The sequence below is a fragment of the Pseudoalteromonas sp. SWYJZ98 genome (genome assembly GCF_015864495.1).
GTDB lineage: Bacteria > Pseudomonadota > Gammaproteobacteria > Enterobacterales > Alteromonadaceae > Pseudoalteromonas > Pseudoalteromonas distincta.
In genome coordinates, this window is record NZ_JADYXA010000008.1 from 57,672 (window position 1) to 115,342 (window position 57,671).

52 protein-coding genes and 1 other RNA gene (2 of these 53 cut by a window edge) are annotated in these 57,671 nt (G+C 39.8%); 17 read left to right on the forward strand and 36 right to left on the reverse strand.

All coding sequences use genetic code 11. The features are described from left to right. Window positions 1-324: the 3' portion of a DNA-methyltransferase gene (locus tag I6F10_RS07960; RefSeq protein WP_197098705.1), read on the forward strand. It extends 333 nt beyond the left edge of the window; 324 of the gene's 657 nt are visible here — the last part of the coding sequence; the start codon falls outside the window, past its left edge; it ends in the stop codon at window positions 322-324. A 57-nt stretch (window positions 325-381) separates the two neighbouring features. Further along, entirely contained in the window at window positions 382-1,146 is a 765-nt protein-coding gene (locus tag I6F10_RS07965) for an ATP-binding protein (protein WP_197098706.1), read from the forward strand. A 2-nt stretch (window positions 1,147-1,148) separates the two neighbouring features. Here the strand turns inward: I6F10_RS07965 and I6F10_RS07970 are convergent, their stop codons facing one another. Further along, complete coding sequence (locus tag I6F10_RS07970; RefSeq protein WP_058155012.1) at window positions 1,149-1,451, reverse strand: helix-turn-helix domain-containing protein; 303 nt, start codon at window positions 1,449-1,451, stop codon at window positions 1,149-1,151. 182 nt (window positions 1,452-1,633) lie between these two features. On the opposite strand from I6F10_RS07970, the gene I6F10_RS07975 reads away from it, so the two are divergent. Next, a complete protein-coding gene (locus tag I6F10_RS07975; protein ID WP_197098707.1) occupies window positions 1,634-3,406 on the forward strand; it encodes an AAA family ATPase in 1,773 nt (590 codons plus the stop codon). Continuing rightward, window positions 3,399-4,625 carry an HNH endonuclease gene (locus I6F10_RS07980; RefSeq protein WP_197098708.1) on the forward strand — a complete coding sequence of 409 codons (1,227 nt, stop codon included), beginning with the start codon at window positions 3,399-3,401 and terminating at the stop codon, window positions 4,623-4,625. Before I6F10_RS07975 ends, I6F10_RS07980 begins: the two co-directional genes overlap by 8 nt. Before the next feature lie 39 nt (window positions 4,626-4,664). On the opposite strand, the gene I6F10_RS07985 is transcribed toward I6F10_RS07980, so the two are convergent. The 5 genes from I6F10_RS07985 to I6F10_RS08005 form a co-directional block, all read right to left on the reverse strand. Next, window positions 4,665-5,666, reverse strand: coding sequence for a TniB family NTP-binding protein (locus I6F10_RS07985; protein WP_197098709.1), 1,002 nt, complete (start codon window positions 5,664-5,666; stop codon window positions 4,665-4,667). Window positions 5,667-5,668: 2 nt separating this feature from the next. After that, window positions 5,669-7,492 carry a Mu transposase C-terminal domain-containing protein gene (locus tag I6F10_RS07990; protein WP_197098710.1) on the reverse strand — a complete coding sequence of 608 codons (1,824 nt, stop codon included), beginning with the start codon at window positions 7,490-7,492 and terminating at the stop codon, window positions 5,669-5,671. Further along, the gene (locus I6F10_RS07995) at window positions 7,485-8,114 is read right to left on the reverse strand and encodes a TnsA endonuclease N-terminal domain-containing protein (RefSeq protein WP_197098711.1); all 630 of its coding nucleotides are present in this window, start codon (window positions 8,112-8,114) and stop codon (window positions 7,485-7,487) included. Before I6F10_RS07995 ends, I6F10_RS07990 begins: the two co-directional genes overlap by 8 nt. Before the next feature lie 133 nt (window positions 8,115-8,247). Further along, an RNA gene (ffs, locus tag I6F10_RS08000) (signal recognition particle sRNA small type) lies at window positions 8,248-8,344 on the reverse strand. Between the two features lie 139 nt (window positions 8,345-8,483). Continuing rightward, complete coding sequence (locus tag I6F10_RS08005; protein ID WP_165742999.1) at window positions 8,484-9,359, reverse strand: DUF3014 domain-containing protein; 876 nt, start codon at window positions 9,357-9,359, stop codon at window positions 8,484-8,486. A gap of 239 nt (window positions 9,360-9,598) precedes the next feature. Here I6F10_RS08005 and I6F10_RS08010 point away from each other — a divergent pair, with 239 nt between their 5' ends. Next, window positions 9,599-10,744 (forward strand): patatin-like phospholipase family protein, encoded by a 1,146-nt coding sequence (locus tag I6F10_RS08010; RefSeq protein WP_002958292.1) that lies wholly within the window; start codon window positions 9,599-9,601, stop codon window positions 10,742-10,744. 15 nt (window positions 10,745-10,759) lie between these two features. On the opposite strand, the gene I6F10_RS08015 is transcribed toward I6F10_RS08010, so the two are convergent. Continuing rightward, window positions 10,760-12,733 carry a monovalent cation:proton antiporter family protein gene (locus tag I6F10_RS08015; protein WP_165742998.1) on the reverse strand — a complete coding sequence of 658 codons (1,974 nt, stop codon included), beginning with the start codon at window positions 12,731-12,733 and terminating at the stop codon, window positions 10,760-10,762. Between the two features lie 133 nt (window positions 12,734-12,866). Here I6F10_RS08015 and I6F10_RS08020 point away from each other — a divergent pair, with 133 nt between their 5' ends. After that, on the forward strand, window positions 12,867-13,763 hold the full coding sequence (locus tag I6F10_RS08020; RefSeq protein WP_165742997.1) for a GGDEF domain-containing protein: 897 nt from the start codon (window positions 12,867-12,869) through the stop codon (window positions 13,761-13,763). A gap of 30 nt (window positions 13,764-13,793) precedes the next feature. On the opposite strand, the gene I6F10_RS08025 is transcribed toward I6F10_RS08020, so the two are convergent. The 6 genes from I6F10_RS08025 to lpxB all read right to left on the reverse strand — a co-directional run bounded on the left by I6F10_RS08025 (window position 13,794) and on the right by lpxB (window position 21,750). Continuing rightward, window positions 13,794-14,147 (reverse strand): hypothetical protein, encoded by a 354-nt coding sequence (locus I6F10_RS08025; protein ID WP_024606283.1) that lies wholly within the window; start codon window positions 14,145-14,147, stop codon window positions 13,794-13,796. Further along, on the reverse strand, window positions 14,148-15,452 hold the full coding sequence (gene tilS / locus I6F10_RS08030) for a tRNA lysidine(34) synthetase TilS (protein WP_165742996.1): 1,305 nt from the start codon (window positions 15,450-15,452) through the stop codon (window positions 14,148-14,150). It lies immediately after the preceding gene. A gap of 81 nt (window positions 15,453-15,533) precedes the next feature. Then, window positions 15,534-16,490, reverse strand: a complete 957-nt coding sequence (gene accA, locus I6F10_RS08035; RefSeq protein ID WP_002958297.1) for an acetyl-CoA carboxylase carboxyl transferase subunit alpha — start codon at window positions 16,488-16,490, stop codon at window positions 15,534-15,536. A 16-nt stretch (window positions 16,491-16,506) separates the two neighbouring features. Beyond that, window positions 16,507-19,998 carry a DNA polymerase III subunit alpha gene (gene dnaE / locus I6F10_RS08040; RefSeq protein WP_138488763.1) on the reverse strand — a complete coding sequence of 1,164 codons (3,492 nt, stop codon included), beginning with the start codon at window positions 19,996-19,998 and terminating at the stop codon, window positions 16,507-16,509. A gap of 2 nt (window positions 19,999-20,000) precedes the next feature. Continuing rightward, window positions 20,001-20,603: a ribonuclease HII gene (rnhB, locus tag I6F10_RS08045; protein WP_165742995.1), complete on the reverse strand. Its 603-nt coding sequence runs from the start codon at window positions 20,601-20,603 to the stop codon at window positions 20,001-20,003. Beyond that, window positions 20,593-21,750 carry a lipid-A-disaccharide synthase gene (lpxB, locus tag I6F10_RS08050; RefSeq protein ID WP_165742994.1) on the reverse strand — a complete coding sequence of 386 codons (1,158 nt, stop codon included), beginning with the start codon at window positions 21,748-21,750 and terminating at the stop codon, window positions 20,593-20,595. The genes rnhB and lpxB overlap by 11 nt, the downstream gene beginning before the upstream one ends. A gap of 301 nt (window positions 21,751-22,051) precedes the next feature. On the opposite strand from lpxB, the gene I6F10_RS08055 reads away from it, so the two are divergent. The 5 genes from I6F10_RS08055 to cydC are packed head-to-tail and all read left to right on the forward strand — an operon-like array spanning window position 22,052 to window position 28,469. Beyond that, entirely contained in the window at window positions 22,052-23,635 is a 1,584-nt protein-coding gene (locus I6F10_RS08055; protein ID WP_165742993.1) for a cytochrome ubiquinol oxidase subunit I, read from the forward strand. After that, complete coding sequence (gene cydB / locus I6F10_RS08060) at window positions 23,632-24,771, forward strand: cytochrome d ubiquinol oxidase subunit II (RefSeq protein WP_165742992.1); 1,140 nt, start codon at window positions 23,632-23,634, stop codon at window positions 24,769-24,771. The genes I6F10_RS08055 and cydB overlap by 4 nt, the downstream gene beginning before the upstream one ends. A gap of 12 nt (window positions 24,772-24,783) precedes the next feature. Next, window positions 24,784-24,948, forward strand: a complete 165-nt coding sequence (cydX, locus tag I6F10_RS08065) for a cytochrome bd-I oxidase subunit CydX (protein WP_002958303.1) — start codon at window positions 24,784-24,786, stop codon at window positions 24,946-24,948. Next, entirely contained in the window at window positions 24,938-26,731 is a 1,794-nt protein-coding gene (cydD, locus tag I6F10_RS08070; protein WP_197098712.1) for a thiol reductant ABC exporter subunit CydD, read from the forward strand. Before cydX ends, cydD begins: the two co-directional genes overlap by 11 nt. Then, complete coding sequence (gene cydC, locus I6F10_RS08075) at window positions 26,724-28,469, forward strand: thiol reductant ABC exporter subunit CydC (protein WP_197098713.1); 1,746 nt, start codon at window positions 26,724-26,726, stop codon at window positions 28,467-28,469. Before cydD ends, cydC begins: the two co-directional genes overlap by 8 nt. Here the strand turns inward: cydC and I6F10_RS08080 are convergent. From I6F10_RS08080 to rpsB, 14 genes are all read right to left on the reverse strand, one after another. Further along, window positions 28,452-28,844 (reverse strand): septal ring lytic transglycosylase RlpA family protein, encoded by a 393-nt coding sequence (locus I6F10_RS08080; RefSeq protein ID WP_149602336.1) that lies wholly within the window; start codon window positions 28,842-28,844, stop codon window positions 28,452-28,454. The genes cydC and I6F10_RS08080 overlap by 18 nt on opposite strands. Before the next feature lie 146 nt (window positions 28,845-28,990). Continuing rightward, window positions 28,991-29,761 (reverse strand): acyl-ACP--UDP-N-acetylglucosamine O-acyltransferase, encoded by a 771-nt coding sequence (gene lpxA, locus I6F10_RS08085; RefSeq protein WP_197098714.1) that lies wholly within the window; start codon window positions 29,759-29,761, stop codon window positions 28,991-28,993. 2 nt (window positions 29,762-29,763) lie between these two features. After that, window positions 29,764-30,216, reverse strand: coding sequence for a 3-hydroxyacyl-ACP dehydratase FabZ (gene fabZ / locus I6F10_RS08090; RefSeq protein ID WP_002958310.1), 453 nt, complete (start codon window positions 30,214-30,216; stop codon window positions 29,764-29,766). 26 nt (window positions 30,217-30,242) lie between these two features. Further along, window positions 30,243-31,265: a UDP-3-O-(3-hydroxymyristoyl)glucosamine N-acyltransferase gene (gene lpxD, locus I6F10_RS08095; protein ID WP_165742988.1), complete on the reverse strand. Its 1,023-nt coding sequence runs from the start codon at window positions 31,263-31,265 to the stop codon at window positions 30,243-30,245. A gap of 7 nt (window positions 31,266-31,272) precedes the next feature. Then, on the reverse strand, window positions 31,273-31,791 hold the full coding sequence (locus I6F10_RS08100; protein ID WP_165742987.1) for an OmpH family outer membrane protein: 519 nt from the start codon (window positions 31,789-31,791) through the stop codon (window positions 31,273-31,275). Between the two features lie 11 nt (window positions 31,792-31,802). Further along, complete coding sequence (bamA, locus tag I6F10_RS08105; RefSeq protein WP_024606270.1) at window positions 31,803-34,274, reverse strand: outer membrane protein assembly factor BamA; 2,472 nt, start codon at window positions 34,272-34,274, stop codon at window positions 31,803-31,805. A 100-nt stretch (window positions 34,275-34,374) separates the two neighbouring features. Beyond that, on the reverse strand, window positions 34,375-35,727 hold the full coding sequence (rseP, locus tag I6F10_RS08110; RefSeq protein WP_165742986.1) for a sigma E protease regulator RseP: 1,353 nt from the start codon (window positions 35,725-35,727) through the stop codon (window positions 34,375-34,377). Window position 35,728: 1 nt separating this feature from the next. After that, window positions 35,729-36,934, reverse strand: coding sequence for a 1-deoxy-D-xylulose-5-phosphate reductoisomerase (gene ispC, locus I6F10_RS08115; RefSeq protein ID WP_165742985.1), 1,206 nt, complete (start codon window positions 36,932-36,934; stop codon window positions 35,729-35,731). After that, entirely contained in the window at window positions 36,931-37,797 is an 867-nt protein-coding gene (locus I6F10_RS08120; RefSeq protein WP_197098715.1) for a phosphatidate cytidylyltransferase, read from the reverse strand. Before I6F10_RS08120 ends, ispC begins: the two co-directional genes overlap by 4 nt. A 19-nt stretch (window positions 37,798-37,816) precedes the next feature. After that, window positions 37,817-38,596 (reverse strand): isoprenyl transferase, encoded by a 780-nt coding sequence (locus I6F10_RS08125; protein ID WP_165742984.1) that lies wholly within the window; start codon window positions 38,594-38,596, stop codon window positions 37,817-37,819. A 243-nt stretch (window positions 38,597-38,839) separates the two neighbouring features. Beyond that, a complete protein-coding gene (gene frr / locus I6F10_RS08130; RefSeq protein WP_206013162.1) occupies window positions 38,840-39,361 on the reverse strand; it encodes a ribosome recycling factor in 522 nt (173 codons plus the stop codon). Window positions 39,362-39,410: 49 nt separating this feature from the next. After that, window positions 39,411-40,160 (reverse strand): UMP kinase, encoded by a 750-nt coding sequence (pyrH, locus tag I6F10_RS08135; protein WP_024596498.1) that lies wholly within the window; start codon window positions 40,158-40,160, stop codon window positions 39,411-39,413. Window positions 40,161-40,318: 158 nt separating this feature from the next. After that, the gene (tsf, locus tag I6F10_RS08140) at window positions 40,319-41,170 is read right to left on the reverse strand and encodes a translation elongation factor Ts (protein WP_002958320.1); all 852 of its coding nucleotides are present in this window, start codon (window positions 41,168-41,170) and stop codon (window positions 40,319-40,321) included. Between the two features lie 104 nt (window positions 41,171-41,274). Beyond that, complete coding sequence (rpsB, locus tag I6F10_RS08145; RefSeq protein WP_002958321.1) at window positions 41,275-42,003, reverse strand: 30S ribosomal protein S2; 729 nt, start codon at window positions 42,001-42,003, stop codon at window positions 41,275-41,277. 271 nt (window positions 42,004-42,274) lie between these two features. On the opposite strand from rpsB, the gene map reads away from it, so the two are divergent. From map to dapD, 3 genes are read left to right on the forward strand one after another with little or no spacing between them, the layout of a single operon-like run. Next, window positions 42,275-43,060, forward strand: a complete 786-nt coding sequence (map, locus tag I6F10_RS08150) for a type I methionyl aminopeptidase (protein WP_165742983.1) — start codon at window positions 42,275-42,277, stop codon at window positions 43,058-43,060. Window positions 43,061-43,090: 30 nt separating this feature from the next. Then, entirely contained in the window at window positions 43,091-45,709 is a 2,619-nt protein-coding gene (gene glnD / locus I6F10_RS08155) for a [protein-PII] uridylyltransferase (RefSeq protein ID WP_165742982.1), read from the forward strand. Window positions 45,710-45,718: 9 nt separating this feature from the next. Continuing rightward, window positions 45,719-46,546 (forward strand): 2,3,4,5-tetrahydropyridine-2,6-dicarboxylate N-succinyltransferase, encoded by an 828-nt coding sequence (gene dapD / locus I6F10_RS08160; RefSeq protein WP_149591838.1) that lies wholly within the window; start codon window positions 45,719-45,721, stop codon window positions 46,544-46,546. A gap of 109 nt (window positions 46,547-46,655) precedes the next feature. On the opposite strand, the gene I6F10_RS08165 is transcribed toward dapD, so the two are convergent. The 9 genes from I6F10_RS08165 to pspA form a co-directional block, all read right to left on the reverse strand. Continuing rightward, complete coding sequence (locus tag I6F10_RS08165; protein WP_165742981.1) at window positions 46,656-47,648, reverse strand: DUF2971 domain-containing protein; 993 nt, start codon at window positions 47,646-47,648, stop codon at window positions 46,656-46,658. A 228-nt stretch (window positions 47,649-47,876) separates the two neighbouring features. Further along, on the reverse strand, window positions 47,877-48,221 hold the full coding sequence (locus I6F10_RS08170; RefSeq protein WP_165742980.1) for a 4a-hydroxytetrahydrobiopterin dehydratase: 345 nt from the start codon (window positions 48,219-48,221) through the stop codon (window positions 47,877-47,879). Window positions 48,222-48,258: 37 nt separating this feature from the next. Beyond that, the gene (gene phhA, locus I6F10_RS08175) at window positions 48,259-49,056 is read right to left on the reverse strand and encodes a phenylalanine 4-monooxygenase (protein ID WP_010553750.1); all 798 of its coding nucleotides are present in this window, start codon (window positions 49,054-49,056) and stop codon (window positions 48,259-48,261) included. Window positions 49,057-49,292: 236 nt separating this feature from the next. After that, window positions 49,293-50,474, reverse strand: a complete 1,182-nt coding sequence (gene megL, locus I6F10_RS08180; RefSeq protein ID WP_197098716.1) for a methionine gamma-lyase — start codon at window positions 50,472-50,474, stop codon at window positions 49,293-49,295. A gap of 150 nt (window positions 50,475-50,624) precedes the next feature. After that, window positions 50,625-51,647: a TIGR01620 family protein gene (locus I6F10_RS08185; protein ID WP_002958329.1), complete on the reverse strand. Its 1,023-nt coding sequence runs from the start codon at window positions 51,645-51,647 to the stop codon at window positions 50,625-50,627. Then, a complete protein-coding gene (locus tag I6F10_RS08190) occupies window positions 51,644-53,062 on the reverse strand; it encodes a YcjX family protein (RefSeq protein WP_197098717.1) in 1,419 nt (472 codons plus the stop codon). The genes I6F10_RS08185 and I6F10_RS08190 overlap by 4 nt, the downstream gene beginning before the upstream one ends. A 63-nt stretch (window positions 53,063-53,125) precedes the next feature. Further along, complete coding sequence (pspC, locus tag I6F10_RS08195; protein ID WP_165742976.1) at window positions 53,126-53,527, reverse strand: envelope stress response membrane protein PspC; 402 nt, start codon at window positions 53,525-53,527, stop codon at window positions 53,126-53,128. Continuing rightward, window positions 53,524-53,757, reverse strand: coding sequence for an envelope stress response membrane protein PspB (gene pspB, locus I6F10_RS08200; protein ID WP_024596504.1), 234 nt, complete (start codon window positions 53,755-53,757; stop codon window positions 53,524-53,526). The genes pspC and pspB overlap by 4 nt, the downstream gene beginning before the upstream one ends. A gap of 72 nt (window positions 53,758-53,829) precedes the next feature. Then, complete coding sequence (gene pspA, locus I6F10_RS08205; RefSeq protein ID WP_007376832.1) at window positions 53,830-54,489, reverse strand: phage shock protein PspA; 660 nt, start codon at window positions 54,487-54,489, stop codon at window positions 53,830-53,832. Window positions 54,490-54,675: 186 nt separating this feature from the next. Here pspA and pspF point away from each other — a divergent pair, with 186 nt between their 5' ends. The 3 genes in view from pspF to I6F10_RS08220 are tightly spaced (at most 15 nt apart) and all read left to right on the forward strand, a layout consistent with a single transcriptional unit that may run on beyond the window. After that, window positions 54,676-55,740 (forward strand): phage shock protein operon transcriptional activator, encoded by a 1,065-nt coding sequence (gene pspF, locus I6F10_RS08210; protein ID WP_138488751.1) that lies wholly within the window; start codon window positions 54,676-54,678, stop codon window positions 55,738-55,740. A 15-nt stretch (window positions 55,741-55,755) separates the two neighbouring features. Then, window positions 55,756-57,363: an ABC transporter substrate-binding protein gene (locus I6F10_RS08215; protein ID WP_024596506.1), complete on the forward strand. Its 1,608-nt coding sequence runs from the start codon at window positions 55,756-55,758 to the stop codon at window positions 57,361-57,363. Then, window positions 57,363-57,671, forward strand: partial view of an ABC transporter permease gene (locus I6F10_RS08220; protein WP_165742975.1) — the 5' end (the start) only. It continues 726 nt past the right edge of the window; the window shows 309 of its 1,035 coding nt (coding positions 1-309); its start codon is at window positions 57,363-57,365; its stop codon lies beyond the right edge, outside the window. The genes I6F10_RS08215 and I6F10_RS08220 overlap by 1 nt, the downstream gene beginning before the upstream one ends.

Here is a 57,671-nt window from a genome sequence, read left to right on the forward strand (position 1 = left end):
GTGACTATTGGAATGGGCTATCATTACAGAGCTAGGCACGAATATATTCTTTTTTTCGAGAAAGGTAAGCGCAAGTTAAATGATCTAAGTGTTCCAGATATCCTCACATGTAAAAGAGTATACAGGGGCTACCCTACTGAAAAACCAGTTAAGTTAATTGAAACACTCATCTCGCAAAGCAGTAATAAAAATGAACTCGTCGTCGATCCTTTTTTTGGCTCAGGAGCTACTTTAGTAGCAGCCAATAACTTAAATCGACAAGCTATCGGATGTGATATTTCAGAATCTGCTCATCAACATTTCTTTGATAGAAGAAATATATGATAAGTAATACTTCAAAATGCTTATTCCACATAACACGATTAAACACGGTGCTGTCATTTGATTATTAATAAAAACTGGGATTTACAAAATGCTTTTGATGCAATTAATGCTGTTTATTATCCAGGAGGACTCCAGAGTGGACCACAAAGAAATAGAAAGATTGAAAGCTGGGGGCAGCTTGTTGGAAAGGAACAGGCTATTGCTCAATTAGACTCACTGCTCCAAGAGCATGGTACATTAAGTAAGCTTTCCAAAGCCATTCGAATGAGTCCTAGGTCAATAAACCAACTTCGAATATTTTTTGAATCACTACCAGATCAATTTGAACTAACAACACAATCAGAAAACTACCAATTCATTGAAGGAAAAAAGTGCCTACTTGAAGAAGATTTAACGCATGAGTTTAAAGAAGTTAAAGGGTTAAGCCCTACAAATTCCATTCAGAACCAAGTAGATGAATATATAATTGCTTTTTTAAATAGTTCGGGTGGCAGCATATTTTGGGGCATATGTGACGATGGTGTTGTTAAATGCCTTAAATTAAACACTAATCAAAAGGATGAAATAAATAAAGTAATCAATGCAAAAATCAATGTCATTCAACCATCCATTGATCCCACTAAGATTAGAATTAGTTTTCATTTGGTTTTAGGAGTTGAATCTGGATTTGTATTAGAAGTAAACGTTCCAAAATCTAATAATCCTAAGCTCTTTTTTAATTCTTCAGGTAAAACTTGGGTTAGAGTGAATGGTTGTAAACAAAAACTTCAAGGACTAGCGTTGCAAGATTACATAATTGAACGCATGCAACCAAGCTTTTGATTTTATTTTTTTGATAAAACTATACCTAAGATGCTTTTTTGATCTTCTAGACTTAACTTCCCAAGTTCACATATCAATTTAGCCAAAACATCTTCTTCACAATAAAAATAAGCTACTGGCACATCTAGCTCTTTAGCAATGCGTTTCATGGTTAAAAAATCAGGAGCGTGTTTGCCCTTTTCGTATTGGTTCATGCGGGCACTAGCCGTGTTTGGCTCCATGCCTAATGCCATACCTAGCTGTTGCTGAGTAAGACCTGCTGCTTTTCTTGCAGATTTTAGGCGTGAAGGTGTTGGAGTTTCCATGAGAACCTTAGCAATAAATTTTATTATGCTAAGATTCTCTTAGTATCTAACCCATAAGTGTACTAAGGATATTTTAGTTTTACTTAAATTTATACTTAAATCTAACTTTTTCACTTTTCTTCTTTAAAAAATGCTTCGGATCTAGCAGTCTATGCCTATCATAAAAATTGTAGCTTTCTCATATGGAACTTGTTTGTATATACATTGATGAATATAAAGGTATTAAAGATCTCTTCGTAAATCTGAATCAGAAATTCATCTGTGATTTCGATAAACCTCATATTCATGTAAAAAAACAGCATTGTAAATTTAAAGAAAAATATTATCGTGGACAAAATATAAAACTAATAATTGGTAAAAATGGGGCAGGTAAAACATCAATTTTAGAGTTTATTGAAGGAGCCTTTAACGAAATCGTTGGTATTGGTACAGCTGTTTTCTGGAATGACGCTGACTCAAATTACTATATAAAAAACAACTCCTTATCAGAAATATTCCTTAATAGCAGCCCTATTAATGAGTACGAATCAAACAACAGGACTAGTCTACTTTTTATAACCAACCTTTTTGACTTAAATAAATTTACTTTCAATGAACACAGTAAAGAAAAAAAGAATGTACTAAAGTTATCTTCAAATAAATTTCTTGAAAAAAGGGTAGCAAAGAAAAAAATTCTTATGGCTGAGGTTGCTAGGGAATTAAAGTATGCTGAATATTTCAACTATCAAAAAAATGTAATTGGAGCACCTTTATCATTTAGGTTCCACATTTACCCCTCAAGTAAAAATTACCTTGAACAAGCAGTAAATAAGCTAACAAATGATAATGTTTCTAACTTATTGAAGGATGGTTATTTTCATCATTTGGTAATGGAGGAAGCTGATAAGAATCAAGAAAGAGCCTTAGCAAATAACGAAATAACATTCTCGATAAATAATATTTCTAGAGAGCACCAAATAACGGGGACTGTAATAAAAAAATCTTTAACCAAGTACTTACTATCAAATATAAAAAATGAAAGGCATAGCGATGATGCATTTTGGTATATATACAACTTTTTGATAAGTGACTTCTTAAAAAAAGCCTCTTTAAAAATAAGTGATCCAAATGATAGGGCGTGGTTTTATATAAATATCATTTTCCAAGCTTCACATTCAAATGAAAAAGTACCTGAGATTATTAAATATCATATTGATGAAAATAACCTCCTCGATAAAAGTGATGCTGTTGAAGATGTAGTTTATGAGTCCGAAACCTTCAGGAATGGACTAGAAGAAATGACTCAATCATTACTTGATAACAATATAAACATATTATCTGATACCAAATATATTTATTTCGATATTGATGACAGTCAACTAATTGCTGAAATCTCTGAAAAATTTAACGATTTAAATTTCTTTACTGGTGATAACTTTACATATGGTTGGTATGGTCTGAGTTCGGGTGAGGAGGCAAGATTAAAGCTACAATCTCGTATTTTCACTGGCATACAACAACTAATATCACGAGGCTATTCAAATATTCAGTTACTTGTAGATGAAATAGATGCCTACCTTCACCCTGAGTGGCAAAGAAAAGTTGTTAGTGAGGTTATTGATATAATAAACCACTTTAAAGATCACAACGGACTTAAACAAGCAACTATAAATACAATTTTGACGACACACTCTCCTATCATACTAAGTGACTTTCTACCCGATGATATAGTTTCAATTACTAAGATTGATGGCAAAATAACACAGGAGAAATCAAATGGCTTCGGCACCAGAATTAACGACTTATATCTTGATGGCATGCACTTGGACTCTACATTTGGCGAATTAGCCAGAGAAACTATCGAGCAACTATTTTTAGCTAAGAAATATAAAAAAATTAGCTCCCTTGATAGGTACCTAATAAAACAAATACCAGATAAAGACATTCAAGAAATGTTCCTGAGAAAAAATGATTAAAATCACTCCAGTAAAATGTCCAGTCCTCACAGCTCAATACAAAAAGTTTGTTGTCGAAGAAACTTTGGTTCCTAATATTGATAAGCTAGCGAAGTCAATACATGATAAAGAAGTTCGTAAAAGGCTAATTACTTATTTCTCAAAAAATAAGCTAGAAAGCATTACATTTGAGGAAGCCCAAAATTTACACTTAGTTATCACTGATATTTATGAAAAATTTCCTGAGCTTTTAGAATATTACTGCCCTGAGCTCTTTCTGATAAATCTTAAACTAAATTATAACTTACTAGAAATTGAAACTTTAAACCTTACTAAGGCAAAAGAAACAGCCAAAATTAATGTTTTATTTAAAACGACATTAAAAGATCTAAGTGATTTTTTCATCAATAATCCAAGCAACTTCCTAGAGAAATCTCTTAAGATCAACCGTAGAGTCAACAGAAAAGCATCAGAAAAAAGAGATGCATTAGTAGAGTTAAGTAATTTAAAGCATGGTAAAACAAGCTTATCTAAAGGATTAAAAGTTATACCTAAATGGGTAATAGAGTTTTCAAAAGTTTTTAAATACCACATTATGGCTCAAAAATTTGGTTACGAACTGATTAAAGAATTAAAAATTTCGGTGTGTCCATATTGTAATCAAGAAGACATTACCTCTATTTTTGAGAATGATGCTAGGTACCGTCCAGCATTCGATCATTTCTATCCGAAATCAAAGTTTCCATTTCTAGCAACTACACTTTCAAACTTAATTCCAGCTGGTGAACGTTGTAATGAGAGGTACAAAGCTTCAGTATCTACTTTGGGCTATGCAAACCCTTATGAAAAATCAATAGATTATCAAAAGCCTTTCTTCAAATTTAATATAGCTAACCCTAATTTTTATGATAAAAACCTTGAATTAAAAGATGTTGAAGTTGAATTGATCATAAGGGATGAGTCTATTAAGAAAAATTCTAAACTGTTTAAATTAGAAACAATTTATAACGAAGACAAATTTAAAAATGAATTTTTAAAAGTAAAAAAGAAGTATAACTTTATCAAGGAGTGTGGGGATAAGTTTCTAGACTTAGTGCACTTGAATGAGAATGATCATGAAGAAATAGACTTGCACTTTGGTATTAATATTAAAGCTTCACCCCGAAATGAAAATTTACAAGTACTCAAGGTAGATTCTCTCAACATGATTGCCAAAAGTAAAATCAGACTAAATGAATGATGGTATAGCTTATATAATTCAGTACTACAGTGTAGATTTTCACTTCCTCAACAACTGACTAATTGGCATTTTGTCAGTAAACTTGGTTGCTATAAATGGGTCTTCATCCTGGGCGCTTTCAGGTTTATAAAGTGAATAGCGCTCAACTTCGCTTGCCGTAATTTCTGCAACGGGCAAGGTAAATAGGTTTGGTACATCAGGAAACAGTGTTTCAAATGCTTTGACCAAATGCTTGATTGCGAGAGTTTTCGCGTTATCCATTAATGCATAAAGTACGGCATCATCTAAAAAGTATTTGAGTGTTCTAAAACAGCCTTTTGATAATGAGAACAAAGCAAATACTGTTGCTTGTTCACTTAAATTTGGCTTTTCGGTAAATGGCATACGGTTGGCTAGGCCAATTATTAACTGCACAAAGTGCTTTGGGTTTTCTGACAACTTAAAATAAGGCAGCTGCCGCCTTACTAATAAACGCGATGACCACTGTGGTTCGTCTGCTATTTTTTCTGCCCACGGCATACCTACCAATACAATTGATACACCCGCTTCGTCGTTAATGTATTTTAATCGGTTGGCAATCTCGCGGCGCTTTTTACCTTGGTTATGCTCAATTAGCTCTTGAAACTCATCAATAATTATAAGCTCTGTGCCACACGTTTTTAGGCATTTTATTAATGATGTGGTTAAGCGAGTGCCGTTTATTCGTAGCTTACGCTCTGTGCTGCCTACTTGCCCTAAGTCTTTAAGAAGCTCGGCTAAAGTAGATTCTAGTGTCGGATTGCTAGGTATGCGGCTGACTAATACAGGGTGATTCATCACTCCATTAATAAATTGCGGTAAGTGACGTTCTTTATACTGTTTTATTAGTGCTGTTTTACCTGTGCCTGTATCGCCATTTAACAGCATGCAAGGCTTTTCACCTGTTAGCCCTTTACCAAGTCTTAATCTGTCAAAGTCGTTAAATACCGTGCTTATTATTGGGTATTCAATAAATACATCGCGAAATTCATTAAGCTTTTCTTTTTGTTTGTCGGTCAGCATAATTAAAATCCATCTAAGTCTGAGATAAAGTCATCCCAGCTATCTGTTGGTTGCTCTTTAGGTGTAACCTTTTTGTGTTCTACTGCCTCGCTCTGAGCTATTGATTTCTGCGAGTCGCTACTAACATTTTGATGCTTAGCTAACGCTTTACCCCCTTTTACCTTTGAGTGTTTTGGCGCATTTTTTAACTCTTCAAACTCGTTTTGGATTTTATTATGAATAAACATACGCGCTTTTGCTAAGCCTACATTATCGATAGAGCCCGAAATAAAATCGCGATGAATACGTATATTTATTTTATGCTGATTTAAACTTAAATTTTGGGTGTAACCGTTTGGATCTATGCATGGCACTTTTATGTAATGCTCTAGCTTATCGAGGTAAACGTATATATAAGAAATATCATCAGGGTTTAATTTAATTAAAACTTCTTGAGATACTTTATGGCTAAATTGCTTTCTATAATTGGCCAGTTCAGTACTGTCGTAGCTTAAGTTTTCTAGCCGTATTCCACCTTTACGAAGCACCCGATGATTTGAAATGCTGAGCACAACATCTAGCTGTTGAAGATCATCATTACTCAGCACTGTTGGTGGTAACGTATTAAAGCCTTGATCCCATAATTGGCTTGGTATGTACTTAAATCGGCTGTCGGCATCTTGATGGTAAACGTCTACTACCCATTTATGAAATAACTGCATAAAGGTCGTAAAGCGCATGATTGCATCTTTTTTGGGATTGTATTCATGCTTTTCTAAAATATTAGAAAAGGTTTTACCGGGAACTGGATCTAATAACTCAGTGTTAATTGTGCCGAACATACGTTCTACAAAGGGTTTTAACCAAGGCTTTGCGACAGGGTTATATTGAGTATTAATGCCTATTTCTTCACAAGCTAGTTCAAGGCTGTTACTCCAAAATTCAGCGCCATTATCAACTACGAGTGTTTCAATTTTACCTGCACACTTCCACTCATTAATCGTATCTGGGTATAGTTTTGCCACTTCATTTTTAGGTTTCATCGCATTTAGCATTGCTCGCCTTACTGCATCATAGCTAGGCTCACTGAAACTAAAGTAATAGCCAACAATACAATGGCTATACACATCTACTAACATGGTGAGTGTTGGCCTACCAAGTGGGATGTGCAGCTCATCATCTAATAGAATAAGATCAAGTGGTGTATGGTCAATCTCAACTTTTTCGAGTACTCGGGTAGGCCGTGTATGCCCTTCTACTTTATTAAAAGCAATATCAGCAAGGCGCTTACCATAACGAGCAATCATTACTTCGTATTGTGGTAAGTTATCTATTCTGTTTTTAAACGCTTTGTATGTTAAAGGCTTTAAATCACTGCCAACAACACTGTCGTTTTCAATAATAACTAAGTCTTTATAGAACTTGTAAGCCGAAGCCACTGATGGTTTTTCTTTTACTAAGTAACGCTCAAGTGCTTTTTCAAAAAACTTATCGGTTGCTGTATCGCGCGTTCTATTACCTTTTTTTTGGTGGCTTGGTATTAGCACCATTATATTTTTATCCGCATTTGTATAAGCGCTATACCATCGTGCGGCGGTTCTCCAACTGGGCTTTTTTTCTCCCTCAACTTCGGGCATTAATTTTAATAAAGGCTCAAGGTTTTTTTGTGTCCAACCGCCTTGAATATTAACCTCAAGCCATTGAATATATTTAAGCTTAGCAAATGTTGTATTTTTAATTTTTTCAGGAAGGGCTTGTAAATCTTTGGCGTAATTTTGAGGGAGTTTGGTTTCTACTTTTGGTAATGGCTGGTTAAACTCATCATCAAACAAACCGTCATTAAACATTGTTAGACCAAATTGCTGTTTCTATTGATATTTCATTTGTAGTTAAGTCGGCAAATAACTGCCCTAGTGATAATAAGCGTAGCACCGAAGCAAGTAGCTCACCGGCAGTTACTTTTAAAAAGTTAACTAACTGGCCCACTTTAATAGAGCCGTATTGCTTAACAAGTTCTAGCACCGATGCTTGCAGCTCTGTTAAAGACTGAAAACCAGAGTAGCGATGTAAAAGCTTTAAGTTATTGAGTGTTGGGTATACACGGATTTGTTTATCTGTAACCAGTATTAAATCACGTCCATCTTGCTTAGCTATGGCTTGCTTTTCAATAAAACGTGCACGAAAGTCCTCTTCGACAATTTTACTTTGCGGTTTTACTTCAATAAATTTTTGCGTGCCGTCTGTATGGGTAAGTAAAAAGTCAGGTGTGTAAGGGCAAATACGGTTATCAAACTCATATTCGTAACCTAGTGGTTGTGCTTCAAATGCAACTATTGATGGTGAAAATTCAAAATGAAAACAAGCATCAAACTCTAAAGAGGATTGAACTAAACAAGTAGATTTATTTTTTTGACTAGCAAATTTATGATTGTGATTAATTGGAGAATTTTTGATTTTTTTTACGTACATGTGAGTCAACCATCTAACCATTTGGTTAAATACTAGACTATGCCACCTTATACTTCCAATTTATGCCATCTATTAGTACAAATATGTCAACTTATACTTCAAACAACACCCAAATGAGGAATTTGGGTGGCAGTCTTACCAGCCACATCTCGGCACACACGTCACAAACTGTGGCTGCTCCCTTCCGGGCCTGACCAGGTTCGCCTGCTAGTGTTGCGAGAGGACCAATAAGACTACCATTGAGGGCCTTGGTTGGCGCGGGAAGGATTATCTCTACTTTTGCCCTGTTATTCAAGGGATAATCTAAAAAGAAAGTGCGATTGCATACTTCATATACAATCGCGACGTATTTAGCTGTTTTAGTGCGTATTAATTGTTCTCTAACTGCGCTTTTATATCACGAAGTGCTGCTTTTACTTTTTTCATGTTTTCTGGACCCATACGTAAAAGCTGTTTTTGCGCAGCAGGTAATTGCTCCCACTCCGAAAACGCATACTGATACGTCACTGAATCGCGAAGTAACGGCAAGTCACCTTCAGGCTCTGGCGTATCAAGTAATAAATCGATTGCATCGGTTAGCGTTTGATTAAACTCGTCATCGCCGTAACCAATTTCACTGTATGCATTATTTATAAGTGGCTTGTACTCTTCGTACATGCGAACGGCTTGCGCTGCACTCATACTGGTAAATATTTTCACATACGGGGTATAACGCTCGTAGCTGTTAGGGTTAATTGTGAGGATATCCCCTTCATTAACGCTAAATTTCTCTTCTGGCTGTACAACAGGCGTGTGCTTTTTAGCTACCTTACCTTTAGCTAGGTTATCTACAAATACAACACCACGGCGAATTACATCGTCGGTCACCATTAGGCTCATTACTGAGTCGCTTAGGTACTCATCCATTTTAGCAACCACAACTGCATCACTTTCGTTAAGTGTTGGTAGTGGTTTTACTTCAGGCACTGGCTCACTTGGGCTTTGTGCTGGTACTTCAAGCTCGGCTGGTTTTTCTGGCATTACAGATGGCGCGTCTACCACTGGGTCATTCTCGGGTTTAAGCTCCATCATAGGTTGCTCTTTAACTGCGGGCTCTACCTCAGTGCGTGTTTCTTGCTCGTCACTTGGTGTGAGCAATACGAAGGCGGCCGCACATGCTACGACTATTAAAATAATAACGGCGAAAAGAATATTGTTATTAGGTGGACGTTTTTGAACATCTGATGCTTCTGGTTTATCTGACATACGAACTCCATAAAAATTAAAATGCGATATCACTTAGAGTACGCTAAGTGGATTAAATTCATTCTTACACAAATACTATGACATTTTATAATACGGCAATTATAGCAAAGTAAGTTACCTACTAAATTGGGTGATTAAATAATGTAATAAGCATTAGGGCAGTTATCCTTTGATTCTTCTAGCTTAAAGACTTACAGTTAATAAATAAAGTAAAGACGTAGAACAGTTTAACCACCAATATGAAAATCAAGCAAGTTGATCCACAAAAACCTAAAACTGCCTTATTACTTACAGGTGGTGGCGCACGAGCTGCTTATCAAGTCGGTGTGCTAAAAGCGCTAGCTCATAGTATGCCTCGTACTGCTCCATTGCCATTTAGAGTAATAAATGGCACCTCCGCTGGCGCTATTAACTCAGCTGCATTGGCATGTTACGCTTCTTGTGCGCATTTGGCTGTACGAAAGCTTGAATCAGTTTGGAAAAACTTTTCAACCTCTATGGTCTATAAAAGTGACTTTTTAAGCGTGTTTGGTCATATTGCTCGCAATATCTTAACGAGCTTTCAGTCAGAGCATATTAACCACCCGCCAGCGAGTCTGCTAAATAACCGCCCTCTGCGTAGTTTATTAAACGAGATTTTAGATTTACACCGCATTGAGCGCAATTTACACCGTAATTATTTAGATGCGCTGTCGATTACAGCCTCAAGTTATACAACGGGTGACTCGGTTGCATTTTTTCAATCTAATACACAAACATCTTGGCAACGTGCTAAACGCGAAGGCCGCGCAACTCGTATTAATGTTGAGCACTTAATGGCATCAAGTGCCATTCCTATGGTGTTTCCAAGTGTAAATATTTATAACCATTACTTTGGTGATGGCTCTATACATCAACTTTCTCCGCTGAGTCCGTCGATTCATTTAGGCGCTGAAAAAATATTTATTATTGGGGTAGACCAACCTAAAGAATTACACCCGCCGGGTTATTCGCCACATTATCCTGGACTATCTGCTGTTGCGGGGCATTTACTAGACAGTGTATTTACCGACACTATGCAATCGGATTTAGAGCGTTTGGCTCGTGTTAACCGAACATTAGGGCTATTACCCGCTCGTGATAAACATCAAGAACTTAAACAAATAGATACCTTTGTAATTAACCCTTCGCAAAACTTTAACGCAATTGCAGCGCAGTATTACGACGATATGCCATGGGCCATTAAAGTATTGCTACGTACCATAGGTGTTAAAAAACATTCGCAATCGAGCTTAACCAGTTATCTATTGTTTGAAAAACGCTACACCCAGCATTTAATGCAAATTGGTTATGAAGACGGTATGAAAAAATTACCGGAGATACGCAAGTTTTTAGAACTAGATTAAGCCCAAACAGAAACGTTATTCTATTCCGTCGAGCAGGTAGTGCTCTACCCGCTCAACACGCCTTGGTTTACCTTGTAACACTAAAACGTCATTAGCCAATAAGATTGTTTGTGCTGATGGCGTGTCTATTTCGGCCCCTTCTCTGCGCAGTGCTTTTACCAGTACTCGACGCTTTTCTAAATTTAGATTTTCGATTGTTTTATTAACTGCATAAGCTTTATCAGGCAGAGCAACTACATGTAAGTACTCTAACCGGTCACTTGATGTATCTTCGTTATCTTTAAAATAGCCTGCATAAAAGCTTTGCATTAACGGATAACGATTACGACGCTCTTTACTTACTCTGCGCACAATACGCGTCATCGGTACTCCCGACATAGACAACACATGCGACACGAGCATTAAGCTTGCCTCTAACGACTCAGGTACTACTTCGGTTACACCTAGCTCTTTTAAATAATCTAGCTGGCTATCGTCACGGGTACGAATGAGTATTTTAACATTGGGTGCTATTTGCTTTATGGCATCAATAACAACTTGTGCATGATCAAACTCTGTAAAAGTAATAATAACCAAGCGAGCTCGCTCTACTCCTGCGCACTTTAAAATATCTTTTTGTTTAACATAGCCAAATATGACAGGCTCACCCGCCGCTTTGCCTTCTTGTACTAAAATTGGGTTACTTTCAATCGCAACATAGTCAATTGCTTCGGGCTTTAAAAAACGCGCTATAGTTTGCCCAACTCGCGAAAAACCACAAATAACAACATGGTCGCTATAAAGCGTACTACTTTGTGGCTCACTCTCGAGCGCCAAACTTGGGCGATCGAGTATGCCTAAACGCTTTAAAATTACTGGCGTTTTATCAATCAAAAATGGAGTAAATGCCATTGAAAGCACACCAAGGGCAATTAAAAATGAAGCTTGCTCTGAGTTTAATAATTGATGCTGGCCAGCAAGTGCAATAAGTACAAAGCCAAACTCCCCCATTTGCCACAGCATAATGCCACAGGCGAGTGAATCTTGGTTTCGCTCATGCATTAGCCGCGCGCTAAAGGCTACCACTACAATTTTTAATACCAGTAAACCCAGCAAGGCACCAATAATTATTATGATATGCCCTAGTACAAATAAAATATCTAGCTGCATACCAACAGTAACAAAAAATAGCCCCATTAAAATATCGCGAAATGGGCGTATATCGGCCTCTAACTGATGCCTGTAATGGCTCTCACCTAACATCATTCCGGCTAAAAAAGCACCTAGCGCCATAGACAAGCCAAACATATACGTTAAAAAACCTGCAAACAACGCGACTAATATGGTGGTAAGTACAAATAACTCATCGGTTCGTACTTGCGCTATTTCTTTAAACACAATGGGCAATACCCACTTACCAATTGCCCAAAGAAGCACACATACAAATGCGCCTTTACTTAGGGCAAACGCTAAAGCCCAGCCAATACTTTGAGAGTCACTTGATGCAAATAAAGGAAGTATTATTAATAGAGGAACGACAGCAATATCTTGAAAAAGTAGAACACCAACAGCCAATTGCCCACGGCGCTGATTAAGCTCACCCGTTTCTTTTAATAGCTTAACAACCACAGCAGTTGAAGAAAGCGCCATAATTGTGCCAATGGTAAAGCTGGTGAGTAATGAAAAGTTTAAGCAATATAGAATAATAATGAAGAGTAAACTGGTTATACCTACTTGTAATGAGCCCAAACCAAATACTAGATTTCGCATTGCCATTAGCCGAGAAACAGAAAATTCTAGCCCTAAACTAAATAACAAAAATACAATGCCCAATTCAGCCACAAACTCTATTTCGTGAGATTGTGTAAGCCAACCAATACCATGACTACCGGCTAAAACCCCCGTTGCTAGGTACGCTAAAATAGGCGGCAAGCCAATGCGCTTAAAAAACCACACAAAAAGAACTGCCGCGACTAATAAGCCAAAAATTTGAGCATTAATACTTTGCAAATGCAGCCTCGCGTTTAAATTAAACTAGTAGCTTGTAAGTAAATATAACAACCATATGTTTTTCATGCAATTTTAAAATATGGCACAAAAATAGCTTAGTTATTGCAAAGTAACACCCTCGGGGGAGAATTTAATGGAAAACGTCCATATTTTGACGCAGCGTGTGTCTGGTCGCAGTGATTTTTTGCCGTTTTCAGCTGAACATTCGCCAACAAATGAAATAACTGAAACGCATGAACTCGTCGCAGAGCTACAAACAAGCTTAGTGATCGAGGATGTTCTGGCTATTTACGCTAAATTTGCAAAACAATTGCTCAATTTTTCTGGATTGCAGTTTCAATCAACTTTAGGTACTGCTCAAACATCACAAAGTGATACAAGTAGTACACCCTATATTTTTGATTTAGCGATTAATAAAGACCACTTAGGGCAGCTAATCTATTTTAGTAAATTCCCGCTTGGTCACGCAATTGAGAAAAAATTACATACATTACATACTGCGTTGGTTTATCCACTTCGTAATGCGATGATGTATAACCGCGTACTAAAGCTTGCCACAAAGGATGCGTTAACCGGTTTAAATAATCGTAGTCAATTTAATGACTTTTTACTTCAAAAGCTTGAAAACTGTCGCCGTTATCAACGTCCATTTAGTTTAATGTTGCTTGATTTGGATAACTTTAAACAAGTTAACGACAACTTCGGCCATAAAATTGGTGACGATACACTTAAAGAATTTTCAAAAGTACTGTGTAGTAGTATACGCGGCACTGATTCGGTATTTAGATTTGGTGGTGATGAGTTTGCTTTACTTATTGAAGACCCTGAGTTTACAACTAATAAAGTGATTGCTGAGCGTATAATGTGCTTAGTAAGAAAATCGCCATTAATGTCTAAGTATAAAGTAACAACCAGTATTGGTTTTACTTTAGCTAACAGCCAAGATTGCGAAACTGAGATATTTGCTCGAGTAGATAAAGGTTTATACAAAGCAAAGGCATCAGGTAGAAACTGCGCAAAAGCATATTAGCCTTTACTTAACTGCATTAAATAAAAAAGCCTAGCTTCCCCCGCTAGGCTTTGCACTTACCAATTTATAAATAAACAACGCAGCACAAAAACCAAAAAAGAACCCGCTAATTAAATTAAGTAATGCAGTAATAGTCGCAAGCGGTGTAAATAATACTAAAAGCAGTGGCAGGCTCACGCCTAAAATAAAAAACAATCCACCTTTACCTAACCAATAAGCTAATAAAAGTACTGCAGATGCAATCCCACCAGCGACTGCATAACCTAACGTAACTATATTTAACTCAAGTAAAACATTAGCGATAACAGCAATAAGCGCTGTTATTAGCATACCCATTGGCGCTTTTGTTACTAACGATAAGCCAACATGCGGCTGTTTACTCATTTATTTACACTCCCAAACAATACCATTTTCATCAACATGCTTAGCACTTATAAAATAACCAACCACTTGAACTAATTCATCATTATAAAAAATAAGTGGCACACTGGCGCGTAGCCACGGCGCTATTTTTGCATCTTTAAACCAATGCTTAACTGTATTACTACCAGGCTTTTTAAATGGTTTAATACGTGCGCTATTACAATTAAAGCGCACTATTACTTGCTCATTTGAGTGTGGAGGTCTTACTCCAAAACCAATGCTTTTAATTAATAAGCGCCCGTCTGCAAGTTTTAGCTGCGAATGATTCAGCTCAATATCAGTTAATACTTCGCTTGGTGTTACAAAATACAAATAACCTTGATGGCGACGTATTTGCCCATCGAGCAAATCAATACGCATTTGTGCGTCGTTTTTTGCGCACATTGCTTGATTAATAATTTGCTCAAGCTGCTTTTGCGATGGCATGACTTGTGTAAATAATGCAAGCCACGCACGTACTATATTTGCAATACGCGCTGAGCTGTATTCACTTATTTGGCTAATGCACAGTGCTTGGTGCTCGTTAATACACTTATTTAAATCAAGCTGAGTGTACTCATCAAGTAGTGTTTGCTGCTGTTGTAGTAGCTCAATACTTCGTGCTGTACATTGTTCAAACCCAGTAAAGCGCTCGGCTAACACAGGTACTATTTTTGAGCGTAAAAAGTTACGGTCAAAACTTTCATCTGTATTTGAGTCATCAGTTATGTGGTTAATACTAAAGCGCGCTGCAAACGCTTCTATATCGCTTCGCTTTACGTTTAACAATGGCCTAAAACATGCACGGCCACTTTGCAGAAAACGCGCTTGGTGCATGGCGCCAAGCCCTTTTAAACCCGAGCCACGCTTTAAGCGCAGTAAAAACGTTTCTACTTGGTCGTTTAAATGTTGGCCCAATAAAACAATGCTGCCTTGTGGGCTTAGCTCATCAAGTGCTTTGTAACGTGCATCGCGAGCTTGGGCTTCAAGGCTCGTACGCGACTGCTGCTCAATTACAACTTTTGCGACTTTAAAAGGCACATCAAGCTCAATACATACATTCTTGCAAAAGCGTTGCCAGTCATCAGCATACTGGCTCAAGCCATGGTGAACATAAATAGCCGATACATCAATTGCAGGATTATCGGCTCTTAAAGCACGCATTAAATGCAGCAACACCACAGAATCAACACCACCAGAAAGCGCCACAGTAAAAACAGTGTTACCTTGCTCAATATAGCTATTTAGTGATTTTTTTAATTGCTGATAAATTGCTGTTGTATGCATATGGCCGCACTTTTATATAAAAACTCTGAACATTTTAAAGCAAAAAAGCCGCATAAGCGGCTTTTTTAACAATTAATGTGTTTAGCAATAACCAAACGACATTAAACGTTTGTAACGTTGATCAAGCATTTCTTCAAGCGTAAGCGCTTGTAAGTCTGCTAGGTCACGCTTAAGGCGTACTTTTAAGTTACGTGCCATAGCATCGTAATTACGATGTGCACCACCTAGTGGCTCATCAACTAAGTTGTTGATTAAGTCTAGCTCTTTAACGCGCTCTGCAGTTACACCCATTGCTTCTGCTGCAAGCGGTGCTTTGTCAGCGCTTTTCCAAAGAATAGACGCACAACCTTCAGGCGAAATTACAGAATAAGTGCTGTACTGCAACATGTTAACTCTGTCGCCAACACCAATTGCTAATGCACCACCTGAACCGCCTTCACCAATAACCGTACATATTGTCGGCACTTTAAGTGACGCCATTACTTTTAAGTTACGTGCGATTGCTTCAGATTGACCACGTTCTTCAGCGCCAACACCTGGGTATGCACCTGGTGTGTCAATAAAGGTCATGATTGGCATTTTAAAACGCTCAGCCATTTCCATTAAGCGTAATGCTTTACGGTAACCTTCTGGCTTTGGCATACCAAAGTTACGTTTAATTTTTTCAGCAGTATCACGACCTTTTTGTTGGCCAATAACCATTACTGGTTCGCCATCTAAACGCGCAATGCCACCTAAAATAGCTGGATCGTTAGCAAAAGTACGATCGCCAGCAAACTCGTCAAATTCCGTGAAAATGCGCTCGATATAATCTCGAGTGTAAGGACGCAACGGATGACGTGCTAACTGTGATACTTGCCAAGCGCCTAAATTAGAAAAAATCTCCTGTTTTTGTTTGGCACTTTTTTCTTTTAATTTGCTGACTTCCTCTTCTAACTCAAGGTCTAATTCGCCAGCGCGGCTGATACTTTGTAATTCTTCAATTTTTGCTTCTAATTCTGCAATTGGAAGCTCAAAATCAAGATAATTGAGGCTCATGCTCTAAACTACCTAATTAGTTAAATTCTAGTTCTACATCTTGCGCAGCCATTAGTGATAACTTATGGATTAAGTCGTCACTTGGCGTAACACACCATTCGATCCCAAGAGTTAATTGCGCCAACGCATCTGGACGTTGGTAATAAACCTTGATCGGACACGTTCCCATTTTATAGGGTTCGAGTACTTTTTGTAATTTATCGAAGAAACCTGCCTCGATTTGCACCATGTTCAGCGTCATTTTAATCGCTTTAATACGCTTTTCACGCGCTTGAGCAATGGTGTTTATTTCTCTGGCGGTCATTGTAATACCACCGGAGAAGTTATCAAAGCTGACCTGTCCAGATATTACCAGGATATTGTTAACTTGGAGCATATCTTGGTACTTTTCAAACTCGTCTGAATACAAGCGTACATCAATCCGTGCACTCTTGTCATCTAAAGTTACTAAGGCCCAACGATTTCCTTTTTTATTAATTAATACTCTAGAAGCAATAACTAAACCAGCTGCCGTTGCAAACACATCACGATTAGTTGGCTGTAAATCAACTATTTTTCCGCTAGTGTAATGCCTAAGCTCACGGCGGTACTGATTTATTGGATGCCCAGTTAAATAAAGGCCTAGCGTCTCTTTTTCGCCATCTAACCACTCGTTATCAGTAAGCCCTGTGGCTTTAATAAAAGCTTGTTCAACTTCATCAGGCTCAGTGGCTAATAAACCAAATAAGTCACTTTGTCCTAATTGCTCAGCTTTGTTGTGTTGATCGGCCGCACGCATAGCATCTTTTAAACTGGCTAGTAATGTAGCACGCCCAGATTGGGTTTTCTCTGGTCCTAATTGATCCAAAGCACCTGCGTAAATTAATTTTTCAGTAACACGTTTATTTAAGCGTTTTAAATCAACACGGGCACAAAAATCAAATAAATCTTTAAATGGGCCGCCTTTTGCACGCGCTTCTAAAATTGCTTCAACCGGAGCCTCACCTACGCCTTTTATCGCGCCAATGCCGTAAACAATTTCACCTTCAAGGTTTACTGTAAACTTAAACTCACCTGCATTTACGTCTGGTGGTAATAAGGTGAGCTTCATGTTTTCACATTCATCCACCAAAATAACTATTTTGTCGGTGTTATCCATATCGGCCGACATTACCGCAGCCATAAACTCTGCAGGATGATGCGTTTTCATCCACAATGTTTGATACGATACGAGTGCGTAAGCTGCTGAGTGAGATTTGTTAAAACCGTAACCTGCGAACTTTTCTACCAAGTCGAAGATTTTTATCGCAAGCTCGCCGTCAATGCCGTTATTTCTTGCGCCATCTTCAAATGTTGAACGCTGCTTTGCCATTTCTTCGGGTTTTTTCTTACCCATAGCACGACGCAGCATGTCGGCGCCACCTAGCGTGTAACCTGCCAGTACTTGCGCAATTTGCATTACTTGTTCTTGATACAAAATAATGCCGTAGGTTGGATCAAGTATTGGTTTTAAGCTTTCGTGCTGATACTGCGCATCTGGGTATGAGATTTCTTCGCGGCCCAGTTTTCGGTCGATAAAGTTATCTACCATGCCTGATTGCAGTGGACCTGGTCGGAACAAAGCCACAAGTGCAATCATATCTTCAAAGCAGTCGGGCTTAAGGCGGCGTACTAAGTCTTTCATACCACGCGACTCTAGCTGGAATACAGCGGTCGTTTCAGCGCGAAGTAACAACTCAATACTTTTTTTATCATCCAGTGGAATGGTGTTTATATCAACGGGGTCTTTACCTTGGCGCTTCATGCGCACATTGGTCATATCGACCGCCCACTGCAATATAGTCAGTGTACGTAAACCCAAGAAATCGAACTTAACTAAGCCGGCTGTTTCTACATCGTTTTTATCAAACTGTGTTACTGGAAACTTACCTTCGTCATCGCAATAAAGCGCAGCGAAGTCGGTAATAGTGGTTGGCGATATTACTACGCCACCCGCATGTTTACCGGCATTACGTGTACACCCTTCAAGGATGCGACACATGTCGATTAAGTCTTTTACCTCATTGTCGCCATCGTAGGCTTCTTGCAAGCGCGGTTCTACATCAAACGCTTTGGCAAGTGTCATCCCGGGGTCACCCGGAATCAATTTTGAAATTCGGTCAACAAACCCGTAAGGATGGCCAAGCACTCGCCCTACATCGCGTATTACCGCCTTTGCAGCCATGGTACCAAAGGTAATAATTTGCGAAACCGCATCTCGACCATACAAAGCCGACACGTGATCAATTACTTCGTCTCGTCTATCCATACAAAAATCGACGTCGAAATCGGGCATTGATACACGTTCAGGGTTTAAGAATCGCTCAAAGAGTAAGTCAAACTCAAGTGGATCAAGGTCGGTAATTTTAAGCGCGTACGCAACTAACGAACCCGCACCTGAACCACGACCAGGTCCAACTGGAATATTATTATCTTTACTCCACTGAATAAACTCCATTACGATTAAGAAGTAACCTGGGAATCCCATTTGGTTGATTACACCGAGCTCAATTGCAAGACGCTCATCGTATTCTACACGTTTTACTTTTCTATCTTCTTCGTCGGGGAATAAAAACTGTAGTCGCTCTTCTAGGCCGTCTTGTGACACTTTAACTAAAAAGTCTTCAATTTTAAGCGAGCCGGTTGGGTAATCAGGTAAAAAGTAAGTACCTAATTGCACAGTTACATTACAACGCTTAGCGATTTCTACGGTATTTTGTAGGGCTTCTGGAATATCGCTAAACAACTCAGCCATTTGCTCAGGTGTTTTTAGATATTGTTCTTCAGAGAACCGTTTAGGGCGGCGCTTATCATCGAGCGTGTAACCGTCAAAAATAGCAACACGAATTTCGTGCGCTTCAAAGTTTTCGGGCTTTAAAAACACCACTTCGTTGGTGGCTACAACCGGTAGCTGCTCTTTAGCAGCAAGCTCTACCGCCATGTGTAAGTAATCTTCTTCAAGCGGTCGGTTGGTGCGAACAAGCTCTAGGTAGTAGTTATCGCTAAAATGCTGCTTATAAAAACTAACAACCGATTCAATTACAGTCGGATTATTTTTTAATAACGCTTTACCTAAGTCACCGTCTTTAGCGCCTGAGAGAATAATTAAGCCTGCTTTTAGCTCAACTAACCACTCGCGGTCAATCACAGGGCGATGAAATACATGCCCACGCTGATACGCTTTAGATATTAATAAGGTAATGTTTTTATAGCCGTCGTTGTCTTTGGCTAATATGGTTAAGCGGCTTGGCTCATCAGGAAACTCTGGGCTACGAACCCAAAAGTCAGCACCCACTATAGGTTTAATACCTGCATTATGCGTGGCGCCATAAAAACGCACTAAACCACAAAAGTTCATTTGATCAGTAATTGCAATGGCTGGCATTTGCAGCTCTTGCGCTTTTGCGACTATTGGCTTTGTTTTAGCAAGGCCATCAACCATCGAAAAGTCTGAATGAACTCTTAAATGAACAAAATCAGGAGCAGCCATGCTTAGCCCTCACCATTGGCTTGCGCCAAAACGCGCTGCACAGGTTTAAAGCTTTTACGATGCTCGTCAATTGCACCGTACTGTTCAAGCGCTGCAAAGTGCGCTTTAGTGGGATACCCTTTGTGCCCTGCAAAACCATATTCTGGGTGGCGTTTATCAAGCTCAAGCATTTCGTCATCGCGCGCTACTTTAGCTAAAATAGACGCTGCTGAAATTTCGGCCACTAAGCTATCACCTTTAACAACAGCTTGTGCTGGCATAGTGAGTTTTGGCAATCGATTACCATCTATAAATACAAATTCAGGTTGTGTGCTTAATGCCTCCACTGCGCGACTCATGGCAAGCATCGTTGCGTGCAAAATATTTAACTCATCAATTTCTGTTGGACTGCAGCGTCCATACGCGTAGCACAATGCTTTTTCTTTTATTTCAATTGCAAGTGCTTGGCGTTTTTTATCCGTTAGTTTTTTAGAATCTGCTAAGCCTGCAATTGGTTTAGTGGGATCTAAAATGACGGCGGCAGTGACTACATCACCAACAAGCGGGCCGCGCCCTACTTCATCTACACCAGCAATTAAGGATACATTGGGTCTATCAATTTGCATTTATTAACTCCGCCACAGCATTGGCTGCTTGTTCACTGGCATTTAATCTAATTTTTTCGTGAATAGCTAAAAAGCGTGCTTTTAGCTCTTTGTTATCTGTGTTGAGCATAGGGGTAAGTGCGTTTGTTAAGTTAGTCACATTACACTCGGTTTGTAAAAACTCAGGCACAAGCTCTTCGTCGGCTAATAAATTAGGCAGCGAAAAGTACTTAATATTAAACGTAAATAAAGTTTTAAAAATCCAATAGCTCAAAGGCTTTATTTTATAGCCCACAACCATTGGCTTTTTATAAAGCATGCCTTCGAGTGTTGCAGTGCCCGAGGCTAATAAAATAGCATCAGCAGCTTGCATCGCTAATTTAGATTGCCCATCAAGCAGGTTAACATTAAGTTTCGGTGCGGTAGCGTTTAATATATCACTAAACTGCGCTTTGCGTTTTACGTTAACCAACGGCACCACAATTTTAAGGTTGGGGTTTTTAGCTTGCAGCTCTGCGGCTGTTTTAATGTAAGTTTCGCTTAGTAAACCAACTTCTGAGCCTCGGCTACCAGGAAGTAACGCCAGTACTTTGTCATCAAGGCTTAAGCCGAGTTCTGCACGTGCTTTAGTATCGTCGTGCTCAAGTGCAATGTCGTCAGCCAAGGTATGTCCTACAAATGTACATGGCACTTGGTGTTTATCGTAAAACTCTTTTTCAAATGGCAGTAACGCAAGCACTAAGTTAGTGGCTGCACTTATTGTATGTATACGCTTTTCGCGCCACGCCCAAACAGATGGACTTACATACTGTACTGTTTTAATGCCCGCATCTTTAAGTGGCTTTTCAACGCGTAAGTTAAAATCGGGTGCATCAATACCAATAAATACATCAGGTGGGTTATCTACAAAATGCTGCACGAGTTGTTTACGTATTTTAAGCAAACGCGGCAAACGCCCTAGCACCTCAACAAGCCCCATTACCGAAAGCTCATCCATGTCGTAAAGTGTTTTACAGCCCTGCGCTTGCATTTTAGGTCCTGCTATTCCTTCAAAAATGGCGTCCGGAAAATGTTTTTTAAGGGCTTTAATTAAACCTTCACCTAAAATATCGCCCGACAGTTCACCTGCCACAATACCAATTCGTAGTTGTTTTTTATCTTTATTCATTTGATTTTATTTCACAAGTAAACCAGGCGTTCATGCTTGTTAGTTTACCGTGTTTTACTGTTTGGTTAAACGCTTTAAATAACTGGTTTTTTATCACGTAAGTTAAGGCTTTATGTTGTTTGTTTTTAATACTGATGTAGCATAGGAAATATATATTAAGTTTTACTAATATGTATGTTGACAAAAATTGCACAAAAGTAAATACTATTACAAACTTTCAGTAATTACTGAAAGTTCATTAAACCTTAACTTTGCCAATTAAATGTTGCCCTGTTAATCCGTCACTCTCAAGGAGCCAATAATGATAGATGAAACCTTTGTGGATCTATCGCGATTACAGTTTGCTGTTACCGCTCTCTTTCATTTCTTATTCGTACCGTTAACGATAGGTATGACCTGGATTTTAGTTATTATGGAATCGGTTTATGTTATGACCGGTCGCGAAATTTATCGTGATATGACTAAGTTTTGGGGAAAATTGTTTGGTATTAACTTTGCAATTGGTGTGGCGACAGGCCTTACCATGGAATTTGAGTTTGGTACTAACTGGTCTTATTACTCCCATTACGTAGGTGATGTTTTTGGGGCTCCCCTGGCAATTGAAGGTTTAATGGCATTCTTTTTAGAATCGACCTTTGTAGGTATGTTCTTTTTAGGCTGGGACAGACTCTCTAAACGCCAACATTTAGGTGCAACCTTTTTAATGGCCATTGGTACTAACATGTCGGCGCTGTGGATTTTGATTGCCAACGGTTGGATGCAAAACCCAGTAGGTGCTGAATTTAACTATCAAACCATGCGCATGGAAATGACCAGCTTTGCTGAGCTTGTGTTTAATCCTGTAGCACAAGTTAAGTTTATTCATACCGTATCAGCAGGTTATGTAGCTGCATCTATGTTTGTACTGGGCATAAGTAGTTGGTACATATTAAAAGGTCGTGATTTAGCGTTTGCTAAACGTTCTTTTTCGGTCGCATCGGGCTTTGGTTTAGCATCAATTTTATGTGTAATTTTACTCGGTGACGAATCAGGCTACGAAGTAGGCGAAGTCCAAAAAGTGAAACTTGCCACAATTGAAGCCGAATGGCACACAGAAGAAGCTCCGGCTGCGTTTACCGCATTTGGTTTTCCTGATTCAGAAGAGCAAGTAACACATGCGGCGGTTAAAATACCTTACGCACTTGGGTTAATTGCTACGCGCTCACTAGATGAGCAAGTAACGGGTATTAACGACCTAGAAAAACAACATGAAGTACGTATTCGCAACGGTATGATTGCTTATGAATACCTTACAAAACTCAGAAACGGTGAAGATACGCCAGATAATATTGCCAAATTTAATACTCTAAAAGATGATTTAGGGTATGGCTTGCTACTTAAGCGCTACACACCTGATGTTGTAGATGCTACTGAAGAACAAATTCAAAAAGCTGTTAAAGACTCTTTTCCTAAAGTAGGCCCTATGTTTTGGTCATTTAGGATTATGGTTGCCTGTGGTGTGGCCATGCTAGGTGTATTTATATTGGCATTTTACTACAACGCACACCGCGTTATTGAGCAAAAACGCTGGTTGTTATGGGCTGCCGTATTGAGTATTCCACTACCTTGGATAGCGATTGAGTTTGGCTGGATTGTTGCCGAGTATGGTCGTCAACCTTGGGCTATATCTGAAATACTGCCGACCTTTTTAGCCACGTCGTCACTAACAGTAAACGATATTTTAATTAGCTTAACTGGGTTTATTGTTTTCTATACTGGTTTAGCCATTGTTGAAGGCTGGCTGATGATCCGCTTTGTTAAGCAAGGACCAAGCTCGCTTCATACTGGTAAGTATCATTTTGAATTACCAAACAAAGCTGAGAAAACTGAAGGAGAGCAATCATGATTTTTGATTATGAAACATTAAAAATGCTTTGGTGGTTGATCATTGGTGTGCTGCTTATTGGCTTTGCTATTACCGATGGCATGGATATGGGCGTTGCTATGTTGCTTCGCCTAGTTGGTAAAACAGATTCAGAGCGCCGTACGGTAATTAATACCATTGGTCCACACTGGGATGGTAACCAAGTATGGTTTATTACCGCAGGTGGCGCGTTATTTGCAGCGTGGCCTATGGTTTATGCAGCTGCATTTTCGGGCTTTTACTTTGCCATGATGCTAGTACTATTTGCTCTATTTTTTAGACCACTAGGGTTTGATTACCGCAGTAAAGTAGACTCAAAACGCTGGCGTAATAACTGGGATTGGGGTCTGCTTGCAGGCAGCGCAATTCCAGCATTAGTTTTTGGTGTAGCTTTTGGTAACTTATTTTTAGGCGTACCATTTAATATTGATAACTTAATGCGTGTTAGCTACCAAGGTTCATTTTTTGGTTTACTTAACCCGTTTGGTTTGCTTGCTGGTTTAGTGAGTATCACTATGCTAATTGCTCATGCTGGTATGTGGTTACAGCTTCGTACAGCTGATGCAGTAGCAGAACGCTCAGGGCAATATGGTCGTTATTCACTGATTGTGTTTATTATACTGTTTGCAGGCGCTGGTTTTTGGGTTGCTAATTTAACGGGTTACCAAATTGTATCTATGCCTGATACACAAAGTCATGCAGATCCATTAGCTAAAGTAGTAACAACAGCCCAAGGCGCGTGGCTTAGCAATTACAGTGAACGCCCATGGACTATGACCTTTCCTATTTTAGCGTTTGTAATGGCACTAAGTGCGCTATTGTTTTCTAAATCGAACAAACCAGCACTTGGACTTATTTCAACAAGCTTAATGTTAATTGGCGTGATTATGACGGCCGGTGTTTCACTGTTCCCATTTATTATGCCATCAAGCAACAATCCAAATATTAGCTTAACAATTTGGGATGCGGTATCGAGCCATAAAACGCTCAATGTAATGTTTGTTGCAGTGTGTATTTTTGTTCCACTTATTTTAACTTACACCACCTGGTGTTATGTAAAAATGTGGCGCAGAGTAACGGTTGAAGAAATTGAAAACAACACTCACGGTAGCTACTAAGGAGACTAAACTATGTGGTATTTCGCTTGGATTTTAGGTGTACTTTTGGCCTGTACCTTAGGTGTAATAAATGTAATGTGGTACGAATTTCATCAAAATAAAAACAGCATTGCTGATGATGAACAAGCCATGCACGATTTATTAAACGATGCTAACAACACAAAAGATGACGACTAACCCCCGACCAGATCGCGCGCAGCAGCAATCACTGCGCGCTTTTTTAAAGCGTCAAAGTAAACCCGCTGCAGTGTGGTTAAAGTTAAGCATAGCACTGGGTACCTTTAACGCATTACTGATGATTGCAGGTGCTTATTTACTTGCGCAAACTATTCACAACGTTATGTTTGAAGGTAATAATTTAGCCCAAGTTACTCATTTATTATGGCCCTTAGCAGACATTATTTTATTGCGCGCGGTGTTTTTAGCGTTAAGCGAACGCTTGAGTGCATATGCTGCACTTAAAATAAAATCGGCTATGCGCCAAACACTTCTAAATAAGCTCAGCTTACTTGGGCCAAGCTATATAGAACAACACGGCCAAGGCGCTACATTAAATACCCTACATAATGGCGTAGAAGCACTCCACGACTATTATGCTAAATACCTACCTGGTGCTGCTTACAGCGCGCTTATTCCGCTGGCAATATTAGTTGTTATTTTTCCGACAGATTATAAAGCTGGGCTGATATTTTTATTAACCGCCCCGCTCATTCCTTTTTTCATGATTTTAGTAGGCTCAAAAGCCGAAGCTTTAAACCAAAAACGCTGGAAGCAACTTGCTGTACTGGGCAATTACTTTTTTGACCGCGTACAAGGTTTAACTCAACTCAAGCTATTTAATGCAACACGTACCGAGCTTAAACAAATAGCTAAAATTTCAGATGATTTTAGACACGCTACACTCGATGTTTTAAAAATCGCGTTTTTATCATCATTTGCACTTGAGTTTTTAGCCACCATTAGCGTGGCATTAGTCGCAGTAATTATTGGTTTTAGACTGTTTTTTGGCACTCTTGATTTTGCTACTGGCTTTGTGGTGCTACTTTTAGCGCCTGAATTTTATTTACCACTGCGCCAGCTAGGTAGCCATTACCATGCACGTTTACAAGGCATTAGTGCCGCTGCCGATATGGTTGCGATTTTAAATGCACCACTGCCAAGTGACGAAAATGCGTCAGTGACTACAAGCTCGCCTGAAAACAATTTAACTTTAAATGCAATTAACTCCATAAGTATTACCGACCTCAATTTTATATACCCAGATAGTAACGAAGGGATTAAAAATATAAATTTAACATTGCCAAATAAAGGCTTAATTGCAGTTGTGGGCAGTAGTGGCTCAGGTAAAAGTACGTTGTTTGATTGCTTATTAGGGTTTCACCCTGAGGTGATTAACAACCTATCTATTAATGATCAGAGTTTAAGTACAACCGATATTACTTACTTGCAAAATAATATTGCATGGATACCACAACAAGCGACGCTATTTTACGACACCATTGCTGCCAACATTAAATTGGCCAAACCCACTGCCACACAGCAAGAGCTTGAACACGCGGCAAAACAAGCTGGTGTGCTTGAATTTATTAATACCCTACCCGATGGTTTTAACACGCTGATAGGTGAGCAAGGCGAAGGGCTTTCTGGCGGTCAAAAACAACGTATTGCACTGGCTCGCGCATTTATAAAACAAGCACCAGTCTTAGTGCTTGATGAGCCCACTGCGCACCTTGATAGCCAAACAGAGCTGCTTATTCAAGATGCTATTAATGAATATGCTAAAAACAACTTAGTGTTAGTTATTGCCCATAGATTAAATACCGTTAAACATGCCAGCAATATCATTGTGATGCACGATGGAAAAATAGCTGAGCAAGGTCACTTTGAAACACTTGCAGCGCAAAATGGTGCATTTGCTGACTTACTAAAAACGGCTGAACAAGGGGTGGCGCATGCGTAATTTTATTCGCTTATTAAAGCTTTGTGCTCCTCATTACAAAGCTATGCTATTGGGTACATTTTTAGCGACGATTACGGTATTAGCTAATGTGGGTTTATTGGCTATATCTGGTTGGTTTTTAGCATCAATGGCCGCTGCAGGTATTGCAGGCGTGCAAATGAATTATTTTACTCCTGCCGGCACGATTCGTTTTTTAGCAATTGTGCGAACAGCATCGCGCTATGGCGAACGCCTAGTTACTCATAACGCCACGTTTTTATTACTAAGTGAAATACGTACCAATGTCTTTACAACGTTAAGTAAGCTTAACAATGTTGATTTAGCAATGAGCCGCAGCGCTGATTTAGTTAACCGATTACAAAACGATGTAGACGCACTCGATAAATTTTATTTAAACGTTTTACTTCCTATGCTGGTCGCTCTTTTAAGTGTGCCAATCATCATGCTGTTTATGTCGGCCTATAATGGCAACGTCGCCCTTATTTGCTTTACTGGCATTATACTTATTGGTGTGGTTATACCTGCCCTACTCAGCGCAAAGCTCACTAAAAACAGCCATAAAGAAACACAACTGAGTGCACAACTTCGCTCTGAGCTTTCAGATACACTTACAGGCCTTAGAGAGCTTAGTATTTATCAAGCCCGTTCGCAGCAACTTAATAAGTGCGACGAATTAAGCGAGCAGTACAATCAGCAATTATTTATTCGCCACAAAGCACTGGCAAACTCAGATGGATTAAGCTTGTTGGTTGTTCAATTAGCCATGCTTGCTAGCATAGTAACCATTGTCCCACTGGTTTACGCAAGCAGTATGGTAAATGTAGAACTTGCTATGTTAAGTTTGTTTGTACTGGCAAGCTTTGAAAGCGTATTACTACTACCCAACGCGTTTATAGAGCTTCCAAGTGTTTTAAAAGCAGCAGAGCGATTGTTTACACTTGAAGATAAAGCAGCTAGTTCGCAAATTGAAAGTAAACATGTAGACATTGATGAAAACTTTAGCGCGCAAAATCACACGTTAGTACTTAACAATATTAGCTACCAATATGGTGAACAAACAGCGCTAACTAATATCAGTTTTGAACTAATGCCTCAGCAAAAGGTAGCAATTGTAGGTAGAAGCGGCAGCGGTAAAACGACGCTTGTAAATTTACTTACTGGTTTATGGCCTTTGCAACAAGGCAGCATAACGCTAAACAATCAAAATAGCGTTGTTGACTTACATTCGTTAAATAATGATATACGCGCAAATGTTATAAATATACTCGCCCAGCAGCACCATATTTTTGATGGCACATTAAGTGAAAACTTACGTTATGCCGCGCCAAATGCAACCAAAGAGCAAATGATTGAAGCGCTCGCATTAGCTCAATTGAGCCCATGGTTTAATGAGCTAAAAGAAGGTTTAAAAACACGATTAGGCACTGGCGGGCGTAACGTGTCGCAAGGTCAATCTAGGCGTATAGCCATTGCCCAAGCATTACTTAAAAACCCTGCTATTTTAGTACTTGATGAACCAACTGAGGGTCTTGATAATCAATCTAAGCAAGGGGTAATGCAAGCAATAATGCACGTTATGAATAACGCCAGCGTGCTGACAATTACGCACGATCCTGCCCTTCTTGCTCAAATGGATAATGTTGTATGGTTAGAAGACGGCAAAGTAGTCGCACAAGGCTCTCATAAAGAGCTCAGTAGCACTTATCCCGACTATGTTGCGCTAACTACCCGGTTTTAAAACCGTTACTGATACATCAATAACGCCGACTTTAGGGTCGGCTATCTTTTTAAACATACTCTTTGATAAATCAATAATACGACCTCGCACATACGGGCCTCTATCGTTAATTCTTACCGTGACTGATTTATTATTAGCGAGGTTGGTAACAACGACCTTAGTGCCAAAGTCGAACTCTAAATGGGCTGCTGTGGCGGCCTGTTGGCTAAAGCGCTCTCCGTTGGCAGTTGTTCTCCCGTGATATTTGTCAGCATAAAAAGATGCTTTACCAACTTGAGTAACCTCTCCAGTAGATGATTTAACAATAGGTTGGCTACTACAAGCGGCTAACGCTGAAGTAATAAAAAGAGTGACAACTAACTTAGGTAAACGCATAGGATGACTTTTATTATACAAATTAGATGCATACTAACTTGAGCTCGCTGAGTATTAACTGAATTAGGTCTAAACCGTGGGCAATAAAAACCACCTTCGATTTATCATCTAGGGTGGTTTTTTATGCTTAGAGCAAAACGCGCGAATTATCTTACAATGCCGCGCTCTGAGCTTTTAACAAAGTCGACCATCAATTTCACAGCAGGGTACTTTTCGGCATCTTCACTAAGCGATTCAATCGCTTCGTCTGCACCTAAGCTTTTACGGTAAAACGCTTTGTATGCACGGCGTACAGCCATAATTTCATCACTTTCGAAACCACGACGTTTCATGCCTTCTTTATTGATAGCGGCAGGACCTGCTGGCATACCAATGGTAGTAACAAAAGGTGGTACATCTTTGTTAACACCTGAATACATACCAATAAAGGCATGTGCACCAATTTTACAAAACTGATGAACTCCCGAATTACCACCTAAGATAACCCAGTCGCCTACATGTACATGGCCGGCCACACTTGCATTGTTAGCAAAAATTACGTTATCGCCAATTACTGCATCATGTGCAACGTGTGTATAAGCCATAAATAAGTTATTACTACCAATTTTAGTAACGCCTTGGTCTTGAATTGTACCACGGTGAATAGTGGAACATTCACGGATAACATTGTTATCACCCATGATTAATGTGGTTGGCTCGTTGTTGTATTTTTTGTCTTGGCAGGCTTCGCCCACAGACGCAAACTGAAAAATATGATTGCCAGAGCCAATAGTTGATGGCCCTTTAACAACAACATGAGACTCAATAATACAGTTATCACCGATAACAACATCATTGCCAATATAACTATACGGACCAACTGAGACATTGTTGCCTAGTTTAGCGCCAGGTTCGATTATTGCTGTAGAATGGATCACTATTAAAACTCTCTTCTCGCACACATAATTTCGGCACTACATACAACTTTGCCGTCGACTCTAGCTTCTGCAGCAAACTTCCAAATGTTGCGACGTTCTTTTAAAAACTCAACATGAAGATGCATTGTATCACCTGGGATCACTGGCTGTTTAAAACGTGCGTTATCAACAGCAGCAAATAAATATAGTTCGTTTTCACTACGATTTTCTACTGTTTTAAAACCTAATAAACCCGTGGCTTGCGCCATTGATTCTAATATTAGCACACCAGGAAAAATTGGCTGATTTGGGAAATGGCCAGTAAATATAGGTTCGTTTATAGAAACATTTTTAATAGCATGTAAAGATTTGCCAGGTGTAAAATCAATAACACGATCAATTAATAGCATCGGGTAACGGTGCGGTAATAAACTTAAAATTTCTTGAATATCAAGGCTATTTAATTCGTTTGCCAAAATAGCATCCTTATTAGTGTTCAACGTTATGACTTAGCCAATGCTTCCAGCGCTTTAAGACGAGATTTCATGTCTGAAAGGTTACGCAAGTGAGCTATTGATTTACGCCATTCTTTGTTTGTTGTATGGGGCATACCAGATGAGTAAATACCTGGTTCGGTGATTGATTTTGTCACCATACTCATGCCGGTAATTATAACACCATCACATACAGACATGTGACCATTAATTGCAACCATGCCACCAATTTGACAGTTTTTACCAATGGTAACGCTTCCTGCAAGTACGGTGCAGCCCGCGATTGCGGTGCCTGAATTAACTTCAACGTTGTGCGCTATTTGACACTGATTATCGATAATAACATTGCTATGAATGATGGTATTGTCCAGTGCGCCACGATCGATTGTGGTACTTGCACCTATTTCAACTTTATTACCTATGATCACAGAGCCAAGCTGAGGTATTTTTACCCACTGCCCGCGTTCGTTCGCATAACCAAACCCATCACTACCTACAACACTATTTGCTTGAAACAAACAATCTGAACCAATTTCAACATCGTGATAAATAGTCACACTAGGCCAAAGCTTAGTGCCAGAACCTATTTTAACACATTCGCCGATAAAACTGTTCGGACCAATTTGCGCGTTGTCACCAATCACTGCATTAGCTTCAATGACTGCGTTAGCACCAATTGCGGCGCTGTCACTAACAATAGCTGTTGGATGCACCGTAGCGCTTGGATGAATACCTGTAGATGCTGATCGTGGCGTCGTATCCATAAATTGCGCTAATTTTGCGTAACTTACATACGGATTAGCAACAATAACTTTACTACCACTAAAGTACTCTGCATCGGCTTGGCTTACTATTACAGCGCTAGCTTGAGTGGTCTCAAGTTGCGTGCGATATTTTGAGTTCGCTAAAAATGCAATATGCCCAGAATGGGCATTTGCAAGTGTCGCTATTTTTTTTATTTCTAAAGCGCCATCACCCTGAAGTTCGGCGCCTAGAAGTTCCGCAATTTGCGAAAGCGTATAATTTTGCATAGAGTGATTATTTCTTACTAACAGCGGCTACAACTTTAGATGAAAGATCAGTCACTTCTTTAGGGTTAAAGTAAATTGTTGTGTCTTTTACTTTAACTTCGTCGAAGTCACCATCTTTAGCAATCTCTTCAATCGTCTTGATGATTACACCTTGAACTTTAGCAAGCTCTTGGTTTTGACGTGCTTTAATTTCTTGCTCTAAAGGACGGCCTTGTTCAGCAAGATTTTTTTGCATGCCCTGAATTTTTTCACGTAATGTATCTTTTTGAGCTTGGCTCATAGTGGTACTTTCACGTTTAAATTTTTCAGCTTCAAAACGAATATCGCCTTGTAGCTTTTCAAGCTCTTGACGGCGCTCAGCAAACTCAGTTTGTAAAGACTGTTCAATTTTAGCCATTTGAGGAATTTGCTTGTAGATTTCTTGCATGTCAACAATACCTACTTTATGTGCAAGTGCACTCGCAGAAGTACCCATCATTAAAGTTGCTAAAACTGCTACAGCTGTTGATTTAAATAATTTAGTCATAAAAAACTCCTTTAAAAAGTGTTACTAATGTTAAAGCTGATGGTTTTCGTATCGTCATCTTCTTCTTTTTGCAATGGATACGCAAAACTGATCAGCATTGGACCCATTGGAGAGATCCATTGTAATGAAAGACCGGTTGACACCCTAAAGCGCATAGGGTCTGAATAGTCATCTAATTTAGCACGCTCATCTGGTGCTAGGTTTTGGAAACGGTCTACATTAAACTCTGTATCCCATACGTTAGCAGCATCAACAAAGAAGCTCGTACGTACAGAGCTGGTATTTTCTTCATCTAAGAATGGCGTAGGAACAATTAGCTCCATACCTGCCACTGCTTTAGCATTACCACCAATACGGCCTTGTGGCACTAGAATATCAAATTCTGATGCGCCACCAATGCTACCGGTTGTAGTACCGTCTGCACCTGGCGTACCTGGAATAGACTGCGGTATACGCGATACAGCACGTGGTAATATTGTATTACGGTCAAAGCCACGTAGTTCCATTTCCGTTATACGGAAGTACTCTTGGAATGGAAGTGTTTGCTCATACCCGTTTGTAGAACCATAACCATTACCATAACCAAGTGCTGCACGCGTCGAGAATACCCAACGGTGGTCATTTGATATAGGCCAGTAAAAACGCGAATCGTAATTCAGTTTAAAGTACTGAAGATCTGAGTTAGGCGTTGTTGCTGTTAAGTTTAGAGTTTGACGCGAACCCGCTGTTGGGAATAAACCACGGTTAACGGTGATACGCGACCAACCAACACTCAGCTCATACTTAGTAAAGTCAAAGCCTGCATCTGGGTTATCTGGATCTAAGAATGTTTCACGAAGTACACGCGTTTGCTCGTACTCTGCAATATCCGAAAGCTCTTCTTTAATCCAACGGGCGCCAAAGTTAACACGATTTACAGCATCAATTGGAAAACCAATATTTGTGCCTAAACCATAACTTTTCGATTTATATTCAACAAGGCTAAATTTACTTGCATCGTAGTTTCTGTAAAAGATGCTACTGCCTTGCGATACACCATCTGGCGTAAAGTATGGGTCTGTGTACGATAAGCTTAAGCTTTCAGAACCTGTAGAGGTATTAAGGTTTAAACCAATTTGGTTACCTGTGCCTAAAAAGTTAGATTCTGTTACACCAATATTAAACTGCAGACCTAAGTAAGAACCATAAGCAAGGCCAGCATTAAAGCTACCCGCTGATTGCTCTTTTACAGTAAAGTCTACATCTACTTGGTCATCCACACCTGGTACAGGCACTACGTTAAAATCAACAGTTTCCATATAAGGCAAACGTTGAATTTGTAGTTTTGAACGCTCAAGGTTTTGATTAGATAACCAGGCGCCTTCAAGTTGTGTCATTTCACGGCGAAGTACTTCATCAGCTGTATTTTGGTTACCACCAACAATAATACGACGAACGTATACACGCTTACCTGGATTAACCGATAGTGTTAGTTGTACTTCTTGCTTTTCGTCGTCAATTTCTGGAATTGTACGCACTTCAGCATTAGCGTAACCAAAACGTGCTAAGTAGCTTTTAATAAATTCTTCTGACGAAGTAACGACTGAGCCATTGTAAAGCTCACCTGCTCTAAGTGGGATAACACTTTTAATTAAGTCTTCACGGCCAAGCAAGTCACCAATAAAGTCAAAGCCTTTAACGGTATATTTTACGCCTTCAGTTAAGTTAGCTGTAACGTAAACTGATTCACGCTCAGGGCTCACTGATACTTGCGTTGAATCGATATTAAAACGTAGGTAACCACGGTCTAAATAATAACTACGAATTTTTTCTAAATCGCCTTCAATGGTTTGCTTTTGGTAGCGATCGCTACCCATAAACTGCCACCAAGGTAAATCTTGCTGCGATTCAGCAAGTTTAAGAAGCTCTTCATTAGAAAAAAGTTCATTACCCACTAAGTTAATTTGTCGGATAGAAGCTGCATCACCTTCATCAAACTCTAATTTAAGTTTAACGCGGTTACGAGGCAACTTAGTAATACTGATATCTACTTTAGCGTTGTATTTACCAATACTGTGGAAAAACTCAACTAAGCCCTTTTCGATACTATCGATAACGGTTTTATCAAGTGGTTCACCTTGGCGAATATCTTGCTGATCAAGAGACTCATTAAGCTGCTCGTCTTTAATGTCTTTATTGCCTTCAAACTCAATGAAGCTGATGGTAGGACGTTCCGTTACTTTAAAAATAACGTTGTTGCCATCACGAAGGGCTTTTATGTTATCAAAGTGCCCAGAACGATAAAGTGACTTTATTGTTTTTGAAATCGTATAGTCATCAACATTATCGCCTACGTTAATAGGAATATGTGTTAGCGCTGCACCAAGTGCTACACGCTGTAAACCTTCAACTTTCAGGTCTTCAACAATAAAGGAGTTTTGGCCTAGGGCTGCAAAACTTGCACCCAATAAACTTGTTACTGCCAAATGTTTTTTTATAGCCATTTTATTATCTTTATCCTTTACAACTGTATTACCGCATAACACCCTACTAAAGTGGTGCTTTACAATCGTGTTCTAATTAGTAATTTGCCACGCTGTAAAACTACAAACGCGATACATCATTGAACAAAGCGAAACATGTTAGAAAAATGAGCAACAAGGCGCCCACTTTAAAACCAAACTCTTGTGTCTTTTCAGAGACCGGCTTTTTACGAAAAAGTTCAATTATGTAATACATTAAGTGTCCACCATCAAGCACTGGTAAGGGTAATAAATTAAATACACCCAAGTTAACGCTTATTAAGGCTAAAAAGCTTAAAAAGGCCACTAACCCATAGCTTACGCTAGTTCCAGCGCCTACTGCAATGCCCACGGGGCCACTTAAATTCTTAACCGAAACCTGGCCTGTAATTAAATTACCAATCATATCAAAACTGAGTGTAATTAAGCGCCACGTTTCTTTTGTGCCTCGCACGATACTATCGAGCGGGCCGTAATGTCTAGTCTCTACATAACCATCAGGCCATTGCTGTACAACAGGAGCAACGCCTAAAAAGCCTTGCTCAATACCGTTATTATCAATGCGCCCTTTAGGGGTTACTGTAATGGCTTTTATAGTATCTTGTCTTTTTACACTAAATTGTAAAGATTTGTTAGCTGATTGCGTAATAAGATTAACTAATTGCTGCCAATTGCTTATTGTTTCACCGTTTACAGCCAAAATTTTGTCATTAACTTGTAAATTAGCGTGTTCTGCAGCTGAATCTTTAGTCACCGCGGCAATTGTTAAAGTGGCTTGAGGTCTAAACGGTACAATACCTAACGAGCTTAGTGGTGGCACGTCTTGCTGATCTAGTTTCCACCCCTCTAAATTAAGCGTTTTAACACGTGGTTGAAGGTTTTTATCGCGCACTATCACTTCAACGCTTTCTTCACCTAAATTAGACATAAGTGCAAACGTGGCATCTTGCCATGTCGTTATATCATCATCACCAATTTTTATAATATGTTGAGAAGGCATAATGCCCGCTTGCTCTGCCCGGCTACCCTCGGTAATGCTACCTACCACAGGCTTTACCGACTGCACACCCACCATATACATTACAGCAAGAGCAAAAATGGCAAACAAAAAGTTGGCCATTGGACCCGCTGCAACTATGGCAATACGTGCATGTACAGATTTAGCGTTAAACGACAAGTGACGTTGGTTTGCCGGCACGTCATCAACACGCTCATCAAGCATTTTTACATAACCGCCTAATGGAATAGCCGCAATCACATATTCGGTATTATATTTATCGTGCCATTTTAACAATGGCTTACCAAAGCCAATTGAAAAACGCAGCACTTTAACGCCCATTTTTCGTGCAACCCAAAAATGGCCATATTCATGTATGGCCACTAAAATACCAAGCGCTAAAATAAATGAGCCAAGATTCCAAAAAAAATCAAACATATTAATGCGCCACTTTTGTTATAAATTCTGAAGCGCTAATACGCGCTAATTTATCGCACTCTAAAATTTCATCTAAGCTTTGTACATTGGTATACGTTGCAGCTTCAAGCGTTTGTGCATTTATTTTGTATATATCAGTAAAACCAATTTTACCGTTTAAGAATGCACTTACTGCTATCTCATTTGCAGCATTAACCGTTGTAGTCGCGCCCTGCCCTGCACTACACGCATCAATCGCTAATTGTAAATTTGGATAGCGAGAAAAGTCAGGCTTGGTGAATGAGAAATCACATATATCAGAGAAGTTTAACGGTTTAACGCCTGCATTAATTCGCTCCGGGTATGCAAGTGCATGGGCAATTGGCGTGCGCATATCAGGGTTACCCATTTGCGCTAAAATAGAACCGTCATGATATTGCACCATTGAGTGAATAATACTTTGTGGATGAATCACTACGTCTATATCACTGGTGTCGCAATTGAATAACCACTTAGCTTCAATAAACTCTAAGCCTTTATTCATCATAGTGGCCGAGTCTACTGATATTTTTTGACCCATCGACCAGTTAGGATGCGCCACGGCTTCACTTACAGTTACATCTTTTAGTGTGTTTATATCGCGCGTTAAAAACGGGCCACCAGAACCGGTTAGCAAAATTTTACTTACGCCATGTTGCTGTAAATTTTGATCGCCTTTGGCATTTTGTAACGAAGAAGGTAGACATTGAAAAATAGCATTATGTTCGCTATCAATTGGCAGCAAGGTCGCTTTATGTTGTTTAACTTTATCAATAAACAACTGACCTGACATAACTAACGATTCTTTATTAGCAAGGAGTACTTTTTTACCTGCTTCTACTGCACTTAATGTTGGCAGTAAACCAGCTGCACCTACAATTGCCGACATCACGACATCAACATCTGGGTGAGCACATAAGTCGCACATTGCTTGCTCGCCGTGCATAACAAGCGTTTGGCATTGTGTATTAGCTAAATAAGCAGATAGCTGCTCAGCGGCTTGCTGGGTAGCCATAATCGCATAAAGTGGTTCGTGTTCAATACACAGCTCAGCCATTTTTTTTGCGTTTTGCCCTGCAGCTAAAACAAAAACATCAAATAACTCTTTATTGCGCGATACAACATCTAGTGTACTTAAACCAATTGAACCTGTTGCGCCTAAAATAACCAGCAATTGCTTTTGGCTCATAAACTAAGAGTCCACGCATAGCACATTACAAACATTGGAGCTGCAGCCGTTAAGCTGTCAATGCGATCTAAAATACCGCCGTGCCCAGGTAAACAACGGCCGCTATCTTTTAAACCGGCTTCACGTTTAAACATGCTTTCCAGTAAATCACCTACCGCAGAGAACAATGCAATAAATGCAGTCATTATCGCGTAGATAGGCCAAACACCTAAGTTAACATCGGTAAAGTGACAAAATGCTAAAACAAAAATGATAGAAGCGACTACACCGCCTGCTAACCCTTCAATTGTTTTATTAGGGCTCACTTTTGGCATAAGTTTATGCTTACCAAAGCTCTTACCTGAAAAATAAGCACCAACGTCTGCACTCCACACAATACCCAATACGACTAAAATAAGTACAGAGCCAAAATGTGTTGATTCAGCATATTGCGCACTGCGCAGCGTATTTAGTGCAAGCCATAACGGCACAAGTGTTAATAAACCTGCAATGCCGCGCATTACTAAACCTTCATTCCACGCTTTAGCCATTTCTGGATAGCGCCAAATTAAATAACTAGCAACAATCCACCAAGCAAACGAAAGCGTAAATACGTAATTTGCATCACCTACTAGCTTGCCATTTTCCCATAGTGATTCAATAGGCCAATGTAAATTAAGCAGGCCAAGTAAGGCTGCAATCAATACAACAAAAGCACCACGTTTGAGCTTATCGCATAAACCCATAAACGCAGACCATTCCCATGCGCCTAATAATACTATTGCACCGGCAAAGTAACTAAATAACGTAAGCGGTGTATAAAAAACCAAAGCTAATGCCGATGGTGCAAGCACAAGTGAGGTTAAAATTCGTTGTTTTAACAAAATGTGACCCTTATTCTATTTAGGTTTGAGCGAGTAATTGTTTTATTTGTTCGCCCGTACAACCAAAACGTCGCTCTCTGGCAACGTAACACGCTATAGCCTCAGCAAATGCTGCTTCATTAAAATCAGGCCAAAGTATCTCGGTAAAGTAAAGTTCTGCATAAGCAACTTGCCATAGTAAAAAATTACTAATACGAACATCGCCACCAGTGCGAATAAGTAAATCAGGTTCAGCCTGATCTGCCATGCTCATATGCTGTGCTAAGCGCTCTTCTGTAATATCTTCTGCGTTGAGTGTGCCTTGCGCAACTTGCAAAGCAAGTTGTTTAGCCGCGTTAGCCATATCCCAACGACCACCGTAATTAGCTGCAACATTTAAGCGCAATCCGGTATTATTTTCAGTCAGCTTATGCGCAGCGTCTACCTTGCTACGTAATCCTTCAGAAAATCGTGATAAATCTCCAATAATGGTCAGTTTTACATTGTTTTTATGAAGCTTTTTAACTTCCTTTGTTAAAACAAATAAGAAAAGCTCCATTAAAGTGTTTACTTCGTCTTCAGGGCGGCGCCAGTTTTCACTACTAAAAGCAAATAAGGTTAACGATTGTATCCCTAATTTAGTACAAAACTGAACAGATTGACGAACTGCGTCTACTCCTTTTTTATGCCCATACACACGAGGTCTATTTCTAGCTTGTGCCCAACGTCCGTTCCCATCCATGATGATAGCAACATGTTTAGGTAAACATTGCTGTGAAATTGTGTCAGCATCTAGAACCATAAATATCGAGTATTCCATAAAAAAACGCCGCCTAGTATACCCTAGACGGCGTTTCAAAACTAATAATTTTAATAGGTCCTGTCGACCTTTCAGGATTGTAATTTATTCAATCTAGGCAGAACCCTTTGGGCAGCGCGTTTTTAGATTTTATGCATTGCTATCGCCTAATAATGGGAAATAACCACACTACATAGGCTATGCCTTGCCTTAAAACCAAACACACTACTGCAAACTCTACCTTAAAAGATAAACAGGCCCTACTTAGATTTCCATTAACTCTGCTTCTTTAGCAGCTAATAGAGTATCCATTTCTTTGATAAACTTATCTGTAAGTTTTTGAATCGCATCATCTGATTGACGCGCTTCATCTTCAGATATTTCTTTATCTTTTAATAAACCTTTTACATCGCCATTAGCATCACGACGAATGTTACGAATAGCAACACGACCGCCTTCAACTTCACCACGTACAATTTTGATTAGGTCTTTACGACGCTCTTCTGTAAGTGGAGGAAGTGGTACACGAATAACAGTACCTGCCGACATAGGGTTTAAACCTAAGTCAGACGCCATAATTGCTTTTTCAACAGCTTGCGCTAAAGACTTATCAAATACACCAATAGCAAGTGTACGAGAATCTTCAATTGTTACGTTAGCAACTTGGTTTAAAGGCGTTGGTGCACCGTAGTACGACACCATAATGCCATCTAGGATTGCAGGATGTGCACGGCCAGTACGAATTTTAGATAATTGGCTACCTAGTGCAGTTACACTTTTTTGCATGCGCGCTTGCGCGTCTTTTTGAATATCGTTAATCACGGTTTAATCCTAATTATTTGATTATTTCATCTGAGGCTTGTGAAGAAATAAGTGTTCCTTCTTCTTCACCCATAATTACGCGTTTTAGCGCGCCTGATTTATTCATATTAAATACGCTCAATGGCATATTGTGATCGCGGGCTAGAGTAAATGCCGCTAAATCCATAACTTTTAATTCTTTTTCAATGATTTCATTGTAGCTTAAGTGGCTGTAAAGCGTCGCTTCTGGGTTTTTAACAGGATCATCACTGTACACGCCATCCACTTTAGTCGCTTTAATTACTGTATCCGCTTCAATTTCAATACCGCGTAAACACGCTGCAGAATCGGTAGTAAAAAATGGGTTACCGGTGCCCGCTGCAAAAATAACAACGCGGCCAGTTTTCAATAAACTAATTGCTTCAGCCCAGTTATAAGCGTCACATACACCATTTAGCGGAATAGCCGACATTAAACGACAGTTTACAAATGCACGGTGTAGCGCATCACGCATTGCAAGGCCATTCATAACCGTTGCAAGCATACCCATGTGGTCGCCTACTACGCGGTTCATACCTGCTTCTGCAAGTGAACCACCGCGTAAAAAGTTACCTCCACCAATAACTAAACCCACTTCTACGTCAAGCTCTACTAGCTCTTTAATTTCTTGTGCCATACGGTCTAAAACTTTAGGGTCGATGCCGAAGCCTTCGTCTCCCATTAAAGCTTCACCACTTAATTTGAGAAGAACACGTCTAAAAATAGGTTTGCGATTGATAGTCATAGTATAGGGGCCAACTTTTATTGAATTATGGATAAAAAATAACCGCGCTTATGTTAAACATAAAAGCGCGGTTATTTTAAAGAATTTCTAGCTGTGAAGCAAAACCAAATAGTACTTTAATTGCATCTAATTTCCTTTTGCATCACAAATAGTTAATCTTACTGACCTTTAGCAGCTGCAATTTGAGCAGCAACTTCAGCAGCAAAATCTTCTTCTTTCTTCTCGATACCTTCACCAACTTCTACACGTACAAAGCCAGTAACTGTTGCGTTTTTCTCTTTAAGAATATCGCCAACAGATTTTTTAGGTTCCATGATGAAAGCTTGACCAGTAAGAGAAACCTCACCAGTGAATTTTTTCATGCGACCAACAACCATCTTCTCAGCGATTTCAGCAGGCTTGCCTTCATTCATCGCGATTTCGATTTGTACTTGCTTTTCTTTTTCTACAACGTCAGCTGGTACGTCTGAAGGAGTTAAGTACTCTGGACGTGAAGCAGCAACATGCATTGCAACGTGCTTAAGTGTTTCTTCATCAGCAACACCTGCAACAACAACACCGATACGGTCGCCATGACGGTACTCAACTAGGTTTTCACCAGCGATGTACTGCAGACGACGTACGTTGATGTTTTCGCCAATTTTAGTTACTAGCTCAACACGGTCTTCTTCAAACTTAGCTTGTAAGTCTTCGATAGTAAGAGTGTCAGCAATTGCAGCTTCAGCAACTTTATCAGCAAATGCTAAAAAGCTTACGTCTTTTGCAACGAAGTCTGTTTGACAGTTAACTTCTACTAGTACTGCAACACCAGCGTTTTGCTTGATGATGATAGTACCTTCAGCAGCAATGTTACCTGCTTTTTTAGCAGCTTTAGCAGCGCCACTTTTACGCATGTTTTCAATCGCTAACTCGATGTCGCCATCAGTCTCAGTTAACGCTTTTTTACAATCCATCATGCCAGCGCCTGTGCGCTCGCGTAATTCTTTAACTAGGGCAGTAGTTACAGCCATTAGTAAATCCTCAAATCTGAAATCTGGTTTAGATAAGCGGGTTACCCGCTCTACAAGAATAACAAGTCTTCACCTTAAAAAGATGAAGACTTGATGATAGCTAATTACTCAGCTTCAACGAAATCGTCTTTCTCAGCTTGAGCAACGATGTTATTCTCGCGACCTTCAGTGATAGCAGCTGCAACAGCGCTAGTGTAAAGGCTTACAGCACGGATAGCATCATCGTTACCAGGAACGATGTAATCAACGCCGTCTGGGTTAGAGTTAGTATCAACGATTGCAACAACAGGGATACCTAGGTTGTTTGCTTCACGGATAGCAATGTGCTCGTGGTCAGCATCGATAACGAAAAGCGCGTCTGGAAGACCGCCCATGTTTTTGATACCACCAAGGCTCTTTTCAAGCTTTTCCATTTCGCGGTTAAGCATTAACGTTTCTTTCTTAGTTAATTTCTCGAAAGTACCGTCTTGGCTTTGTGCTTCAAGGTCTTTAAGACGCTTGATTGATTGACGTACAGTTTTCCAGTTAGTCAACATACCACCTAACCAACGGTGATTTACGAAGAACTGATCGCTTTCTAAAGCAGCTGCTTTAACTGCGTCGCTTGCTGCGCGCTTAGTACCAACGAAAAGAACTTTACCTTTGTTTGCTGCAGCACTTGATAAAAACTTAAGTGCGTCGTTGAACATTGGTACAGTTTGCTCAAGGTTGATGATATGTACACGGTTACGTGTGCCGAAGATGAAAGGCTTCATCTTAGGGTTCCAGTAACGTGCTTGGTGACCAAAGTGAACACCAGCTTGAAGCATATCGCGCATTGAAACGTTTGCCATTTTATAGATCCTCTATAGTTGTTTAGGGTTAGGCCTCCACATATCCCATAGCACCAACACCGAAGTAATTAAACTTCAAATGCACCCAAGTGTATGTGACGATACGTGTGTGTGTTAAAATAAAATTGTGTTTGCCTTAAATACAAAAAATCATTTAAGAATTTATTTGTAAAAAGACGGCGCGCTTTATACCATATTAAAATTAAATACTCAACGTCGCGTGCAAAATTTGTTCGGCGATAAATGTTAGAAACTCAACTTTGGAGCCTCAATGAGCGCTATTATCAAGACCCCTGAAGAAATAGAGAAAATGCGCGTAGCTGGGCGCTTAGCGGCCGATGTACTTGAAATGATCGGCCCTCATGTAGTGCCGGGTGTTACCACCGATGAGCTAAATACACTTTGTCATGATTATATTGTTAATGTGCAACAAGCAATCCCTGCTCCGTTAAATTATCATGGCTTTCCAAAATCAGTTTGTACGTCAGTTAATCATGTTATTTGTCACGGAATTCCAAATGACAAAGCATTAAAAGAAGGCGACAGCGTAAATATTGACGTAACAGTCATTAAAGATGGCTACCACGGCGATACTTCTAAAATGTTCCACGTTGGAACACCAAACATCCAAGCTAAGCGTCTTTCAGAAGTAACACAAGAAAGCTTATACCTTGCTATTAAAATGGTAAAACCAGGTGTGCGCTTAGGTGATATTGGCTCTGCTATTCAAAAATATGCCGAAAGTTTTAATTACTCTATTGTTCGTGAATATTGCGGCCACGGTATTGGCGCAGGATTTCACGAAGAACCACAAGTAATGCACTACGGTAAAGCGGGTACTGGCGAAACTCTAAAAGCGGGCATGTGCTTAACAATTGAACCAATGGTTAATGCGGGTAAACGCCAATGTAAGCTACTTAAAGATGATTGGACTGTAGTAACTCGCGACCGCAGCTTGTCTGCACAGTGGGAACATACTTTATTAGTGACTGAAAATGGTGTTGAAATTTTAACGCTACGATCAGATGATACTATCGACAGGATCATAGAACACTAATAATAAATAAGAAATTAGGAGCCAGCCCACGTGGCATTACCCAACAAAGTAAAAAAGTTGCTCAGCGATGCTGAGCAACTTAGTGATTATCGCGATTGTTCTAGCTATTTTTATAAATGGTTACATAACGAATTTTCTAAACAACCGGTTGGGAATTTAATTAATGCCCGGGCTGAGTTTATTGACCGCCTACTAATTAAGCTTTTTCATGTTTACGACTTAGCGTGCGAACCTGATTTAGCATTAATAGCAGTAGGCGGATACGGACGAGGGGAGCTACATCCCTACTCCGACATCGACTTTTTATTGCTTGTAACTAAACCGCCAAGCGAAGAAATATGCGAAAAAATAGGCCAGTTTGTCACCATGCTATGGGATCTCAACTTAGAGATTGGTCACAGCGTGCGCACTATAGAACAAGCCATTGATCAAAAACGTGAAGACGTTACTTTTGCCACCAGCTTACTTGAAAGCCGCCTTATTTTTGGTAATCATATTGAGTTTGAAAAACTCAAAACGCATATTCTAGAAACACCCGTATGGCGCTCCGGTGAGTTTTTTACTGCCAAAGTTCAAGAACAAAACTTACGTCACAAAAAGTGCCATGGTACCGCGTATAATCTTGAGCCAAACATTAAAGAAAACCCCGGTGGCTTGCGCGACTTGCAAACTATTATTTGGGTTGCAAAAAAGCACTTTAGAACCGAAACCCTGCAAGAGTTAATAAGTCACGGTTACTTAAGCCATGAAGAGTTTCAAGAGCTTTCTGAGTGCCTAGAGAACCTATGGAATATTCGCTTTGCACTGCATCTAGCCGCAGGTCGGGCTGAAAACCGCTTATTGTTTGATCATCAACCACAAGCCGCCGAAATTTTAGGTTTTGGTAGCGACGGTAAAGCCTCTGTTGAGCGAATGATGAAGCGCTTATTTAGAATAATGAGCCGCGTGCGCGAACTTAACCAAATGCTACTTTCATACTTTGAGCAAAGTATCATGCCCGAAAGTAGTGAAAAAACGGTGATAGAGCTCGACAGAAACTTTGAACAAGTGGGCCATCAAATACGTGTAAAAGATCCATCTGTATTTTTTAGACGTGACCAACTTTTTGTATTGTTTGAGCACATAGCAGACAACCCTGCAATAACGCATATTTACCCAAGCACTATTCGTACAATTCGCCAAGTACGCCGCCGATTATTGGGGGATTTACAAGATTATGCAGCCTGTCGTGAAGCCTTTTTACGCTTAGTTAAACACCCTAATGGCATGGGCCGCGCATTTACGCTTATGCACAAGCACGGCATGCTTGCCGCCTACTTACCGCAGTGGCGTAATATCTTTGGGCAAATGCAGTTCGATTTATTTCACGCCTACACCGTAGATGAGCATACTCACAAATTAATCAAAAATATTTACGAATATTTTGATAAAACAGGCATTAGCGAGTTTCCGATTTGTAGTGAAATAGTCACTCGCATGGATAAGCCTGAGTTACTTTATTTAGCCGGTATATTTCACGACATTGCTAAAGGCCGAGGGGGAGATCACTCAGAACTTGGCGCTGTTGATGCTATAGCCTTTGCTAAATTACATGGTTTTTCATCCTCTGATGCAAAATTAGTTGCATGGCTTGTAAGTAATCATTTACTTATGTCGGTTACCGCGCAGCGTAAAGATATTAACGACCCTGCCGTAATAAAAGACTTTGCAACACGTATTAAAACAGAGCGCCAACTCGATTACCTATATTGTTTAACCGTTGCCGACATACGTGCAACCAACGACAACTTATGGAACGATTGGAAAAACACCCTACTGCGTGAATTGTACTTGCACACGCAGCGCGCATTACGCCTAGGGCTTGAAAACCCAATGGATCAGCGCGACCAAATTCGCGATAAAAAGCACCAAGCTAAACAACGTCTACTCAACTTAGGTTACCCTGAGAATAAAATTGATTTAATTTGGAGTCGCTTTAAAGCCAATTACTTTACCGCCTTTAGCGAACAGCAAATATCGTGGCAAAGTGAGCATTTATTAAGTAGCACCGATTTAAGCCAACCCAGTGTAATTGTATCTAACAAAGCAATGCATGGTGGTACACAAGTATTTGTATACAGCCCCTACTCTGGTGCGCTATTTGCGAGATTAGTGAGTGTAATTGGCTCTAAAAAAGCACAAATACAGCACGCGCAAGTACTGACCACAAAAGACGGTTACGTCCTGTTTAGTTTTGTAATACTTGAAGTAAGTGGCGACCCTATTGCAAGTGGTCGAGCGCAATCAATTAAACGCGGGCTTGAGCAAGCACTTAGCGATCCACGTAAAAAAATTCGCTTTAAAAAGAGCCGCTCTCAACGCTTTAAAGATTTTAATATTAAACCTAAAATTGTGTTGCGCCCACATGCACGCAAAGACCGTAGCTTAATAGAAATTCAAGCCGTCGATATACAAGGTTTACTAACCAAAATAGCCGAAGTTTTCCAAGCGCATTTACTACACATTCACGCTGCCCGTATTACAACGGTAGGTGAACGTGCCGAGGATTTCTTTGTTGTATCTAATAACGAATACCAAGCGCTGACTGATGAAGAGCAAGCAAAAATTCATCAGGCATTACGTAAAAAATTCAACGCCGAAACAGAATAGAGGACACACATGTCAGATTTAAAAACGATGATCGAAAACGCATGGGACAACCGCGATAGCATTAGCCCAAGCACAGTATCAAGCGACGTAAAACAAGCCATTATTGACGCACTTGATTTACTTGATAGTGGCGCAGCACGCGTTGCCGAAAAAATATCAGGTGAATGGGTTGTACACCAGTGGCTTAAAAAAGCAGTATTACTGTCGTTTCGTATTCGCGACAACCAACCAATGAACGACGGTGTAAACCAGTTTTATGACAAAGTACCGCTTAAATTTAGCGACTACACGCCAGAGCAATTTCAGCAAGGTGGTATGCGCGTAGTACCAAACGCTGTAGCGCGCAAAGGCAGCTTTGTAGGTAAAAACGTCGTACTTATGCCATCGTACGTAAATATTGGCGCATACGTTGACGACGGCACCATGGTTGATACATGGGCAACTGTAGGCTCGTGTGCACAAATTGGTAAGAACGTACATTTATCAGGTGGCGTAGGCATAGGCGGCGTTTTAGAGCCTCTACAAGCTAACCCAACTATCATCGAAGACAACTGTTTTATTGGCGCACGTTCTGAAATTGTTGAAGGCGTAATTGTTGAAGAAGGCGCAGTAATTTCAATGGGCGTTTATATCAGCCAAAGCACCCGTATTTACGACCGTGAAACCGGCGAAATTCACTACGGCCGCGTACCAGCAGGCGCAGTAGTTGTACCAGGCGCACTACCATCTAAAGATGGCACCCACAGCCTTTACGCTGCAATTATCGTGAAAAAGGTAGATCAACAAACACGTGAAAAGGTTGGCATAAACGCCCTACTACGCTCAATTGATGATTAATAGTCGGTTGGGTTGAGGGAAACGAAACCCAACGATACGTTGAAGTTAAGTGTTTTAGCTAAACTTTAATTGTATATAGAAAAGCTCTAAGCCGTTGGTTTGGAGCTTTTTAAACTCTTCTAAATGAAGTTTGAGTCTTGGACACTTCTACATTAAAATTCAATGAACTCAAAAGAGACTTTAGACCTTTAACAGCCAAGTCTTTGTTCTCTGATGGGCCAACTATAATTTCTTCAATTGAATTTTTAGGAAAAGGTATCGCTCTATATGGAGCAATTACTCCTGACTTCAAAGTTCTATAATGTAAAGGAAAAAACTCGCCATGTTCTGGTTCCAAGAATTCAAAATGTGACGAGTCTATAAAATCAAAATAATCAACTTTTTCATTACCATTTAATGAGACTATTCCAGGATAAAATAATGTAAAACGATATTCTTTTTCGTATTCAAATGCTCTATTTTTTATACTAGCTACTTTAAAGATAACTTCATTAAAAGCTTCAATAGCTGCTATTGCACATTTTTCATCTTGCTCTTTTTCATCTGGATTTGAATTTAAGATATAGCCTAATAGCTCTGGCAGATAATGTTTCTCGAGCACAGAGTTTAAAATATTCGTAGCCGGCTTATATTCAACAGCATCATAGCTGCTTAAAAATTTTCGTTGCCTAAAGTACAAGTCATCGTGCAACTCTTCTTTATTAAACTTGATACAGTATGAAGTTTGTTCTGTCCCATAAGTAAGCCAATGATTTAGACTATCTCGCTCAGTTGTAAATGAAGTAGTATAAATTTCATCTAATTCAGTTTTTTCAATGATGTCCCAAAGGAATTGTAAAAAATGGTTCGCAAGATGTACTTCCTCGTTTTGCATTGCTTTTTGAACTACATCCAAAGGCAAGTTTTTATGCTTTGCATAAATTTCTTCAAGCTTTCTTTGTGAAAATTCAGACAAGCTATCTCTAAGCGATTTTATCTTATCAATACCTTCTTTAATTTCTCTAAAGTCATTAAGATACTCTGCGTTAGTAGCCCATAAACTTTTGCTCTCTAAAATTCCCTTTAAACCATCCGCAGAAGTGTAGTGATAAACATATTCCATATAAAAAGCCTTAAATGATTAACTTTCTTCACTCTGAGTCTAACTCTTTAAGAGAAAACAATAAAATTGAATATTCTAAGACGTAAAAAGTTGGGTTTCGTTTCACTCAACCCAACCTACGCCGATAAAATTAATACCGAGCTGCTGCTCATTGTTAGCAACAACCTCCCAAAACCAAAAAAGCACTTATAAAATAAGTGCTTTTGGGTTTGCTCAATTAATTTTTAATTACAGCGCGTTAAATACGTCGTCTGTTTTAGCTGCGCAAATAAAATCGTTTTTGTGAAGGCCTTTAATTGAATGACTCCACCATGTAACGGTTACTTTGCCCCACTCGGTTAATAAACCTGGGTGGTGGCCTTCGTCTTCTGCCATGTCGCCTACTTTGTTAGTAAACGCGATAGCCTGTTTGAAGTTTTTAAATTTATAAACACGCTCAAGCTGCATAATGCTGTCGCGTACTTCTGGTACCCAGTCTGGGATTTTAGTAATTAATTGCGCTAACTCTTCGTCAGATACTTTTGGCGCATCTACATGACAGGCTTCGCATTTTTGTGCACTTAATGAAGACATTCTAAATCCTTACTTTTAGCTTTTTTAGCATTAATGTTTAACTGGCTAATTTTTCTTTTGGTGGAAATTTTGGGTCGTGCAAACCAAGCTCTTTAGCTCGCTCAACCAAAGTCATAATATCCATTTGTGATATATCAAACAGATCATGAATCGAATTTATGGTGTAGTACTGTGGTTGCATAATATCAATACGGTACGGCGTACGCAGTACATCAAGCACGTTCATTGGGCTAATTTCTGGCGTATTTGAGTATACATACTGAGTCTCTCCTGGGCTTGATAAAATGCCGCCGCCGTAAATACGCAGGCCATCTTCGGTTTGCATTAAACCAAATTCGACTGTGAACCAGTATATACGCGCAAGGTATACACGGTCCTTTTTCTGCGCTGCGTAACCTAATTGCCCGTACTTATGCGTAAACTCGGCAAAGTCAGGGTTAGTTAGCATGGCGCAATGGCCAAATATTTCATGGAAAATATCAGGCTCTTGTAGGTAGTCAAATTCTTCGCGGCTACGAATAAATGTAGCTACCGGAAACTGCTTGTTTGCCAATAATCTAAAAAACTCATCAAAGTCGATAAGCGCAGGTACTGGCGCAACTTGCCAACCGGTAGTGGCCAGCAACACTTCGTTTAGTTCGCTTAACTGCGGAATACGGTCGTGCGGCAGGTTAATCTTTTTTAACCCTTGCATGTACTCATCGCAGGCTTTGCCTTCAATGCACGCAAGTTGGCGCGCTACAAGCTCAGACCAAATTTTATTTTCCTCATCACTCCAGTGTATAACACCATTTTCGTCTGGTGTTTTGGATGTGTATTTACTTGCTTTAGCCATAAGTACCTTCTTGGGTGTGAGCCCTAAATCGGTGTCAGTGTGATACTCAAACCTGTTGAATATCGAATGACCCCATACTATGCAAAAGTGAAGAAAAGTTTAATAGATAGGCTAACATCAGTATTTAGCGCGATCAACTATATCGTAAATTTAAAATTACACTAATGGCACATTAGAAATACAGACCTTTAAATAAAGGCCTGTAGCTTATTTTAAGTGTATACAATTAAATACACCTAACCAATTTTAGTAAAAGCTTGGTCTAAATCACTAATAATATCGTTAACATCTTCAAGCCCAACCGAGAGTCTGATCAGCCCATCACTTATTCCAGCGGCAGCTCGCTCCTCTGGCGTATAAGGCGAGTGAGTCATAGATGCAGGATGCTGAATCAGTGTTTCAGCGTCGCCGAGGCTTACTGCAAGTGTACAAAGTTTCATACTATCAATAAATTGTGCGCCATCTTGTAGTGTGCCTTTTATTTCAAACGCAATAACACCACCAGCGGCTTTCATTTGATTACCAATAAACTTATAACCTGGGTGCGATTTAAGCCCCGGATAATATACGGTGCTTACTTGTGGGTGAGCTTCTAGATATTGCGCTATTGTTTGTGCGCTTTGACAATGGCGTTCTATTCTAATAGCGAGTGTTTTTAGGCCTCGATTAATTAGCCATGCATCGTGTGGGCTTATGGTTGCACCAATATCTTTTAATACGGTCATTTTAATGTGTGTTATGTGCTCAAGCGATCCACATACAATACCCGCTACTACGTCTCCGTGGCCGTTTAAGTACTTGGTCGCACTGTGCATTATAATGTCGATGCCGTATTTTTTAGGCGATTGCAGTAGCGGCGTTAAAAAGGTGTTGTCGACTACACTAATTAAACTGTGCTCTTTAGCAACTGCGCCAATGAGTGCCAAATCAATAACCGCCATAGTGGGGTTGATTGGCGTTTCTACAAATATCATTTTTGAATTAGCTTTGATGGCAGCGCGTAGTTCATCCTCGTTGGTCATATCAACAAAAGTGACTTCGATTCCCCAGCGCGGCAACATATGCGAGAAAAACGCAAAGGTACAACCATATAAAGCACTTGAGGCAACAAGATGATCTCCCTGCGATAAAAAGCTCAGTACTGAGGCAGATACAGCCCCCATACCTGTTGCGGTAGCAGCAGCTGCTTCACAGCTCTCTAGTTGAGCAACTTTTTGTTCAAGCTCTGTGGTTGTAGGGTTTCCTAAGCGCGTATAAATATAGCCAGGTTCGTCGCCTGCAAAACGCGCAGCACCTTGTGCGGCATTTTCAAAATGAAAGGTAGAGGTTTGATACAAAGGAGAACTGAGTGCGCCGTGCGGGTCGTTTGCTTTTTGTGGTCCGTGAATACACTGGGTGTTTATATGATGCTTGCTCATTGTAGGCTCATTTTTTGATTATTATGTTTTTGCGATTCAACAATCAAAACGTATGCGCTTACAAACAGCAAGCATGCCGGATGCTCAGATGGCTATTTGTGTAAAAACCATGCAGCGCACGTTTGTACACAAATATTGCCACTACCTTTACTACGTTGAATCAGCCTTTTTACGGCTCATAATTTTACCTGCGATGCTTTGCACAGTGCCTTTTAGTAAGCTGCGCTTGTTTTCAAGCCGTGGTAATGGGCGACTAAGCTCCATTGCTTTGTAACCAATACGCGCTGTAAAAATACCAGCACTGACCCCTTGCGCTGCCCGCCCCGAAAGCTTACCTAAAAGCTCAGCACTTAGTGCAGTTGCAGCAAGGTCAGATACAAGCTCAGCACTGCCTACAAACATAACTTGTTTTATCAACATACGGTAAAGCTTAATGCGGCTTGCGTAACCAAAACCAATGCCGTAAATTTTACCAATTTGTTCAATTAACTTAGTACCACGCCAAAGCACAGCCATCATATCCACCAGCGCAAGTGGGCTCAGGGCAACTAGCAGTGCGGATTCAGTCGCAAAACGATTTATAAGCTTTTTAGCTTTGGTGTCTTGGGTTATTAATAAACTGTTGGCGTACAGCGTCATTATTTCTTTGTCGCTGTGATGCATCGCTACTTGGTTTTTAAAGGTTTCAAAGTTATCAAGCTCCTGGTGTTTATTGAGCTTTTCGAGCCAAGGTAATGCACCGCCTACTTGCTCGCTGTTTAAAAGCCTGTCGGCTTCAACTCGGTGCAGTTGGTTACGCTTTAAACTGCGCAGCATTCGGTACTCTCGCCACAATAAGCGCCCTATTAGCAACACGCCACTTACAACCGCAGTTAAATAAACACTGCCTAAAATAATTGACTGCTCGAAAGCAAATACTAACGAGTACGCAAACTCTAAAAGCACCAGCACTATAAAACTAATAGCAAAAACACCTTTAAGTGTTTGCCACTTCGACTTTTTATAAACAGGTTCCAGATCTATTTCTGGCTCTAGTGCTTCATCTTCAAGTTCTTCGTAATCACTTTGCCCGTGCTGAATAATTTTTGCAGGTGCTAAAACGGGTTCGTTTTGCTCAATGCTTTGCGTATCTATACGACGCCCTGCTTGAAATGGTTGGTTTGACTCACTCATGTTAATTTGTCTCCTAGCAGGTACTGCATGACATGATCTAATCTAATATGTTTTAGTTGTTTATCGGGGCTCGGCATTGGAGAGAACGATAAAAACTCAAATCCCTGTTCTGGCCACTCATTTTTATTAAGCATCCGCGAGGGAGGTTGCGGCGGTAAATACGTAAGCCAATCTGGCTCGTTTAGCGGTTTACCATAAATACAGTCAAGCGTTTGGCCTTTGTCGGTAACTTGGCGCGGCTGCGTTGCTGTAATTGACGACATAGCCATGGTTTCTATTTTTACACCATCAAACTTTAAATGATTACTTTGCTCATGCACGAGCGAATCAAGTAGTAGTGCTAAATCTTTATGGTGTTTTGCACTTATGTGATCTGACTTATTAGCTGCAAATAATATTTTGTCTATGTTTGGCTTAAATAAACGTTTAAAAAAGCCCGACTCACCATAGTTAAAATGTGCGAGTAATTGGTTTATTACACTGCTTTGCTCTTGGAGTGTTTCGTGCCCTTCGTTTAAAGCACTAAGTACATCTACAAGTACGATTTGGCGATCGAAGTGTCTAAAATGCTCATTATAAAATGGTTTTACAACTTCTTTTATATAGGCGTTAAAGCGCTTAATTAAATGCGCTAAATTAGAACCCGCAACGACATCGTCACTGTTTATTTCACCCGATACCGGAAAAAACAATAACAATGGCGCGCCTTGTAGGTCGCCAGGCATTAGCATGCGCCCAGGTTGTAACATGGCAAGTTTGGTGTCTTTTTTAAGCCCGACTAACATGCTTTGATAAAGCTGAGCAATATGGGCAAGTGCGTTTTCATCAACGGGAGCGTTTAAGTCAAGTTGCTCAACGGCCGCTAAAAAGTCACTTGATGTGTTTACGCGCGAAGGCTGAGTTAATAACGGATATTGCTGCTCGCACCATTGAGCATAGCTTTGCTCAAGCATAGGTAAATCAAGGAGCCATTCACCCGGATAGTCAATAATATCTAAATAAAGCGTTGATTGCGGTGAAAAATGGCCGCGCAGCCCTGCATTACTTTGATACTTTATTGCTAAGCGTAGCGTATTAATACGCTCGGTAGATGCAGGCCATGTAGGCACCCCATCGCTTGGTAATAATGAATTTAGCGCGCGGGTATAATTAAACGTAGGGACTTTTAACGCCTCTTGCGGCACAACTTTAGTGGCCACATGGCGGTGCTCGCGCATTACATCAAAAAAAGGTAAGTTTTTATCGTCCGCTTGGGTTGTTAAGTGTTTAACAAGCGCGGTAATAAAGGCAGTTTTACCACTACCACTTAGGCCAGTTACGGCAAGCTTTACGTGTTGGTCTAAACTGCGATGAAGGGCTTTTTGTGCTTTGCCTTTAATGCTTTTAAAGGTCTTTTTTGCAAATGATTGGCTCATAAAGTGTCTTGCACCTAATTTGCCGTAATTTATCACGCTGCAAATAAGGTGCTATTAAATCCTTTAAAGTTTGTTAATTTCACGGCTCACCGTAAACTCGCTTGAAGTAACATGGCGCTCCATATCTTGAAGGCGAGTATCTACACGCGTTAAACGCTCTTTTAAATCTTGCAATGCGCGGCGCGGTGGCTCGCCCTTTTGCCATACTTTAAATTTTACTTCTAGCGGATCGTCAGTTTTAGTTGAGTTTTTAGTTTGCGCTGTTGCGGGCTCTTTTTTATCTAAAATGAACCAAGCTGCAATATACGCTACCACAAATAATGGGCCACCCGTTAGCAGTACCGCACTAACAAATATAATGCGAACTAACCATAACTCCATATTAAAGTAGTCACTTAATCCCGCACATACTCCGGCTATTTTACCGCGTTGTGGGTCTCTTAATAATTCGCGTTTGGCACTCATACTTTGCGTCTCCATTGTGGTGACTCTTGATCAAGCAATGCTTCAAGTGTTTCTAATCGATCAGCCATTTTTTCAGCTTTGTGTGCAAGCTCAAGTAATTGGCGATGTTCGTGCTCACTTAAACCTTGGCTTACTTGTTTTTTGCTACGGTAGTGCAAAATTAGCCACAGCGGAGCAACAAAAATCATAAACAAGATAAATGGTGCAACTAATATCTCTGGATCAAACATAATCCTCTCCTGACAATCCGTTTTGATGTTTTTAAGCTGGGGCACATGGGCCCCATATATTTTTATATGTAATTATTTATCAGCTAACTTCTTTTTAAGTTCGGCTAGCTCATCATCTATCTTTTCATTTTTTTGTAGATTAGCAATTTCATCCGCTAACGTCTTTTTACCTAAATCGTACGACTCAATTTGAGATTCTAGTCCATCAATTTTGGTTTCGTAACGTTCAAAGCGGTTAAGTGCTTCTTCTACTTTTGAGCTATCAAGTGTCTTTTTCACTTCAAGGCGCGACTCAGCCGAACGCTGGCGAAGTATAATCGCTTTTTGACGAGATTTAGCATCTGCTAGCTTTTCTTGTAACGTCGTTACTTCTTGCTGTAATTTCTCAATATGAGACTCTACATGTTCAAGCTCACTCGCTACTGAAGCAACTGCATCTGCCGACTTTTGCTTTTCAAGTAATGCTGAACGCGCTAAATCGTCGCGGTCTTTACTTAAAGCCAGTTCGGCTTTATCTTGCCAATCACTTACCTGCGCTTTAAGTGTATCTAAGCGGCGTACAATTTCTTTTTTCTCAGCCAATGTTTTAGCTGATGTAGAACGTACTTCAACAAGCGTATCTTCCATCTCTTGAATAATCAGACGAACCATTTTTTCTGGGTCTTCTGCTTTATCTAAAATGGCGTTGATATTAGAATTAACAATATCTGCAAAACGTGAAAAAATTCCCATAACATTTACCTCTGTAATTAAAACTTAGTTAGTCTGCTATAACTAGTATCAATATGCTTGCCAACTTTTTAAAAGTTAAAATACACTTTATTTTCATTACGTTAAACTAAATATACAAATTTCTTTAGTTATCCTTAATTATGAAATACACTAACTGTTAGTAAAAATGACCAAGAGTTAGGAAATATGAGCCAATATCGCCAACAGGATAATTTACTCGGCCAATCAGATAGCTTTCTGTCTGTATTAGATCAGGTATCGCAACTGGCTAATTTAGATAAACCGGTACTTATTATTGGTGAACGCGGCACAGGTAAAGAGCTAATAGCAGCACGCTTACACTTTTTATCAAAACGCTGGGATCAAAACTACGTAAAACTCAACTGTGCAGCGCTTAACGAAAACCTACTCGAAAGTGAATTATTTGGCCACGAAAGCGGTGCTTTTACGGGGGCAAGTAAACGTCACGAAGGTCGTTTTGAACGCGCTAACAGCGGCACACTGTTTTTAGATGAATTAGCTAATACCTCAGCTATGGTACAAGAAAAACTGCTGCGCGTTATAGAATACGGTGAGTTTGAACGTGTTGGCGGCAAACAAACTGTAAAAGTAGATACCCGCTTAGTGTGTGCGACAAACGAAGATCTTCCTTATTTGGCCGAGCAAGGTGAATTTAGAAGTGATTTACTCGATCGCCTTGCCTTTGATGTAATTACCCTACCACCACTGCGCGAACGCCAAGACGATATTATGCTTCTTGCTGAGCAGTTTGCGATGAACATGGCGCGCGATTTAGAGTGGGAACTGTTTAGCGGTTTTACCCGAAGCGCAACAGAAACACTGCTTAGTTATGATTGGCCTGGTAATATTCGTGAACTTAAAAATGTGGTTGAACGCAGTTTGTATCGCCACGGTAGTGAACATATTCCCGTTCACCAGATTATTTTAGACCCATTCGATAGCCCATTTAGACCAAAAGCGCGTATTAAAGCACCTGTAGCGGCTCAAACGGTTAATGCAGAGCCTATTGTTGTTGCGCCGCCGATTACTCAAACAAGCAATGATTCAGCCGTTGATATTCAATTTCCGTGCAGCTTAAAAGAGCGTTCAAACGACTTTGAAATAAACATGATTAATAAGGCACTCGAACATAGCCAATTTAATCAAAAGAAAACTGCAGAAGTACTTGGTTTAACGTATCATCAATTACGTGGTTATCTTAAAAAATACAACTTGTTGGATCAACAATAGTCAGAGGTTATGCGGGTGCATAAATTATTACTTGTTTTGCTTACCACCACTTTAGTTGGTTGCCTTGATAGCAAAGAAGAAATCATAGAAGAAAAAAACCAAGGCTTAGTTTATTGCGCTGAAGCTAACCCTGTGTCGTTTAATCCGCAAGTCACGACCACCGGTTCAACTATTGATATAATTGCTAACCAATTATACGACCGCTTAATTAGCATTGACCCTGTTACGGCAGAGTTTCAAAGTGAGCTGGCGACCGATTGGAAAATTAGCAAAGATGGTAAATCGGTTACCTTTACCCTACGTAAAGATGTAAAGTTTCATACAACTTCTTATTTTACCCCATCGCGGGACTTTAACGCCGACGACGTTATATTCACCTTTAGCCGATTATTCGATGTATATAATCCATATCACTTTGTGGGCGATGCCGATTACCCTTATTTTCAAAGTGTAGGAATTGATCAACTTATTCGCAAAATTGTGCGCGTGTCTGACTACCAAGTCCGTTTTGAATTGTTTAATCCTGAAAGTAGTTTTTTAGCTAATATGGCTACCGACTTTGCCGTGGTGCTTTCAGAAGAATACGCCATGAAACTTAAGAAAAATAATCAAAAAAACTTATTTGATCAGTACCCTATTGGCACCGGCCCGTATATTTATAAAGAATACCGCCGAGATCATCTTGTGCGCTTTTACCGTAACCCACTTTATTGGAAGCATGACGTTGCACTTGAGCAATTGGTTTACGATATAACCCCTAATGGCACTACGCGCATAGCAAAAATGCTGACTAAAGAGTGCGATGTAACGGCTCATCCAAGTAGTGCACAATTGAGCATTTTAGCGCAACGTGATGATATAAACGTCGAAAAAGAAACAAACTTAAACATAGGTTATTGGGCATTTAATACAGAGCGTGCCCCGTTTGACGACTTACGCGTACGCCAAGCGCTTGCGCACGCAATAGATGTAGATAAAATAATGCAGGCGGTTTATTACGGTAACGGTACTCGCGCACAATCTATTTTGCCGCCAACCTCTTGGGCATTTGAGCCACAAGAAGATATACCTACGTTTGATCCAGAACTTGCTAAAAAGTTACTTATTGAAGCAGGGTTGCCTAATGGCTTTGATATGACGATATGGGCTATGCCTGTGAGTCGTATTTATAATCCCAACGCACGTAAAATGGCTGAGCTTATGCAAAGTGATTTACGCAAAGTAGGCGTTAACGTCAGTATTGTAGAATATGAGTGGAATACGTTTATTCAACGTATTGGCGAGCATAGGCACGACAGTGTATTACTTGGTTGGGCCGCAGATACACCCGACCCTGATAACTTTTTTAGCCCGCTGCTGAGTTGCACCGCTACTTTTAGTGGCAAAAACCCTGCAAACTGGTGTAATCCCCAATTTGATTTATTGCTTACTAAAGCACTAGACACCACTGATTTAAACAAACGTAAAAAATACTACGAAGACGCACAAAGCTTAATTATTAAAGAGTTGCCGTTATTACCTATTGCTCATGGCCTGCGCTTTCAAGCAAGTAGCGCTGATGTGGAAGGCATAACACTTGGCCCGTTTGGTGCTATTTCGCTTGCTAATGCGAGGAAGAAATAATGATCGTAGATTATATTTTACGTCGCCTTGGTTTGTTCTTTTTTATGATACTAATGCTCAGCGTATTTACGTTTTCACTGGCGTATTTATTCCCCGGTGATCCGCTAAGTAACTTAAGTGGCATACCAAGTGGTAACTTTGCACAGCATAGTGAGCTTGAAGATAAATATTTATACAACAGCAATTACTTTATGCAATACATTGCCTTTTTAGGGAGAATATTTCAAGGCGATTGGGGGCTTTCGTTTGCCTCTGGTAATAGCGTATTTAGCCATATTATTGACTTACTACCGGCTACTTTAGAGCTA

Excerpts from the sequence above, each read along its gene's own strand:
- I6F10_RS07970 (WP_058155012.1), bottom strand. The coding sequence starts at position 1,451 with ATGGAAACTCCAACACCTTCACGCCTAAAATCTGCAAGAAAAGCAGCA.
- I6F10_RS07975 (WP_197098707.1), top strand. The coding sequence starts at position 1,634 with ATGGAACTTGTTTGTATATACATTGATGAATATAAAGGTATTAAAGAT.
- I6F10_RS07980 (WP_197098708.1), top strand. The coding sequence starts at position 3,399 with ATGATTAAAATCACTCCAGTAAAATGTCCAGTCCTCACAGCTCAATAC.
- I6F10_RS07985 (WP_197098709.1), bottom strand. The coding sequence starts at position 5,666 with ATGCTGACCGACAAACAAAAAGAAAAGCTTAATGAATTTCGCGATGTA.
- I6F10_RS07990 (WP_197098710.1), bottom strand. The coding sequence starts at position 7,492 with ATGTTTAATGACGGTTTGTTTGATGATGAGTTTAACCAGCCATTACCA.
- I6F10_RS07995 (WP_197098711.1), bottom strand. The coding sequence starts at position 8,114 with ATGTACGTAAAAAAAATCAAAAATTCTCCAATTAATCACAATCATAAA.
- I6F10_RS08005 (WP_165742999.1), bottom strand. The coding sequence starts at position 9,359 with ATGTCAGATAAACCAGAAGCATCAGATGTTCAAAAACGTCCACCTAAT.
- I6F10_RS08010 (WP_002958292.1), top strand. The coding sequence starts at position 9,599 with ATGAAAATCAAGCAAGTTGATCCACAAAAACCTAAAACTGCCTTATTA.
- I6F10_RS08020 (WP_165742997.1), top strand. The coding sequence starts at position 12,867 with ATGGAAAACGTCCATATTTTGACGCAGCGTGTGTCTGGTCGCAGTGAT.
- I6F10_RS08025 (WP_024606283.1), bottom strand. The coding sequence starts at position 14,147 with ATGAGTAAACAGCCGCATGTTGGCTTATCGTTAGTAACAAAAGCGCCA.
- tilS (WP_165742996.1), bottom strand. The coding sequence starts at position 15,452 with ATGCATACAACAGCAATTTATCAGCAATTAAAAAAATCACTAAATAGC.
- accA (WP_002958297.1), bottom strand. The coding sequence starts at position 16,490 with ATGAGCCTCAATTATCTTGATTTTGAGCTTCCAATTGCAGAATTAGAA.
- dnaE (WP_138488763.1), bottom strand. The coding sequence starts at position 19,998 with ATGGCTGCTCCTGATTTTGTTCATTTAAGAGTTCATTCAGACTTTTCG.
- rnhB (WP_165742995.1), bottom strand. The coding sequence starts at position 20,603 with ATGCAAATTGATAGACCCAATGTATCCTTAATTGCTGGTGTAGATGAA.
- lpxB (WP_165742994.1), bottom strand. The coding sequence starts at position 21,750 with ATGAATAAAGATAAAAAACAACTACGAATTGGTATTGTGGCAGGTGAA.
- I6F10_RS08055 (WP_165742993.1), top strand. The coding sequence starts at position 22,052 with ATGATAGATGAAACCTTTGTGGATCTATCGCGATTACAGTTTGCTGTT.
- cydB (WP_165742992.1), top strand. The coding sequence starts at position 23,632 with ATGATTTTTGATTATGAAACATTAAAAATGCTTTGGTGGTTGATCATT.
- cydX (WP_002958303.1), top strand. The coding sequence starts at position 24,784 with ATGTGGTATTTCGCTTGGATTTTAGGTGTACTTTTGGCCTGTACCTTA.
- cydD (WP_197098712.1), top strand. The coding sequence starts at position 24,938 with ATGACGACTAACCCCCGACCAGATCGCGCGCAGCAGCAATCACTGCGC.
- cydC (WP_197098713.1), top strand. The coding sequence starts at position 26,724 with ATGCGTAATTTTATTCGCTTATTAAAGCTTTGTGCTCCTCATTACAAA.
- I6F10_RS08080 (WP_149602336.1), bottom strand. The coding sequence starts at position 28,844 with ATGCGTTTACCTAAGTTAGTTGTCACTCTTTTTATTACTTCAGCGTTA.
- lpxD (WP_165742988.1), bottom strand. The coding sequence starts at position 31,265 with ATGCAAAATTATACGCTTTCGCAAATTGCGGAACTTCTAGGCGCCGAA.
- I6F10_RS08100 (WP_165742987.1), bottom strand. The coding sequence starts at position 31,791 with ATGACTAAATTATTTAAATCAACAGCTGTAGCAGTTTTAGCAACTTTA.
- bamA (WP_024606270.1), bottom strand. The coding sequence starts at position 34,274 with ATGGCTATAAAAAAACATTTGGCAGTAACAAGTTTATTGGGTGCAAGT.
- rseP (WP_165742986.1), bottom strand. The coding sequence starts at position 35,727 with ATGTTTGATTTTTTTTGGAATCTTGGCTCATTTATTTTAGCGCTTGGT.
- ispC (WP_165742985.1), bottom strand. The coding sequence starts at position 36,934 with ATGAGCCAAAAGCAATTGCTGGTTATTTTAGGCGCAACAGGTTCAATT.
- I6F10_RS08125 (WP_165742984.1), bottom strand. The coding sequence starts at position 38,596 with ATGGAATACTCGATATTTATGGTTCTAGATGCTGACACAATTTCACAG.
- frr (WP_206013162.1), bottom strand. The coding sequence starts at position 39,361 with ATGCAAAAAAGTGTAACTGCACTAGGTAGCCAATTATCTAAAATTCGT.
- pyrH (WP_024596498.1), bottom strand. The coding sequence starts at position 40,160 with ATGACTATCAATCGCAAACCTATTTTTAGACGTGTTCTTCTCAAATTA.
- tsf (WP_002958320.1), bottom strand. The coding sequence starts at position 41,170 with ATGGCTGTAACTACTGCCCTAGTTAAAGAATTACGCGAGCGCACAGGC.
- rpsB (WP_002958321.1), bottom strand. The coding sequence starts at position 42,003 with ATGGCAAACGTTTCAATGCGCGATATGCTTCAAGCTGGTGTTCACTTT.
- map (WP_165742983.1), top strand. The coding sequence starts at position 42,275 with ATGAGCGCTATTATCAAGACCCCTGAAGAAATAGAGAAAATGCGCGTA.
- dapD (WP_149591838.1), top strand. The coding sequence starts at position 45,719 with ATGTCAGATTTAAAAACGATGATCGAAAACGCATGGGACAACCGCGAT.
- I6F10_RS08165 (WP_165742981.1), bottom strand. The coding sequence starts at position 47,648 with ATGGAATATGTTTATCACTACACTTCTGCGGATGGTTTAAAGGGAATT.
- I6F10_RS08170 (WP_165742980.1), bottom strand. The coding sequence starts at position 48,221 with ATGTCTTCATTAAGTGCACAAAAATGCGAAGCCTGTCATGTAGATGCG.
- phhA (WP_010553750.1), bottom strand. The coding sequence starts at position 49,056 with ATGGCTAAAGCAAGTAAATACACATCCAAAACACCAGACGAAAATGGT.
- megL (WP_197098716.1), bottom strand. The coding sequence starts at position 50,474 with ATGAGCAAGCATCATATAAACACCCAGTGTATTCACGGACCACAAAAA.
- I6F10_RS08185 (WP_002958329.1), bottom strand. The coding sequence starts at position 51,647 with ATGAGTGAGTCAAACCAACCATTTCAAGCAGGGCGTCGTATAGATACG.
- I6F10_RS08190 (WP_197098717.1), bottom strand. The coding sequence starts at position 53,062 with ATGAGCCAATCATTTGCAAAAAAGACCTTTAAAAGCATTAAAGGCAAA.
- pspC (WP_165742976.1), bottom strand. The coding sequence starts at position 53,527 with ATGAGTGCCAAACGCGAATTATTAAGAGACCCACAACGCGGTAAAATA.
- pspB (WP_024596504.1), bottom strand. The coding sequence starts at position 53,757 with ATGTTTGATCCAGAGATATTAGTTGCACCATTTATCTTGTTTATGATT.
- pspA (WP_007376832.1), bottom strand. The coding sequence starts at position 54,489 with ATGGGAATTTTTTCACGTTTTGCAGATATTGTTAATTCTAATATCAAC.
- pspF (WP_138488751.1), top strand. The coding sequence starts at position 54,676 with ATGAGCCAATATCGCCAACAGGATAATTTACTCGGCCAATCAGATAGC.